The organism is Rhizobium sp. Pop5 (assembly GCF_024721175.1).
Lineage (GTDB): Bacteria > Pseudomonadota > Alphaproteobacteria > Rhizobiales > Rhizobiaceae > Rhizobium.
The window spans coordinates 1,697,113-1,754,115 of sequence record NZ_CP099399.1 but is presented as its reverse complement, the minus strand read 5'-3'; the positions used below and the strand labels follow the sequence as shown (position 1 = coordinate 1,754,115).

52 protein-coding genes, 1 tRNA gene and 1 pseudogene (1 of these 54 only partly in view) are annotated in these 57,003 nt (G+C 61.7%); 33 read left to right on the top strand and 21 right to left on the bottom strand.

Going from position 1 to position 57,003, the window contains the following annotated elements; translation table 11 throughout:
- Positions 1–100: 100 nt before the first annotated feature.
- Both hisI and folE read right to left on the bottom strand, forming a co-directional pair.
- Positions 101–553: a phosphoribosyl-AMP cyclohydrolase gene (gene hisI / locus NE852_RS10850; RefSeq protein ID WP_008526208.1), complete on the bottom strand. Its 453-nt coding sequence runs from the start codon at positions 551–553 to the stop codon at positions 101–103.
- A 25-nt stretch (positions 554–578) separates the two neighbouring features.
- Positions 579–1,193 carry a GTP cyclohydrolase I FolE gene (gene folE / locus NE852_RS10845; RefSeq protein ID WP_008526210.1) on the bottom strand — a complete coding sequence of 205 codons (615 nt, stop codon included), beginning with the start codon at positions 1,191–1,193 and terminating at the stop codon, positions 579–581.
- 307 nt (positions 1,194–1,500) lie between these two features.
- Between folE and NE852_RS10840 the strand changes: the two genes are divergently transcribed.
- The 5 genes from NE852_RS10840 to NE852_RS10820 all read left to right on the top strand — a co-directional run bounded on the left by NE852_RS10840 (position 1,501) and on the right by NE852_RS10820 (position 6,084).
- Positions 1,501–1,947 (top strand): iron-sulfur cluster assembly scaffold protein, encoded by a 447-nt coding sequence (locus NE852_RS10840; RefSeq protein WP_008526212.1) that lies wholly within the window; start codon positions 1,501–1,503, stop codon positions 1,945–1,947.
- 5 nt (positions 1,948–1,952) lie between these two features.
- A complete protein-coding gene (yidD, locus tag NE852_RS10835) occupies positions 1,953–2,357 on the top strand; it encodes a membrane protein insertion efficiency factor YidD (RefSeq protein WP_008526214.1) in 405 nt (134 codons plus the stop codon).
- A gap of 128 nt (positions 2,358–2,485) precedes the next feature.
- On the top strand, positions 2,486–3,013 hold the full coding sequence (locus tag NE852_RS10830) for a DUF1697 domain-containing protein (protein WP_008526216.1): 528 nt from the start codon (positions 2,486–2,488) through the stop codon (positions 3,011–3,013).
- A 121-nt stretch (positions 3,014–3,134) separates the two neighbouring features.
- Positions 3,135–5,141, top strand: a complete 2,007-nt coding sequence (gene thrS, locus NE852_RS10825) for a threonine--tRNA ligase (protein ID WP_258156507.1) — start codon at positions 3,135–3,137, stop codon at positions 5,139–5,141.
- A gap of 103 nt (positions 5,142–5,244) precedes the next feature.
- Positions 5,245–6,084: a lysophospholipid acyltransferase family protein gene (locus NE852_RS10820; protein ID WP_008526228.1), complete on the top strand. Its 840-nt coding sequence runs from the start codon at positions 5,245–5,247 to the stop codon at positions 6,082–6,084.
- A gap of 21 nt (positions 6,085–6,105) precedes the next feature.
- On the opposite strand, the gene NE852_RS10815 is transcribed toward NE852_RS10820, so the two are convergent.
- Positions 6,106–7,203 (bottom strand): hypothetical protein, encoded by a 1,098-nt coding sequence (locus NE852_RS10815; protein WP_008526230.1) that lies wholly within the window; start codon positions 7,201–7,203, stop codon positions 6,106–6,108.
- Between the two features lie 113 nt (positions 7,204–7,316).
- Here NE852_RS10815 and NE852_RS10810 point away from each other — a divergent pair, with 113 nt between their 5' ends.
- The 3 genes from NE852_RS10810 (at position 7,317) to NE852_RS10800 (ending at position 9,757) form a co-directional block, all read left to right on the top strand.
- Positions 7,317–7,901, top strand: a complete 585-nt coding sequence (locus NE852_RS10810; protein WP_008526232.1) for a nitroreductase — start codon at positions 7,317–7,319, stop codon at positions 7,899–7,901.
- The gene (locus NE852_RS10805; protein ID WP_008526234.1) at positions 7,901–8,518 is read left to right on the top strand and encodes a flavin reductase family protein; all 618 of its coding nucleotides are present in this window, start codon (positions 7,901–7,903) and stop codon (positions 8,516–8,518) included. The genes NE852_RS10810 and NE852_RS10805 overlap by 1 nt, the downstream gene beginning before the upstream one ends.
- 93 nt (positions 8,519–8,611) lie before the next feature.
- Positions 8,612–9,757 (top strand): DUF2336 domain-containing protein, encoded by a 1,146-nt coding sequence (locus NE852_RS10800; RefSeq protein WP_008526236.1) that lies wholly within the window; start codon positions 8,612–8,614, stop codon positions 9,755–9,757.
- On the opposite strand, the gene NE852_RS10795 is transcribed toward NE852_RS10800, so the two are convergent.
- Positions 9,754–10,185 carry a hypothetical protein gene (locus NE852_RS10795; RefSeq protein ID WP_008526238.1) on the bottom strand — a complete coding sequence of 144 codons (432 nt, stop codon included), beginning with the start codon at positions 10,183–10,185 and terminating at the stop codon, positions 9,754–9,756. The two genes, NE852_RS10800 and NE852_RS10795, sit on opposite strands and share 4 nt — an antisense overlap.
- Before the next feature lie 129 nt (positions 10,186–10,314).
- Here NE852_RS10795 and NE852_RS10790 point away from each other — a divergent pair, with 129 nt between their 5' ends.
- Positions 10,315–10,773, top strand: coding sequence for a GNAT family N-acetyltransferase (locus NE852_RS10790; RefSeq protein ID WP_008526240.1), 459 nt, complete (start codon positions 10,315–10,317; stop codon positions 10,771–10,773).
- 14 nt (positions 10,774–10,787) lie between these two features.
- On the opposite strand, the gene NE852_RS10785 is transcribed toward NE852_RS10790, so the two are convergent.
- From NE852_RS10785 to parE, 3 genes are all read right to left on the bottom strand, one after another.
- Positions 10,788–11,990, bottom strand: coding sequence for an AI-2E family transporter (locus tag NE852_RS10785; protein WP_008526241.1), 1,203 nt, complete (start codon positions 11,988–11,990; stop codon positions 10,788–10,790).
- Positions 11,991–12,106: 116 nt separating this feature from the next.
- Positions 12,107–13,246, bottom strand: a complete 1,140-nt coding sequence (locus NE852_RS10780) for an esterase-like activity of phytase family protein (RefSeq protein WP_258156506.1) — start codon at positions 13,244–13,246, stop codon at positions 12,107–12,109.
- 201 nt (positions 13,247–13,447) lie between these two features.
- Positions 13,448–15,517 carry a DNA topoisomerase IV subunit B gene (gene parE / locus NE852_RS10775; protein WP_258156505.1) on the bottom strand — a complete coding sequence of 690 codons (2,070 nt, stop codon included), beginning with the start codon at positions 15,515–15,517 and terminating at the stop codon, positions 13,448–13,450.
- 206 nt (positions 15,518–15,723) lie between these two features.
- On the opposite strand from parE, the gene NE852_RS10770 reads away from it, so the two are divergent.
- The 4 genes from NE852_RS10770 to NE852_RS10755 all read left to right on the top strand — a co-directional run bounded on the left by NE852_RS10770 (position 15,724) and on the right by NE852_RS10755 (position 19,913).
- Positions 15,724–16,623 carry a phospholipase gene (locus NE852_RS10770; RefSeq protein ID WP_008526267.1) on the top strand — a complete coding sequence of 300 codons (900 nt, stop codon included), beginning with the start codon at positions 15,724–15,726 and terminating at the stop codon, positions 16,621–16,623.
- Positions 16,624–16,750: 127 nt separating this feature from the next.
- Positions 16,751–17,521: a triose-phosphate isomerase gene (gene tpiA, locus NE852_RS10765; RefSeq protein ID WP_258156504.1), complete on the top strand. Its 771-nt coding sequence runs from the start codon at positions 16,751–16,753 to the stop codon at positions 17,519–17,521.
- A 119-nt stretch (positions 17,522–17,640) separates the two neighbouring features.
- Positions 17,641–18,141, top strand: coding sequence for a preprotein translocase subunit SecG (gene secG, locus NE852_RS10760; RefSeq protein ID WP_258156503.1), 501 nt, complete (start codon positions 17,641–17,643; stop codon positions 18,139–18,141).
- 143 nt (positions 18,142–18,284) lie between these two features.
- Positions 18,285–19,913 (top strand): CTP synthase, encoded by a 1,629-nt coding sequence (locus NE852_RS10755; RefSeq protein ID WP_008526281.1) that lies wholly within the window; start codon positions 18,285–18,287, stop codon positions 19,911–19,913.
- A 46-nt stretch (positions 19,914–19,959) separates the two neighbouring features.
- On the opposite strand, the gene NE852_RS10750 is transcribed toward NE852_RS10755, so the two are convergent.
- Complete coding sequence (locus tag NE852_RS10750; protein WP_008526283.1) at positions 19,960–21,048, bottom strand: citrate synthase/methylcitrate synthase; 1,089 nt, start codon at positions 21,046–21,048, stop codon at positions 19,960–19,962.
- A gap of 84 nt (positions 21,049–21,132) precedes the next feature.
- On the opposite strand from NE852_RS10750, the gene NE852_RS10745 reads away from it, so the two are divergent.
- The 5 genes from NE852_RS10745 (at position 21,133) to NE852_RS10725 (ending at position 27,671) form a co-directional block, all read left to right on the top strand.
- Positions 21,133–22,278: a citrate synthase gene (locus NE852_RS10745; RefSeq protein WP_258156502.1), complete on the top strand. Its 1,146-nt coding sequence runs from the start codon at positions 21,133–21,135 to the stop codon at positions 22,276–22,278.
- Positions 22,279–22,401: 123 nt separating this feature from the next.
- Positions 22,402–22,920: a FecR domain-containing protein gene (locus tag NE852_RS10740; protein ID WP_008526294.1), complete on the top strand. Its 519-nt coding sequence runs from the start codon at positions 22,402–22,404 to the stop codon at positions 22,918–22,920.
- Positions 22,921–22,925: 5 nt separating this feature from the next.
- Positions 22,926–24,782 (top strand): CHASE2 domain-containing protein, encoded by a 1,857-nt coding sequence (locus NE852_RS10735; RefSeq protein ID WP_008526297.1) that lies wholly within the window; start codon positions 22,926–22,928, stop codon positions 24,780–24,782.
- Positions 24,783–24,882: 100 nt separating this feature from the next.
- Positions 24,883–26,853, top strand: a complete 1,971-nt coding sequence (locus NE852_RS10730) for a DEAD/DEAH box helicase (protein ID WP_258156501.1) — start codon at positions 24,883–24,885, stop codon at positions 26,851–26,853.
- Positions 26,854–27,002: 149 nt separating this feature from the next.
- Positions 27,003–27,671, top strand: a complete 669-nt coding sequence (locus NE852_RS10725; RefSeq protein WP_037171328.1) for a methyltransferase — start codon at positions 27,003–27,005, stop codon at positions 27,669–27,671.
- An 84-nt stretch (positions 27,672–27,755) separates the two neighbouring features.
- Here the strand turns inward: NE852_RS10725 and NE852_RS10720 are convergent, their stop codons facing one another.
- The 6 genes from NE852_RS10720 to NE852_RS10695 all read right to left on the bottom strand — a co-directional run bounded on the left by NE852_RS10720 (position 27,756) and on the right by NE852_RS10695 (position 33,990).
- Positions 27,756–28,412: a hypothetical protein gene (locus NE852_RS10720; RefSeq protein ID WP_308821736.1), complete on the bottom strand. Its 657-nt coding sequence runs from the start codon at positions 28,410–28,412 to the stop codon at positions 27,756–27,758.
- Positions 28,413–28,523: 111 nt separating this feature from the next.
- Positions 28,524–29,747, bottom strand: coding sequence for a gephyrin-like molybdotransferase Glp (gene glp, locus NE852_RS10715; protein WP_008526309.1), 1,224 nt, complete (start codon positions 29,745–29,747; stop codon positions 28,524–28,526).
- Positions 29,744–30,241, bottom strand: a complete 498-nt coding sequence (gene moaC / locus NE852_RS10710; RefSeq protein WP_037171324.1) for a cyclic pyranopterin monophosphate synthase MoaC — start codon at positions 30,239–30,241, stop codon at positions 29,744–29,746. The genes glp and moaC overlap by 4 nt, the downstream gene beginning before the upstream one ends.
- 1 nt (position 30,242) lies before the next feature.
- A complete protein-coding gene (gene trpC / locus NE852_RS10705) occupies positions 30,243–31,055 on the bottom strand; it encodes an indole-3-glycerol phosphate synthase TrpC (protein ID WP_008526311.1) in 813 nt (270 codons plus the stop codon).
- Positions 31,056–31,064: 9 nt separating this feature from the next.
- A complete protein-coding gene (trpD, locus tag NE852_RS10700; RefSeq protein ID WP_008526312.1) occupies positions 31,065–32,081 on the bottom strand; it encodes an anthranilate phosphoribosyltransferase in 1,017 nt (338 codons plus the stop codon).
- A gap of 16 nt (positions 32,082–32,097) precedes the next feature.
- Positions 32,098–33,990: a peptidylprolyl isomerase gene (locus NE852_RS10695; protein ID WP_008526313.1), complete on the bottom strand. Its 1,893-nt coding sequence runs from the start codon at positions 33,988–33,990 to the stop codon at positions 32,098–32,100.
- Positions 33,991–34,209: 219 nt separating this feature from the next.
- On the opposite strand from NE852_RS10695, the gene NE852_RS10690 reads away from it, so the two are divergent.
- Positions 34,210–34,491: a hypothetical protein gene (locus NE852_RS10690; protein ID WP_258156698.1), complete on the top strand. Its 282-nt coding sequence runs from the start codon at positions 34,210–34,212 to the stop codon at positions 34,489–34,491.
- A gap of 100 nt (positions 34,492–34,591) precedes the next feature.
- On the opposite strand, the gene NE852_RS10685 is transcribed toward NE852_RS10690, so the two are convergent.
- A complete protein-coding gene (locus NE852_RS10685) occupies positions 34,592–34,846 on the bottom strand; it encodes a GlsB/YeaQ/YmgE family stress response membrane protein (RefSeq protein WP_008526316.1) in 255 nt (84 codons plus the stop codon).
- A 633-nt stretch (positions 34,847–35,479) separates the two neighbouring features.
- On the opposite strand from NE852_RS10685, the gene NE852_RS10680 reads away from it, so the two are divergent.
- Positions 35,480–35,635, top strand: a complete 156-nt coding sequence (locus NE852_RS10680) for a hypothetical protein (RefSeq protein WP_008526318.1) — start codon at positions 35,480–35,482, stop codon at positions 35,633–35,635.
- 116 nt (positions 35,636–35,751) lie between these two features.
- Here the strand turns inward: NE852_RS10680 and ltrA are convergent, their stop codons facing one another.
- Both ltrA and NE852_RS10670 read right to left on the bottom strand, forming a co-directional pair.
- Positions 35,752–37,011: a group II intron reverse transcriptase/maturase gene (ltrA, locus tag NE852_RS10675; protein WP_245270929.1), complete on the bottom strand. Its 1,260-nt coding sequence runs from the start codon at positions 37,009–37,011 to the stop codon at positions 35,752–35,754.
- Between the two features lie 1,011 nt (positions 37,012–38,022).
- The gene (locus NE852_RS10670; RefSeq protein WP_008526325.1) at positions 38,023–38,919 is read right to left on the bottom strand and encodes a LysR family transcriptional regulator; all 897 of its coding nucleotides are present in this window, start codon (positions 38,917–38,919) and stop codon (positions 38,023–38,025) included.
- 141 nt (positions 38,920–39,060) lie between these two features.
- Here NE852_RS10670 and NE852_RS10665 point away from each other — a divergent pair, with 141 nt between their 5' ends.
- Positions 39,061–40,488, top strand: a complete 1,428-nt coding sequence (locus NE852_RS10665) for an MFS transporter (protein WP_008526327.1) — start codon at positions 39,061–39,063, stop codon at positions 40,486–40,488.
- Between the two features lie 345 nt (positions 40,489–40,833).
- Here the strand turns inward: NE852_RS10665 and NE852_RS10660 are convergent.
- Together NE852_RS10660 and NE852_RS10655 are read right to left on the bottom strand one after the other, a co-directional pair.
- A tRNA-Ser gene (locus NE852_RS10660) sits at positions 40,834–40,923 on the bottom strand.
- Positions 40,924–41,148: 225 nt separating this feature from the next.
- On the bottom strand, positions 41,149–41,970 hold the full coding sequence (locus NE852_RS10655; RefSeq protein ID WP_037171331.1) for an Ig-like domain-containing protein: 822 nt from the start codon (positions 41,968–41,970) through the stop codon (positions 41,149–41,151).
- Positions 41,971–42,468: 498 nt separating this feature from the next.
- Between NE852_RS10655 and NE852_RS10650 the strand changes: the two genes are divergently transcribed.
- From NE852_RS10650 to NE852_RS10635, 4 genes are all read left to right on the top strand, one after another.
- Positions 42,469–43,566 carry a septal ring lytic transglycosylase RlpA family protein gene (locus NE852_RS10650; protein ID WP_008526331.1) on the top strand — a complete coding sequence of 366 codons (1,098 nt, stop codon included), beginning with the start codon at positions 42,469–42,471 and terminating at the stop codon, positions 43,564–43,566.
- 72 nt (positions 43,567–43,638) lie between these two features.
- Complete coding sequence (locus NE852_RS10645) at positions 43,639–44,832, top strand: D-alanyl-D-alanine carboxypeptidase family protein (protein ID WP_037171335.1); 1,194 nt, start codon at positions 43,639–43,641, stop codon at positions 44,830–44,832.
- Positions 44,833–44,961: 129 nt separating this feature from the next.
- Entirely contained in the window at positions 44,962–45,642 is a 681-nt protein-coding gene (tmk, locus tag NE852_RS10640) for a dTMP kinase (RefSeq protein ID WP_008526335.1), read from the top strand.
- Positions 45,635–46,660 (top strand): DNA polymerase III subunit delta', encoded by a 1,026-nt coding sequence (locus NE852_RS10635; RefSeq protein ID WP_258156500.1) that lies wholly within the window; start codon positions 45,635–45,637, stop codon positions 46,658–46,660. The genes tmk and NE852_RS10635 overlap by 8 nt, the downstream gene beginning before the upstream one ends.
- 32 nt (positions 46,661–46,692) lie before the next feature.
- On the opposite strand, the gene NE852_RS10630 is transcribed toward NE852_RS10635, so the two are convergent.
- The gene (locus tag NE852_RS10630; protein ID WP_008526343.1) at positions 46,693–47,481 is read right to left on the bottom strand and encodes a sulfite exporter TauE/SafE family protein; all 789 of its coding nucleotides are present in this window, start codon (positions 47,479–47,481) and stop codon (positions 46,693–46,695) included.
- 231 nt (positions 47,482–47,712) lie between these two features.
- Between NE852_RS10630 and metG the strand changes: the two genes are divergently transcribed.
- The 3 genes from metG to NE852_RS10615 are packed head-to-tail and all read left to right on the top strand — an operon-like array spanning position 47,713 to position 50,881.
- Positions 47,713–49,266 carry a methionine--tRNA ligase gene (gene metG, locus NE852_RS10625; protein ID WP_258156499.1) on the top strand — a complete coding sequence of 518 codons (1,554 nt, stop codon included), beginning with the start codon at positions 47,713–47,715 and terminating at the stop codon, positions 49,264–49,266.
- A gap of 3 nt (positions 49,267–49,269) precedes the next feature.
- Positions 49,270–50,052 carry a TatD family hydrolase gene (locus NE852_RS10620; RefSeq protein WP_008526348.1) on the top strand — a complete coding sequence of 261 codons (783 nt, stop codon included), beginning with the start codon at positions 49,270–49,272 and terminating at the stop codon, positions 50,050–50,052.
- A 4-nt stretch (positions 50,053–50,056) separates the two neighbouring features.
- On the top strand, positions 50,057–50,881 hold the full coding sequence (locus NE852_RS10615) for an MBL fold metallo-hydrolase (RefSeq protein WP_008526349.1): 825 nt from the start codon (positions 50,057–50,059) through the stop codon (positions 50,879–50,881).
- Between the two features lie 52 nt (positions 50,882–50,933).
- On the opposite strand, the gene NE852_RS10610 is transcribed toward NE852_RS10615, so the two are convergent.
- Complete coding sequence (locus NE852_RS10610) at positions 50,934–51,542, bottom strand: TerC family protein (protein WP_008526350.1); 609 nt, start codon at positions 51,540–51,542, stop codon at positions 50,934–50,936.
- A 258-nt stretch (positions 51,543–51,800) separates the two neighbouring features.
- Here NE852_RS10610 and NE852_RS10605 point away from each other — a divergent pair, with 258 nt between their 5' ends.
- The 5 genes and pseudogenes from NE852_RS10605 to NE852_RS10585 form a co-directional block, all read left to right on the top strand.
- Positions 51,801–52,487, top strand: a complete 687-nt coding sequence (locus tag NE852_RS10605; protein ID WP_008526351.1) for a hypothetical protein — start codon at positions 51,801–51,803, stop codon at positions 52,485–52,487.
- 77 nt (positions 52,488–52,564) lie between these two features.
- Positions 52,565–52,933, top strand: a complete 369-nt coding sequence (locus NE852_RS10600; RefSeq protein ID WP_037171342.1) for a hypothetical protein — start codon at positions 52,565–52,567, stop codon at positions 52,931–52,933.
- A 405-nt stretch (positions 52,934–53,338) separates the two neighbouring features.
- Positions 53,339–55,489 (top strand): mechanosensitive ion channel family protein, encoded by a 2,151-nt coding sequence (locus tag NE852_RS10595; protein ID WP_008526354.1) that lies wholly within the window; start codon positions 53,339–53,341, stop codon positions 55,487–55,489.
- Positions 55,490–55,692: 203 nt separating this feature from the next.
- Positions 55,693–56,703: an IS30 family transposase gene (locus NE852_RS10590; protein ID WP_008536882.1), complete on the top strand. Its 1,011-nt coding sequence runs from the start codon at positions 55,693–55,695 to the stop codon at positions 56,701–56,703.
- Positions 56,704–56,758: 55 nt separating this feature from the next.
- Positions 56,759–57,003: pseudogene (locus NE852_RS10585) on the top strand (universal stress protein); its annotated part runs 148 nt beyond the window's last position; the annotation flags it as partial.

Genomic DNA, 57,003 nt, shown 5'->3' with positions numbered 1-57,003 from the left:
AGCAGAACACTTGGTTTCCGATAGTGTGTCCGATCCGTTTCCAAATGGTATATAGAAGCGGCTTTTGGCGCAATAAGGGGCAAATCCCGAGGAAATCGGGCTATTTTCCGTAAACGTCCTGCGGATCGAAATGAAGCTCGTCATCGACGATATCAAGCATCGGCTTTCCGTCCCGAAGCGTGATCGTCCGGTAGAAGCAGGAGCGGCGGCCAGTATGACAGGTAGCGTCGTGACCGGCGACCTCGACCTTCAGCCAGATGGCGTCCTGATCGCAATCGGTGCGGATTTCCTTGACCGTCTGGAGATTGCCCGAGGTCTCGCCCTTCTTCCAGATCTTGCCGCGCGAACGGCTGAAATAATGGGCCGTGCCGGTCTGGATGGTCAGCGCCAGCGCCTGGGCGTTCATATGCGCCACCATCAGCAGTTCGCCGTCGCCGGCATCGGTCACGATCGCGGTGATCAGGCCGCGGTCGTCGAAACGCGGTGTGAAATCACCGGCGTCCTCCAACGCGGACTTGTCCTCGGATGGTTGATTGAAGATCAGTTGACTCATCGCGGCCCTCCTGTGGGAGCCGGTATCAGCGGCTCCGCACCATGCTCATGAAACGGGCCTGATCGGCCGGTTCGGTCTTGAACGTTCCCGTAAATGTCGTCGTCAACGTGGTCGAGCCCTGCTTCTGAACGCCGCGCATCGCCATGCACATGTGTTCGGCCTCGATCATCACGGCGACGCCGCGCGGATTGAGTGTATCGTCGATGGCACGGGCGATCTGCGCGGTCATCGTCTCCTGCGTCTGGAGGCGGCGGCCGTAGATCTCTACGACGCGGGCAATCTTCGACAGGCCGAGCACGCGGCCATCCGGCATATAGGCGACGTGGGCCTTGCCGATGATCGGCACCATGTGGTGTTCGCAATGCGAATAGAACGGAATGTCCTTGACGAGGACCATATCGTCGTAGCCGGCAACCTCCTCGAAGGTGCGGCCGAGCACGTCTTCCGGCGCCATGTCGTAGCCGGCGAAAAGCTCGCGGTAGGCTTTGGCTACGCGCGCCGGCGTCTCGAGCAGGCCTTCGCGCGCCGGATTGTCGCCCGCCCAGCGCAGCAGAACGCGCACGGCTTCCTCGGCCTCCTGTTGGGAAGGCCGATCAGACTCGCGGTTCGTCTGCGGAAAGTTCTTTACGATGGCGTCCATGATCAATGGTCTCCTGGTCCGCATCGCGGACCCGTCTGTCGGAATCGCCACTGGTCAGTCCCATGCGGGAATTCATGCACCTTTGGCAGGCTCCGGGGCTTTCAGGGCTGATTCAATACCCGTCCGGCACGGTTTCCCAATCAAACTTACACGAGGCCATTGCATTTTCATGGCCTTCGAACGACATACATATAGGAAGACCGTCATGGTATGTAAGTATTCTTAGGCGACACGGTGTGTTTTTTGTTTCGACGACAATAACAGGCCGATGGGACCGATCCGCAGCGATTTTGGAGCGGAATCCAGAATGGACGACATCTACAACAGCAAGATCCTCGAATTCGCGGGCAATATTCCGTTGACCGGCACGCTTGCGGATGCGGATGCGAGCGCCCAGGCCCACTCCAAGCTCTGCGGCTCGAAGGTGCGTATCTGGCTCAAGATGGACGGCGATATCGTCACCAATTTCGCCCATGACGTGAAGGCCTGCGCGCTCGGACAGGCCTCGTCCTCGATCATGGCCCGCCATATCGTCGGAGCCACATCGGCCGAACTACGCCAGGCACGCCAGGACATGCTCGCCATGCTGAAGGCGGACGGAGCGGGCCCCGCCGGGCGATTTGAAGACATGCGCTATCTGCTGCCGGTGCGGGACTACAAAGCCCGCCACGCATCGACAATGCTGACTTTCGATGCGGTGGTCGACGCGCTCGGGCAGATCGAAGCGAAACGGGCGGAAGTTGTCGAGGCGTAACCGGGATGTGCGAGTTCTGCGCCCTGCAGGCCAGCGATGAGGACGACGGTGGTGCCGCCGGCTCGGCAAAACCGCGTAGAATCACGGCACGCCGTTCCCGCAACTATACCGGCCCCTTCCGCAAGACTCCCGACCGTCTGCTCGGCATGGGGCTCATCCGTTTTTATCAGCTGACGCTTTCCGGCTTTATCGGCAATTCCTGCCGCCATATCCCGACCTGCTCCGAATATGGCTACGAGTCGATCGCCCGCCACGGGCTCTGGGCCGGCGGCTGGATGACACTTTTTCGCGTCGGCCGATGCGGCCCGGGCGGCACCAGCGGCCTCGACCAGGTGCCTGAGGCGCTCGGCGCCGAGTTTCGCTGGTGGACGCCGTGGCGCTATATTGCCCTCGGACGCAAAAGAGGGTGAAGCGCCATGACGATGCCCGGCAGACATAGTCGCATTTCGGGGATCCGGTCAGCGGCGACGCGTGAGACGCAGTCACCACTTGGTGACTACGGCATCGAGTGCGAAGGAGCGGAGGAGAGTGAATGGCTATGAGCATGTTCGTCGCGCTCCTCCACAGCATCGTCCTGACGCCCGATCGCCGCGTCATCATGGAAGATTTGCGCGCGCTTGCCGAAGAGCTCGGCTATCGCGAACCGCGCACGCTGGTTTCAACAGGCAATCTCGTCTTCGAGGCCGACGAAGTCAGGCCGCACGAACTCGAGGTCGCGCTCGAAGAGGGTTTCGAAGAGAAGTTCGGCAAGCATGTCGATATCATCGTGCGCAGCGACTGCACCTGGATGGCGCTTTGCAGCACCAATCCCTTCAAGGATGGTAGCGGTGATCAGGTCATCGTTCGGGTGATGCGCCTGCCGGTGGATCCGAAGAAGGTGGAGGCGCTGAAGCCGCTGTTGGCGCAAGGCCAGCGCCTCGCCGTCGTCGGCGGCGACCTCTGGATCGATTTCGCCGGCAAGCCGAGCCAATCCAAGCTGCTTTCGGCGCTGACGACCAAGCGCCTCGGCGTCGGCACGATGCGCAACTGGAATACAGTGTGCGGCCTTGCCGAAATGATCATGTAGGCCGGCTTCTTCTTTACTCACGAGGGAAATCTGAGTATCAGGCGGCAGCGCATCCTGGCGGGATGACGCTTCCGTTTCAACCACCCGCATTCGTTGGCGGGACTGGACAAGGAGAATTTCGATGTCCCAATCCGTTTCCGTGACATTTCCCGATGGTTCGGTGCGCAGCTTCCCGGCTGGCGCGACCGGTAAGGATGTCGCCGAATCCATTTCCAGGTCGCTTGCCAAGAGCGCCGTCGCCATTGCGATCGACGGCGCCGTGCGCGACCTTTCCGATGCCGTGACCGACGGCAAGATCGAAATCATCACGCGCAAGGACGGCCGCGCGCTGGAACTCATCCGACACGATGCCGCGCACGTCATGGCCGAAGCGGTGCAGGAGCTTTGGCCCGGCACCCAGGTGACGATCGGTCCTGTGATCGAGAACGGCTTCTATTATGACTTCGCGAAGAACGAGCCTTTCACGCCTGACGATCTGCCGAAGATCGAAAAGAAGATGAAGGAAATCATCGCCCGCAACGCGCCCTTCACCAAGCAGATCTGGTCGCGAGAGAAGGCCAAAGAAGTTTTTGCCGCCAAAGGTGAAAACTACAAAGTCGAACTCGTCGATGCGATTCCTGAAGGACAGGATCTGAAGATCTACAATCAGGGTGAATGGTTCGACCTTTGCCGCGGCCCGCACATGGCCTCGACAGGCCAGATCGGCACCGCCTTCAAGCTGATGAAGGTTGCCGGCGCCTACTGGCGCGGCGACAGCAAAAACGCCATGCTGTCGCGCATCTACGGCACGGCATGGGCTGATCAGGCCGATCTCGACAATTATCTGCACGTGCTCGCCGAAGCCGAAAAGCGCGATCACCGCAAGCTCGGCCGCGAAATGGACCTGTTCCATTTCCAGGAAGAAGGCCCGGGCGTCGTCTTCTGGCACGGCAAGGGCTGGCGCATCTTCCAGACGCTCGTCGCCTATATGCGCCGCCGTCTTGCCGCCGACTATCAGGAAGTCAACGCGCCGCAGGTGCTCGACACCGCACTCTGGGAAACCTCAGGCCACTGGGGCTGGTACCAGGAAAATATGTTCGCCGTGAAATCGGCCCATGCCACGACGCATCCGGAAGACAAGGAAGCGGACAATCGCGTCTTCGCATTGAAGCCGATGAACTGCCCTGGACATGTGCAGATCTTCAAGCATGGCCTGAAGTCCTATCGCGAACTGCCGATCCGTCTCGCCGAATTCGGCCTCGTGCATCGCTACGAGCCCTCGGGCGCACTGCACGGGCTGATGCGCGTGCGCGGCTTCACACAGGACGACGCACACATCTTCTGCACGGACGAGCAGATGGCGGCCGAATGCCTGAAGATCAACGACTTGATCCTGTCGGTCTATGAAGACTTCGGTTTCAAGGAAATCGTCGTCAAGCTTTCGACACGTCCGGACAAGCGCGTCGGCTCCGACGCACTCTGGGACCGTGCGGAAGCAGTCATGACCGATGTCTTGAAGACGATCGAGGCGCAATCCGAAGGACGCATCAAGACCGGTATCCTGCCGGGCGAGGGCGCTTTCTACGGGCCGAAGTTCGAATATACGCTGAAGGACGCAATCGGCCGGGAATGGCAATGCGGCACGACGCAGGTCGACTTCAACCTGCCGGAACGCTTCGGCGCCTTCTATATCGACAGCAACTCCGAAAAGACGCAGCCGGTGATGATCCACCGGGCCATCTGCGGCTCGATGGAACGCTTCCTCGGCATCCTGATCGAGAACTTCGCCGGTCACATGCCGCTCTGGGTATCGCCGCTGCAGGTCGTCGTTGCGACGATTACCTCGGAAGCCGACGCTTACGGCGGGGAAGTGGCGGATGCGCTGCGCGACGCGGGGCTGCATGTCGAGACCGACTTCCGTAACGAGAAGATCAACTACAAGATCCGCGAGCATTCCGTCACGAAAGTTCCCGTCATCATCGTCTGCGGCAAGAAGGAAGCCGAAGAGCGCACGGTCAATATCCGCCGTCTCGGCAGCCAGGACCAGGTTTCGATGGGGCTCGACGCCGCCGTCGAGAGCCTCGCTCTGGAAGCAACGCCGCCAGACGTCCGCCGCAAGGCCGAAGCAAAGAAAGCCAGGGCGGCCTGAAAACCGTTGGCTCCGACAGCGCCGCGCTGGCGCTGTCGGAAATCTGTCATGAAGCCGCAATATTCTCGTCACGAACGTGGAGCGGGCTCGTACCGACGCCGAATTGCGCTTTGAAGAATTATCCTATGCCAATGACCGGGATCCGCGGCTAAAGCGCTGGCTGATCCGCTCGATCGAGGGACTCTCGGGCCGCGATCGCTTTGTCAGGCTCTACGACATCTGGCGCAGCGACATCATCGGCAAGAGCGACCGCGTGTTCGGAAAGTTGCTCGATCTCATCGACGTCGAGCTCGATGTCAGGGGCAGCTGGCCGCTCGAGCGCGTTCCTGCAGGGCCGATCGTCATCGTCGCCAACCACCCTTTCGGCATCGGTGACGGGGTGGCCGTACTGGCGCTTGCCGAGCAGCTCGGTCGCCCCTTCAGAGTACTGATCCACAACGACCTCTTGAAGGTGCCGGAGATGGAGCCCTATTCGCTGCCGATTTCCTTCGAAGAGACCAGGGAGGCGATGGTCATCAACATGAGGAGCCGGCACGAGGCCGTTCGGCTGCTGAAGGAGGGCACCACCATCATCGTCTTCCCGGCGGGTGGTGTGGCGACCGCCAGGAACGGCTTCGGCCGCGCTGAGGATCTGCCGTGGAAGATGTTTCCGGCAAAGCTCGTCCAGGCGACGCACGCCAGCGTGTTACCAATCTATTTCGAAGGTCAGAACGGCCTGCTATTCCATCTGGCGAGCCGGGTATCCATGACGCTGCGCCTATCGCTCCTGATCCGCGAATTTCGCCGGCTATCCGGCAGGACGATCACGGCGCATGTCGGCAAAGTGCTGACTTGGGAGACCCTGAGAAGCGGCGGCGACCGCAAGAATCTGCTTGAGCATCTCTACGAGGCCGTTTTCTCGATGGCGCCGCCAAAGTGCGCGCTGCAAAAAGGCTTCGGCTAGGCCGAAACCGCTTGCGGGAAATCAATCCAGGCTGGAGCCGTCGTCGCCCTGCGGCGCGAGTTGCTCGTAGGAGGGCAACGGCTGTTCCGGAGCCGGCTGAACGCCCGGGGGCGGTGGCGTGCCGGCCGGAGCCTGCTGCACCGTGCGGGCCGCGCTCACCGGCTGCTCCGGCTGCTGGTCCTTCATCAGGACCTCTACATCGGTATTCTTGCCGGCGACGACGGTGAAATCACGCTGGTAGATCTTATCCTTGTTACGGGCGACGGCGGAATATCCGCCCTCTGCGAGGACCATCGTCGGAAAGGCGCTGACGCTTTCGCCGACGCTGTCGCCGGCTGCCGTCAGGATCGACCAGGCCGTATCGGCGATCGCCTCGCCGCCGGTTTCGGAGACCAGTTTGAAGGTGATCTGCGCGGCGCGGTGCTGGATCGTCGCCTCGGTCAGCTTGCCGGCCTCGACCTGGATGTCGGCGCGGATGACGGCGTTGACGCTGCCATATTCGGAAACGATGTGATAGGTGCCGGCATTGAGACGGACGACCGTATTCGGTGAGACATCGGCCATGACGAGCCCGCGCTCGCCGTCGTCACGCACTTCCGAGGAATAGATCGAAAAGCTCAGCTGATCGGGACGGATGCGGGCATCGGTGCCGGAGACTGCGTTGAGCAGCAGGCCACCCGCATCGAGCACCATCACTTGCTTGTCGACCTCGCCGTCGACAGGCACGGTCAGTTTCTTGGTGACGCCGGCGCGGCCGAAGGAGACGTTGACGAAATAATCGCCGGGAGCGAGCTGGAAGGCGGCAGGCCCACCCTTGGCGCTGGCGATCAGTGGCAGCTTGCCGTCAGTTCCGGCAATCGGGCTGAAAACGTACCAGGAAAGGCCGTCCTCAATCGGCGCACCGTCCGATGTCAGCTTGGCCTCCATTGCGACATCGCGCAGCTTGGCGACTTCAGGCGCCGTGCCGGGCGCGATGAAGGCGTTGAGCTTCGGCATCTTTGACGTCGATTCGAGCTGCTTGAAGTCCTTGAAGGCCTCCTGGGCGCCGGCGCCGCAGGTCGTCAATGCCAACAGTGTGATGGCGAGGGCGATGCGTGCAAAAGGCGAAATGCCAAACATCTGTTTCGTGAACCGATTGACTTCTGAAATCGCAAAGGCCACTTCAAGACCAACGCGATGGCAAATTCAAGACCCACGCTTTGCAGCAGCCTAAAAATGAAAGCTTCTCCCGCATGAAATCCGATATCAAGCTGATCGACTACCTTGCTGTGCGCCGCTCCATCCCCGCTTTTCAGATGTGCGAACCAGGCCCAGAGAAGGCCGAGATCGAGGATATTCTGCGTCTTGCCTCGCGTGTTCCCGATCACGGCAAGATCGCCCCCTGGCGCTTCATCGTCTATCGCGGAGAGCAGCGAGCCCATCTCGGCGAAGCGCTTCTGAAGCTCGCGCTGGAAAAGAATCCCGAGCTTTCCGAAGAGATGATCCAGGTCGAGCGCACCCGTTTCACCCGCGCGCCGGTGGTCGTCGCCGTGGTCAGCAAGGCGGGGCCGCATATCAAGATCCCGGAATGGGAGCAACTGATGTCGGCAGGCGCGCTTTGCTTCAACGTCATTCTCGCCGCCAATGCGAATGGCTACGTCGCCAACTGGCTGACGGAGTGGTTCGCCTATGACGAACGCGCCTATCCGCTGCTCGGCGTTGGGCATGACGAGAAAGTGGCTGGTTTCATCCATATCGGCTCGACGACATTTCCGGCAATCGAGCGTCCGCGGCCGGAGCTTGCCGACACCGTGACCTGGGTCGGCGGAGAGGACTGATGTTCTACACCACCGACAACAACCAGCACGGGCTCGCGCATGACCCCTTCAAGGCGATCGTGTCGCCGCGCCCGATCGGCTGGATCGGCAGCAAGGGCAGGGACGGTTCGATCAACCTCGCGCCCTATTCCTTCTTCAATGCCGTAGCCGACCGGCCGAAGCTGGTTATGTTTTCTTCCGCCGGGCGCAAGCACAGCCAGCGCAACGCGGCTGAAACTGGCGTTTTCACCTGTAATTTTGTCAGCCGTAACCTTGCCGAGAAGATGAACCTCTCGTCGGCGGCACTGCCCTACGGCAGCAACGAATTCGACTTTGCCGGCCTGACACAGAAGCAGGCCGAACTGATAGACGCGCCCTATGTCGGCGAGGCTTTCGCGGTTCTCGAATGCCGGGTCACCGAGATGATTGAGCCAAAAACCCTGTCGGGCGCCCCTTCCGAAAACGTCCTCGTCTTCGGCGAGGTGGTCGGCATTCATATCGATGAGGCGATCGTCAGAAACGGCCGCCTCGACATGTCGATCGCCCGGCCGGTAGCGCGCATGGGCTATATGGATTACAGCGAAGGCAGCGATGTTTTCGAGATGCTCCGACCCCACGTCGAAACCCAATCGGCATGACACACAAAGGCTTAAGAAACATGGTGAACGAATCTTAAACCTTTTGCCGATACGGTCGCAGCAGTGAATGGAACGCGAGGGAATCGCGTTCGAGTGCTGGGGCATCGCGTGATCGTAGAAGCTTTCCTTCGTTGGATCGAAACCGCCAAGACCGGTGACCGGGCCAGGGCGGCAAATGCGCTCGGTCGGGCCTACCTGCAGTCAGCTATGTCTGCGGACGAGCGCAAGGCGGCCGAGATGGCGATGACCTTTCTTCTCGACGATCCGTCGCCGCGTGTGCGGCTTGCGCTTGCCGAGGCGATCGCCTGGTCGCCCGATGCGCCGCGCAGCCTGATCCTTTCGCTTGCCGAGGACCAGCCCGAGGTCGCCTGCCACGCCGTCACCTGTTCGCCGCTTTTGAGCGATGCCGATCTCGTCGACCTTGCCGCGCGCGGCAACGGCGCGACCCGCATGCTGATTGCTGCCAGAGCCCATGTGACGCGCCCGGTTTCCGCCGCTCTTGCCGAGGTCGGCGACGAAGAGGAACTTCTCTGCCTGCTTGAAAACGACGGCGCGGCGATCTCCAGCCAATCGCTGAAACGCATCGCCGGACGGCTCGGCGACAATTGCGACATCCGTAATCTGCTTCTCGACCGTAGCGATCTTCCGGCGGACGCTCGCCAACTGCTCACCCAGCATGTCAGCAATGCGCTGGTCGGTCTGCCGCTGGCGCAAGCTGCAATCGGCCTGCAGCGGCTCCAGCGCATCAGCCGGGAGGCGACCGAAGCTGCCATCGTTGCGATTGCCGGCGACATCGCGCCGCGTGAAATACCCGATCTCGTCGAACATCTGCGCCTCAACGGCCGGCTGACGCCATCCTTCCTGATGCATGCGCTCTGTGCCGGCAAGGTGGATTTCTTTGCTGCCGCGATCGTCGACCTGAGCAGTTGTGGCGAGCGCAGGGTGCGGTCGATCCTGGCGACCGGGCGCATGCATGCGGTGCGCGCGCTCTACGAATCCGCCGGCCTGCCGAGGGACATCAGCGTCATCTTCGTCGAGGCGACGCTGCTCTGGCGCGACGCCGCCAGGAAAGCTCCGGGCAGCCTGCTCGGCAATGTCTGCGGCCGTCTCCTCGAAAAATTCCGCCATCACGACGGCAACCACGGTGCTGTTGGCGAGTTGCTCGACATGGTGGAAAAACTGAGTGTCGCTGAACAGCGGCAATCAGCCCGTGTCTATGCGGCGCTTGCGGCGGCCTAATCGTTCAGCCGCGTCACCACCCAGGAATAGCTGGCGGATACGAAGTGCACGGGTTTGGACAGCGTCTCCTTGACGTCTCGGCCTGATGGAAGATGCGCGCGGACCTGGCCGGCGATGTTTTCAGCGAAGCCGGCGAGCCTTCCCACCGGTTCTTCGGCGTCCGCGGTGGGCACCGGAGCGGTCTCGGCGGTAGCCGCAGGCAAAGGTGTCGGCTTCGGCGGTTCGGCGGCGGCGAGCGCTTTCGGCGCCTCGCACACGGCGATCACCGAGGGATAGCTGACATTGGCATAGGCTTTCAGCCGGTTCTCGGCCTCGGCATCGCAGGCGGCAACGGTTTCCCAGCGCTTGTCGACCGTCGCGACATAACTGCATTGGCTGACGGAATCGTCGCAGCCGAGAATGGTCATGGCAATGAGCACCGCTTGCATATTCCGCCCCCTTGGCTATTGAACCTGACATCGCCGTAGATGGCGCAATTCCAACCGAAAGAAGGCGAAGGCATTAACTCTTCGTCATGTCGGGAAAAATTTGCGCCTCTTGCAAGCAACGGAGCCAGCATGTCCGTCACCATCGCCCAGGAGCCGCCGCGCCAGCATGGCATCATCCGCCTTCTCGATCTTTCCGATGCCTATGCGCAATCGCTCTATCCGGCGGAAAGCAACCATCTGGTTGACCTTTCATCGCTTGAGAAGCCTTCGGTGAGCTTCTTCGTCGCCCGCAATGACGGTGCGATCGTCGGATGTTGCGCGCTGGTCGAAGCCGGCGACGGCACGGCGGAGATCAAGCGCATGTTCGTCGACCCCGAAGCGAGGGGACTGAGGATCGCCAGCAGCCTGATGAACGCGATGGAGGCGATCGCCGCAGAAAAAGGACTGACGGCGATCCAGCTCGAAACCGGCATCTACCAGCCCGAGGCGATCGCCCTCTACCGCAAATACGGATATCGGGATATCGAACCTTTCGGCAGCTACCTGCCGGACCCGCTCAGCCTGTTCATGGAAAAGCGGCTGGGATAAGGTTCGGCGAACGCTCAGCCTTCGGCGACGCGAGGGATCGTTTTGGCCGGGGGAGCCTGCTCGTCGATGACGATCTGCGGTCCCGTTTCCATCTTTTCGACACTGCGGGCCTCGTGAATCCACTCGCGCCAGATGGCGACGATCAACGCCATCAGCACCGGGCCGATGAAGAGGCCGAGGAAACCCATCGTCTTCACACCGCCGACGAGTCCGAAGAAAGTCGGCAGGAAGGGCAGCTTGATCGGTCCGCCGACGAGCTTCGGCCGCAGCGTCTTGTCGACGATGAAGAGTTCGACGGTACCCCAGACAAAGAGGCCGATGCCGGCCACTTGCGAGCCGCTCGCCAGCAGATAGATCGAGACCAGCGTGAAGGAGAGCGGCGCACCGCCCGGTATCAGCGCCATAACGCCCGTGAGCACGCCGAGCGTCACCGGCGAGGGGACGCCGGCTATCCAGTAGGCGACACCGAGCACGATGCCTTCGCCGATCGCAATCAGCGTCATCCCCATGACGGTGGAACTGATCGTCGCCGGCACGACGCGGGAAATCCGCTCCCAGCGGTTCGGCAGGATGCGCTCACCCAGCATGTCGATCTGCTTGGAGAAAGAGAAGCCGTCGCGATAGACGAAGAACAGCGCGATCAGCATGAAGAGCAGCGTCAGGAGAAGATGGAAGGCGCCGCCGCCGGCCGCAAGGACGGCGCGGTAGATGTTGCCGATATGGGCGCCGCTGACAGCCTGGATGAGCTCGCCCAGGGCGCCAGGACTGCCGATATACTTGGTCCAGACTTCATCGAGATAGGAACCCGCAAGCGGCAAGGCGACGATCCAATCAGGCGTCGAGGCGCCGGCGCGGTTGGCGTGGATCGCCCAGGTGAGCCAGGTGCGCACTTCGCCCGTCGTATAAGCGACTGCCAGCCCGATCGGGATGACCAGGAAGGTGACGATCATGACGATGGCGATGGTCGCGGCGATCGTCGTATTGCCGCCGACGCGGGCAAGAAGCTTGCGGTAGAGCGGCCAGCTGGCAAAGCCGATGACGAGGGCGGCAAGCACCGGCACGAGGAAGCCATAGAAGAAATAGACGCCGGCCGCGACGATCAGGACAAGCAGCCAGCGCGCCGCCGAGATAGAAGGGATCAGCGGCGTGCGTGTCGGCGTCGACGACCCCAGCCATCGCGGCTCATGATTGGCTTTCTGACGATCGAACACACCCACACGCGCCTCTTCTTATTCTTGTACTCTGGTTATGGGCCATGATCCCGGCGGTTTCAAGGTGCGCAGCGTGAAAGCGTATACAAAGCGTCGCTATTCGACCGTCAGATGCCAGCATCTTACTGCTGCGGACGTCGTTGAATCTTGAAGGCGTAGAATTGCGTCTTCTGGTTGGCCGAGAAATTATTGTCCGAGCCGAGAATGAGGACGTCGCTGCCGTCCTTCGCCTTGCCGAGTGACATGGCCTCGATATTATCGGGAACGAGACCGATCGCTCTCAGATCGAGAACCTGGCTCTTGCGGGCGGGAACGACGCGCTGGTCGTTCTTGGCGAGCGAGGCGATGGCGGATACGTCAGTGGCGTCGGCGAGATCCATCATCATGATCTTGACGTTGTTTCCGAAGCCCTGGGCATAGCTGCGTTCGACGGCGAGCAGGCGGTGATCGTCGAGGGCGAGCATCTCGGACATGCCGTTGTCATTGCCGCCGTCGGCCTTGGTCGCCGCCTGCGGGATCGGCGAAACCGGGTAGACGTACTGAGCCTTCGGCTCGCCGGTTGCCCCGTCATAGCGGATGATCCGCGACAGGCTGCCCGATGTCAGCGAGGGGTTCGGGCCGTCCTGATAAAGGGCGGCTTCGACACCGACGAAAACATCGCCCGAGGGGGCTACGGCGAGATCTTCGAGGGCGAGGTTGTCGCGGATACCGCTCGACTTGTCGGCGGTCGGCGCGAAGCCCTCCGGCAGTTTGAATTCGCGGATGAAGGAACCATCAGGCGACGAAACGCGGATGAAGGGCGGCAGCAGCACCTTGGCATCGCCTTCGCTACCCCAGTAGATGCCGTCCTTGCCGAGGCGGATCGATTCCGGATCGACGGTCTTTGCGGCGAAAGGCTCGCCGTTATTGTCCTTGAGGGTGACGTGCTTGAGGATGGAAACGCCCTTCAGGCTTGAGGCATCGACATCGACGTCGAGTTCATAAAAGCGGGCCGGGGCTTTGTCCGAGCGATCATCGCTGATGGCGATATAGTGGCCGGTAGCGGCATCGAAATCGAGGCCTGAGATGCCGCCGAATTCAACGCCGTTTTCCATCTGACCTGTCGGGATAACGAATTCACCGAGATAGGAGAGCGAAATGCCGGCGGCGCAATCGCCGAAAGGGCAGGCGGTCTCGAAGGTGGCGCCGATATCGGTGGCGCTGACGGTGACAGTGCTGGACAGGAGAACGAAAGCGGCAGTCGCGAGAAAACGCTTGGTCATGGCAAATATCCGGCAAGGTTGAAAACGGTTGGAACAAGCGCAGGCGTTCCTCTCTCAGGAGAGGTCGCGCGCCGACCGCTTCATGCGCCGGTTGTTTGACGGAGTTGTTACGGTTCTTCGTCAGTTCCGTGAAATCGTGAATGCTGAAATGCGGCGCGCCGGACTGGATCAACCCGACCGTTCAGCGCGCCCGCACATGCCTTAGATGTCGAGGTTCTCAGCGAAGGCCGCGCGCTCCTGGATGAAGCGGAAACGGGCTTCCGGCTTGGTGCCCATCAGATCGTCGACGGCGCTGCGGGTGCCTTCGAAATCCACCTCGTCGATCAACACCTTGAGCAGCGTGCGCTTGGATGGGTCCATCGTGGTTTCCTTCAGCTGGGCGGGCATCATCTCGCCGAGACCTTTGAAGCGGCTGATCTCGACCTTGGCCTTGCCCTTGAACTCCGTCTGCATCAGCTCGGCGCGATGATTGTCGTCGCGGGCATAGGCGGATTTCGACCCTTGGGTGATCTTGTAGAGCGGCGGCACCGCGAGGAAGAGATGGCCGCCGCGCACCAACTCCGGCATCTCCTGATAGAAGAAGGTGATAAGCAGTGAAGCGATGTGGGCGCCGTCGACATCGGCATCGGTCATGACGATGATGCGCTCGTAGCGCAGATCTTCGTTGCGGTATTTCGACCGCGTGCCGCAGCCAAGCGCCTGGATGAGATCGGCGAGCTGCTGGTTGGCGCCGAGTTTTTCGCGGCCGGCGCTGGCAACGTTCAGGATCTTGCCGCGCAGCGGCAGAATTGCCTGGTTGGCGCGGTTGCGCGCCTGCTTGGCCGAACCGCCTGCCGAATCGCCCTCGACGATGAAGAGTTCGGCGCCCTCGGCGGTGTTCTGCGAGCAGTCGGCGAGCTTGCCGGGCAGGCGCAATTTCCGTACGGCCGTCTTGCGGTTGACTTCCTTTTCCTTGCGGCGACGCAGTCGCTCTTCGGCGCGCTCGATCACCCAATCGAGCAGCTTGGCCGCTTCGTTCGGATTGTCGGCAAGATAGTGATCGAAGGGATCGCGGAGCGCATTCTCGACAAGGCGCTGAGCCTCGACTGTTGCAAGTTTGTCCTTGGTTTGGCCGACGAATTCCGGCTCACGGATGAAGACCGACAGCATGCCCACAGCCGAGATCATCACATCGTCGGTAGTGATCTGCGCGGCCCGCTTGTTCTGCGTCAGCTCGGCGTAGGCCTTCAGGCCCTTGGTCAGCGCAATGCGCAGGCCCGCCTCATGCGTGCCGCCTTCGGGGGTCGGGATGGTGTTGCAGTAGGAATGGACCTGCGGGTCGCCGCCGTACCAGGTAATTGCCCATTCCATCGAGCCGTGGCCGCTCGTCTTCTCCGTCTTGCCCGCGAAGATTTCGCGGGTGACGGTGAATTCCTTGCCCATCGTCGCCTGGAGATAGTCCTTCAGACCGCCGGGGAAGTGGAAGACGGCTTTATCGGGGACTTCCGAACCTTCGGGCAAAACGCCCGGCTCGCAGCTCCAGCGGATCTCGACGCCACCGAAGAGATAGGCCTTGGATCGCGCCATGCGAAAGACGCGGCCCGCGTCGAATTTCATGTGATCCCCGAAGATCTGGGGGTCTGGATGGAAGCGCACGCGCGTGCCGCGGCGATTGTGGACATCGCCCAATTCCTCGAGCCCGCCCTGCGGCAGGCCGCGAGAGAATCGCTGGCGGTAGAGCTTGCGGTTTCGCGCGACCTCGACTTCGAGGAAGTCGGAGAGCGCGTTGACAACCGAGACGCCGACGCCGTGCAGACCGCCCGAGGTCTCGTAGGCCTTGCCGTCGAATTTACCGCCGGCATGCAGCTTGGTCATGATGACTTCGAGCGTCGACTTGCCCGGCACCTGCGGATGGTTCTCGACCGGGATGCCGCGGCCGTTGTCGGAGACCGAGAGATAGCCCTGCAGATCGAGATGCACCTCGATGAAATTGGCATGTCCAGCGACGGCTTCGTCCATCGCATTGTCGATGACTTCGGCGAAGAGGTGATGCAGCGCCTTTTCGTCGGTGCCGCCGATATACATGCCCGGGCGCATGCGCACCGGCTCGAGACCTTCGAGAACGCGGATCGACGAAGCGCCATACTCATCCGCGTTCGAAGCGGCAGGCGCGGGGCGAGGGCTAAGGGGCGGTGCAGCCACAGGCGCACGTTCGGCCGCAGCGGCGGGCTTCTGTGCCTCCTCGCGCTTTTCGAGGGGCAGTCCGGAAAAAAGGTCGTTGCTGTCGTCCATGGAGCCGTTCAGATCTTCCTGTCTTGGGCGGGCATCCGCCGCGGACCCAAAATCACCGCATTTTACGTCAGGTTTGCGAATCAGGCAGATTCTGCCAGAAAGCACCTCTTTACGCGACACCGCCTGTTTCGGCGGGCTTTTCAGACATGGTTTGCGTTGCCGGGCGCGGAATGGCAAGCGGCGGCAGGCCTCAGGAAACCATCCGCATGCGAATGTCCACAAGTCATTGCACCGTTATATCAGCAATTGCGGCCTTTTTGCTGTCCGCAGCTACGCTTTCCCTAGGCGGACCGGCAAGAGCGGGGGATGCGCTGCCCCCCTTCAAGGACGATCTGTTCTCGAAGCAGGCCGTGCTCCAGACAGGCGACGACGGCGCCCTCGAGGTGATCGACTATGACGAGATGCGCGATATCAACGGCCGCGACCAGATCCCCCAGAAGCGGGTCCAGCAGAAATATGTGGCGCTCGGCATCCGCAAGGCCCAGGCGGACGAGACTCTTTCCCTCGACGGCATGAAGCTCGATGTCACCAGGGTGGGACCGGCTCAGAATGCCGCCTTCACGGTGATCTTCATCCACGGCCGCGACGGCGACCGCCGGCTTGGGGCCAATGACTACAGCTTCGGCGGCAATTTCAACCGACTGAAGAACCTCGTCGCCGGCAATGGCGGCGTCTATTATTCGCCGACGGTGAGAAGCTTCGACAGTGATGGCGTTGCGGCGATCGAAGGCCTGATCCGCTATGCCAGCGCCCAATCGCCGGGCCGGCCGATCATCCTTTCCTGCGCCTCGATGGGCAGCCAGGTCTGCTGGGGCGTCGCGCGCGACGGCGACAGCGTCAAGCGGCTGAAGGGCATGCTTGTCATGAGCGGGGTGACCGATCCTGATTTCATCAAGAGCCCATTCTACAAGGCCAAGCTGCCGCTCTGGTTTGCGCATGGCAGCCGCGATCCGGTCTATGCCGCAGCCGACCAGCAGGCACTGTTCGAAAGCCTGCACAAGGCGAAATATCCGACGCGCTTCACGCTGTTTCAGACCGGGAACCACGGAACGCCGATCCGGATGATCGACTGGCGCCAGGTGCTCAACTGGATTCTCGCCGGCTGAGGCGTAATTTCGGCAGAAAATATGCTTGAGACCGCGGAGATTCCCCTTACGTCAAGGGCATGATGCTTTTCTTTGCTGCAAGCTTTTGATAATGCGGCCAAGGGCATGAATTTTGTGGAAGGCCGGTATGACACCTGACGTGCGCCCGCTCGTGGCGGGAAATTGGAAAATGAACGGCACGCGTGCCTCGCTGGATCAGATCAAGGCGATCGCCGAGGGCGTTCGCGCTCCGCTCGCCAATAAGGTCGAGGCGCTGATCTGCCCGCCGACGACGCTGCTCTATGTGGCGACGGCGCTGTGCACCGACAGCCCGCTTGCGATCGGCGCGCAGGACTGCCACCAGAAACCGTCAGGCGCCCATACCGGCGATATCTCGGCAGAGATGATCGCCGATAGTTTCGGGACCTATGTGATCGTTGGCCATTCCGAGCGGCGCACGGATCATGCCGAGACGGATCATCTGGTCCGCGCCAAGGCGGAGGCGGCTTTCGCCGCCGAATTGACCGCGATCATCTGCATCGGCGAGACGGCGGACGAACGCCGCGCCGGTCAGGAACTCGACGTTATCAAGCGCCAGCTTTCCGCCTCCGTTCCCGATGCCGCGAACGCCGAGAACACAGTCATCGCCTACGAGCCGATCTGGGCGATCGGCACTGGTGTCACGCCAACATCAGGCGATGTCGAAAAGGCGCATGCCTTCATGCGCGCAGAACTCGTGGCCCGCTTCGGCGATGAAGGTCGCAAGATGCGCCTTCTCTATGGCGGCTCGGTGAAACCGGCCAATGCCACCGAATTGCTTGGCATCGCCAATGTCGACGGAGCGCTGATCGGCGGCGCGAGCTTGAAAGCCGCCGACTTCCTCGCCATCTACCGGGCCTATGAAGGGCTGCTCGCCTGAGGCATTGTTCATTCCCGGGTTTATTCCTGGCCGAAGGGCTTGGAATAGATCAAAGCCTCATGTAAAGAGCCGCCAGAATTCTTAACTTTGCCCGTCTCCGGACGGGCAGGACTGGACCCATGCAGACAGTATTGATTGTCATCCATCTCATGATCGTGCTCGCCCTCGTCGGCGTTGTGCTCATTCAGCGCTCGGAAGGCGGCGGTCTCGGCATCGGCGGCGGCTCGGGCTTCATGTCGGCCCGCGGCACCGCCAATGCGCTGACGCGCACGACCGCGATCCTGGCGACCTTGTTCTTCCTCACCTCGCTCGGCCTGGGCATCCTGACCCGTTACGAGCGCCGTCCGACCGACATTCTTGACCGCATTCCGGCCACAGGTGGCCAGGGCAACGGCATTCTTGATTCGCTTGGCGGCGGCGCGCAGGCTCCGGCCCAGCCGGCCGGCAATGGTGTTCCGAACGGCGGCGCTGCCGCTCCGGCACCGGCTGCCCAGGCTCCGGCTGCAAATGCACCTGCGACGACTGCCCCGGCAGCTCCGTCGACGACTGCTCCGGCAACGCCCGCGGCTCCGGCCACGCCGGCGCCGGCTCAGCCCGCCGGCGTCCCGACGGGGCAGTAAGCCGGTCTTCGACATAAACCGCCGGCAGGCCCTCGGGTCTGCCGGTTTTCTTTTGTTCAGATTCCCGCGCGACGCTCCGAAAGTTCCGGAAAAGAATTTTTGGGCTGGTGGAATCGTTTTTGAAAAGGTATCCGGTGAATCCCATGGCGCGATACGTATTCATCACTGGCGGCGTGGTTTCCTCTCTCGGAAAAGGAATTGCGGCCGCGGCTCTCGGAGCATTGCTGCAGGCCCGTGGATATCGGGTGCGGCTTCGCAAACTCGACCCCTATCTGAACGTGGACCCGGGCACGATGAGCCCGACCCAGCACGGCGAGGTCTTCGTCACCGACGACGGCGCGGAAACCGATCTCGATCTTGGTCACTACGAACGCTTCACAGGGCGCTCGGCAACCAAGACCGACAACATCACCACCGGCCGCATCTACAAGAACATCATCGACAAGGAACGGCGCGGCGACTATCTCGGCGCGACGGTGCAGGTCATTCCGCACGTCACCAACGAGATCAAGGATTTCGTCACCGAGGGCAATGACGACTACGATTTCGTCATCTGCGAGATCGGCGGCACGGTCGGCGACATCGAGGCGATGCCGTTCATGGAGGCGATCCGCCAGCTCGGCAACGATCTGCCGCGCGGCACTGCCGTCTACGTCCACTTGACGCTGATGCCTTACATTCCGGCTGCCGGCGAACTCAAGACCAAGCCGACGCAGCATTCCGTCAAGGAACTGCAGGCGCTCGGCATCCATCCCGACATCCTGCTGGTGCGCGCCGACCGGGAAATCCCGGAAGCCGAGCGCCGCAAGCTTTCGCTGTTCTGCAACGTGCGTCCATCCGCCGTTATCCAGGCGCTCGACGTCGCCAATATCTACGACGTGCCGATGGCCTATCACAAGGAAGGCCTCGACGACGAAGTGCTCGCCGCCTTCGGCATCGAGCCGGCGCCGAAGCCGCGTCTCAACCAGTGGGAAGAGGTCTGCAACCGCATCCGCACGCCGGAAGGCGAGGTGACGATTGCCATCGTCGGCAAGTACACCGGCCTCAAGGATGCCTACAAGTCACTGATCGAAGCACTGCATCACGGCGGCATCGCCAATCGCGTCAAGGTCAAGCTCGAATGGATCGAGTCCGAGGTCTTCGAGAAGGAAGATCCCGCACCCTATCTTGAAAAAGTTCACGGCATTCTCGTGCCCGGCGGCTTCGGCGAACGCGGCTCCGAGGGCAAGATCCACGCGGCGCGCTTCGCCCGCGAGCGCAAGGTTCCCTATTTCGGCATCTGCTTCGGTATGCAGATGGCCGTCATCGAAGCGGCACGCAATCTCGCCGACGTTGAAGCGGCATCCTCGACGGAATTCGGCCCGACGAAGGAGCCGGTGGTCGGCCTGATGACGGAGTGGGTCAAGGGCAACGAGTTGCAGAAGCGCACGGCGGCCGGCGATCTTGGCGGCACGATGCGTCTCGGCGCTTACAAGGCGGCGTTGAAGAAGGGCACGAAAATCTCTGAAATCTACGGCTCGACCGATATTTCCGAGCGTCATCGCCATCGCTACGAAGTCAATATCGACTACAAGGACCGGCTCGAGAACTGCGGCCTCGTCTTCTCCGGCATGTCGCCGGATGGCGTGCTGCCGGAGACGATCGAATATCCCGATCATCCCTGGTTTATAGGGGTGCAGTACCATCCCGAACTGAAAAGCCGTCCGCTCGATCCGCATCCGCTTTTTGCCAGCTTCATCGAAGCGGCGACGGAACAGAGCCGGTTGGTTTAAAATTCGGCCGCTCCCTCTGAAACGAGGGAGCGGCTTTTTCTTTGCGTCACGCTGCTTCCGGCAACGGCCCGACGTAGACCGAGCGCGGGCGGATGAGACGGCCTTCCAGCGCCTGTTCGCGGGCATGGGCGATCCAGCCGACGGTGCGGCCGATCGCGAAGACGCCGGTGAAGGCATCGCGCGGGAAACCGAGGCTTTCCAGCAGCAGCGCGGTATAGAATTCCACATTCACATCCAGCGGCCGGTCGGGTTTGCGTTCTTTCAGAATCGCGAGGGCTGCCTGTTCCACTGCTTCGGCAAGCGCGATTCTGCTGGCATTGACCTGGCCTGCGGCAACGAGCGGCTTCAACGCATTCTTCAGGGCATCGGCACGGGGATCGCGCACGCGATAGACTCGGTGGCCGAAGCCCATCAACCGTTCACCGCGATCGAGCGCCTGATATAGCCAGGGGCCGGCATTGGCCTCGCTGCCGATACCGTCCAGCATATCGAGCACCGGTCCCGGCGCGCCGCCATGCAGCGGTCCCTTGAGCGCGCTGATCGCCGCCAGCACCGAGGAGGTGAGGCCGGCGCGGGTCGAGGCGATGACACGCGATGCGAACGTCGAGGCGTTCAGGCCGTGATCCGAGATCACAACGAGATAGGTGTCGAGGGCTGCGGTCTGCTCGACACTCGGCACCGCGCCTAAGAGCATGCGCAGGATGTCGGTCGACTGTGAGAGGCCCGCATCGGGCTTTACTGGCTTTTCGCCTCGCTGCAGGCGCAGAACCGCCGGCAGGAAGACGGCGGTTGCGGCAAGCAGACGAAGCACGGTATCTATATCCTCGCCGTCAGGTAGGCGGGCAACAAGAGCACGCATAGCATCGACCGGCGGCAGCTTCAGCAAGCGAGTATCGGCAGTCTTGACTTCGGCGAAAACTTCCATGCGTGCCTGGCCGAGCCGACGGCGCAATTCGCTTGCGTCGAGATGCGGCTCGATCAGGCCGTCCAGCAGCAGGGCGGCGACGTCCTCATAGGTGCTGCTTCCTGCCAGATGATCCAGCGATACGCCGCGGATGATCAGTCGGCCGGCTTCGCCGTCCACATCCGAGAGCTGGGTCTCAGCGGCAATGACATCTTCCAAACCATTTTTCATGGGTCTTTCTCCTTTACCGGATGAAAGATCGGATCTACTTTAGTTGACGTCAATCTTGACGCAATTGATCAATGTGAGACCGACATGAGCTGGCTGACAGCGGAAGAAGCGCTGGCCGAACTCGGCACCAAGCCGCAGACGCTTTATGCCAATGTCAGTCGCGGCCGCATCCGCGCCAAGCCCGATCCCGTCGACCCGCGCCGCAGCCTCTATCAGGCTGCCGATGTGCAGCGGTTGGCCGAACGCCATGCCGGACGCCGCAAGGCCGAAACGGTCGCCGCCGAGACGATTCGGTGGGGCGACCCTGTGCTCGCGTCGGCGATCTCGACCATCACCGGCGGGCGCCTCTTCTATCGCGGACGGGATGCTGCCGATTTCGCCGACACTGCGACGCTGGAACAGACGGCCGCCTTGCTCTGGAACGGAGCGGAAACACTCTCGTCCGGCATCGGGAATGCAAATGCCGCGCCATCCCTTGAGGCCGCCTTCGTGGCGCTGGCCGCGCGCGTGACGACTGATCTGCCGTCGCTCGGCCGATCGCAGGCGGCGCTTCGGCGCGAGGCGCTCGGGGTTCTCTCCACCATAGCCGATGCGCTGGCGCCTGGCCCTGCGAGCCAGCCGCTGCATCTCAGGCTTGCGGCAAGCTGGCAGCGCCCGGAGGCGGGCGATTGCCTGCGCCGCGCGCTGGTTCTGCTTGCCGACCACGAACTCAATGTCTCGACCTTTGCAGCACGAGTGACGGCATCGGCGGGTGCCGCCCTTTCGGCTGCGGTGCTTTCCGGTCTTGCGACGCTGACTGGACCATTGCACGGCGCCGCCTGGCAGAGTGTCGGGGCATTGATAGAAGTTGCTTCCGCACTTGGCGCAGAGCAGGCGATCCGCCGCACGCTTGCTCAGGGCAATCACCTGTCGGCCTTCGGCCATCCGCTCTATCCCGACGGCGATGTCAGGGCTCTTGCGCTGCTTTCGCATTTTCCTCTGCCGCCGCGGTTTGCCGAGGTGCGGGAAATCGGTGAGGAGATAGTCGGCGATAAGGTCAACGCCGATTTTGCGCTCGCGGCGATGACCGCCGCCTTCGATCTCCCGCGAGAGGCGCCGATCATCATCTTTGCGATTGCCCGCTCTACCGGCTGGCTGGCGCATGCGATGGAGCAGATCGACAGCGGCCAATTGATCCGGCCGCGGGCGCGTTATGCCGGACCGGCGCCCGAAGCCGTTACCGGCCGCTGAACGTGCCACGCTGCTTTTTTCGCATAGGGAAACATCCGAATTCGGCTATCATGCCGCAAATGGAAGAAGACGGTTGGCGAACACTCTCGCAAAAGCTGTTCCGCGCGGTCAAAGGGGCTTTCCATGCATACGATGCTTCGCAGTCTGCTTGCCGCCGCACTTGCTGTCGGCCTGTTTTCGCATGCGGCCGCCTTTGCCCAGTCTGCCGGTTGCGCGATGTCGCGCGATGCGGGCGCCCGCCAAGTGCTCAGTTGTCCGGGCGGCGTCAAAATCACGGCGGAAGCGGGCGCTTCCTTCCGTCTCGCCGACCGCAACCGTGACGGCAGCCCCGATTCCTTATCGCTGCGCAGCAAGGCTGTCCTGGTCGACGTCGACAGCAGCCAGCACGCCGGCGGTTTTCAGGTCGTGACGCCGCAGGCGATCGCCGCGGTGCGCGGCACGCAATGGGCCGTCGATGTAGCAAGCGGCAAGACGTCGGTTCTGGTCGTCAGAGGCAGCGTCGCGGTCCGCCGGCCAACCAGCGAACCGGTGGTGCTGTCGCCGGGCGAGGGCGTCGATGTCGGCAGCGGAACGGAGCCGCTCGTCGTCCGCCGCTGGCCGGCGCCGCGTGCCACCGCCCTTCTTGCCCGCCTCGGCCAATAAATGCCATGAACCACCGCCAGCAGACCGTGATCGCGCTGCTGCTCGCCGGTCTCTGGGGGGCAGTGCTTGGCTATATCAATCTCAATGCCGGCGGCGGCCTCCTCGACCGGATGGAAGCGTCGCTCGCGGATATCCGCAGCGCCATCGTCGGAGCGAAAACGCCGCCACCCATCGTCTCAATCGTCGCGATCGACGACCGCACGGCGGTGGCCCATGGTTACCCGCTGGATCGGGCGACACTGGCGCGCCTCGTCAATGCGATTACCGCCTTGAGGCCGAAAGCGCTCGCTCTCGACATTCTGCTGGTCGATCCCGGACCGGAGGAGGGCGATGCGGCACTTGCCGCGGCCCTTCGACAGGGCTCGAGCGTGATTGCCGCTGCGGCCACCTTTGCTCAGAGCCGGCAGCAGGTCACCGATGCGGCCGGCGATCCGCTTGCAGCCATTCCCGAGGCAAACCAGCTTCTGTTGCCGCTTCCCCGTTTTGCCGAGGCGGCCGCGGTCGGCATCGTCAATGTCGCCACAGACCAGACGGGCACGCCGCGCTTCATTCCGCTGATCTCACGCGCCACAGATCGGCTGGATCCGGCTTTTCCGCTACGCGCCGCGTCGTTGGCGCTTAGCGTCGATCCGACGATCGAACGCGATGCCATCATGCTCGGAACGCTGCGCATTCCCACAGATATCGGCCAGCGTCTGCCGGTAACTTTCTACGGTGGACGCGGCAGCATCGCTACGTTCAGCGCCGCCGATGCGCTGGATGGAGAACTTTCGGCGGATGAGGTGACCGGCCGCATCGTCGTCATCGGTTCGACGGTGACCGGCGGCGGGGACGTCTTCCCGACGCCGTTCGACCCCGTCATGCCCGGCGTCGAGGTGATGTCGACGGCGATTACTCATCTCATCGCGGGCGATGGCATGGTGCGCGACCACAGGATAAGGTTGCTCGATGCCGGCACGGCCGTCGGCCTGCCGCTGGTGCTCGTTTCGCTGATTGCCTGGCGACGGAGCGCCGTCGGCTACCTCATTATTGTGCTGATGCTGATCGTCTGGGCGATGATCAACCTGTCGGCCTATGCGCACGGCTACTGGCTGAGTGCGGCGCTGCCGATCGCCGCAGCACTGCCGCCGGCGCTGATCTTCGGTGCTGCCGAGCTCTGGCTCGACCGCAGCCGCGCCCGCCATTACGCCGAGCAGAGCGCGCTGCTACAGCGCATCGAGGCGCCCGGTCTCGGGGAGTGGCTGGCCCGCGATCCGAATTTCCTCACCGAGCCCGTGCGCCAGAACGCCGCCGTCGTCTTCATCGATCTATCGGGGTTCACCGGCCTCAGCGAAAGCCTCGGGCCGGTCAAGGTGAGCGAGGTGCTGAGCGGCTTCTTCGAGCTGATCGACGAGGAGGCCCGCGCTCACGGCGGCGCCATCACCAGCTTCATGGGCGATGGAGCGATGATCTTGTTCGGTCTTCCGGGGCCGGCCGATGACGATGCCGCACGTGCGGCTGCCTGCGCAGTCAACCTGTGCGACCGAACCCGGGCCTGGCTCGGAGTGCATGCCGGCTTCGCCCAGAAGAAGATAGGCTTCAAGGTCGGCGCCCATTGCGGGCCGATCGTCGCCTCGCGCCTCGGCACCGGCGACCGGCAGCAGATCACGGCGGCGGGCGATACGGTGAATGTCGGCAGCCGCCTGATGGAGGTCGCCGCCCGCCATGGTGTCGAGCTGGCGCTCAGCGCTGAAATCGTTCGTGCGGCGGGCCCCGACAGCGTGCTCCTCAAGTCCGGCCGGATCGAAGGGCCGTTGGAAACCGAGCTGCGCGGACGGGCCAGCCACATCGACGTCTGGCTGTGGCGAAGCCGCACGCTTTGACAATCGCCGCGGGAGCGGCTAGGAACGGCGCAAACACCCCGCCGGCTGGCTCCGGCCATGGCGTGAATAACGCGCCTGACAGCTCCGAAAGATCGAACCCATGACAGAATTCAACGGCGTCGTTCCGGCGATCGCCAAGGCGTTGCAGAAGCGCGGTTACGCCGAACTCACCCCGGTGCAGCAGGCGATGCTCGACCCGAAGCTTGCCGCATCCGACGCGCTGGTTTCGGCCCAGACGGGCTCAGGCAAGACCGTCGCCTTCGGACTGGCGCTGGCGCCGACGCTGCTCGACGGGAGCGATCGTTTCGGCACTGCCGGAGCGCCGCTCGCCCTCGTGATCGCCCCGACACGCGAGCTTGCCCTGCAGGTAAAGCGCGAGCTCGAATGGCTTTATGAGATGACGGGCGCTGTGATCGCGAGCTGCGTCGGCGGCATGGACATCCGTAGCGAGCGCCGCTCGCTCGAACGCGGCGCCCATATCGTCGTGGGCACGCCCGGCCGTCTCTGCGACCATATCCGCCGGCATGCGCTCGACATGTCCGAGCTGAAGGCCGCCGTGCTCGACGAGGCCGACGAGATGCTCGATCTCGGCTTCCGCGAGGACCTGGAATTCATCCTCGACTCGGCGCCGGACGAGCGCCGGACACTGATGTTTTCGGCGACCGTACCTGCCGCGATCGCCAAGCTCGCCAAGAGCTATCAGCGCGATGCCGTACGCATCAGCACGCAGGCCGAGGAGAAGCAGCATGTCGATATCGAATATCGCGCGCTTGTCGTGGCTCCGGCCGACCGCGAGAACGCCATCATCAACGTGCTGCGCTATTACGAAGCGACCAACGCCATCGTCTTCTGCTCGACGCGCGCTGCCGTCAATCATCTGACCGCACGCTTCAACAACCGCAATTTCTCCGTTGTAGCTCTATCTGGCGAGCTGACACAGAACGAACGTAGCCATGCGCTGCAGGCGATGCGTGACGGGCGTGCTCGCGTGTGCATCGCAACCGACGTCGCCGCCCGCGGTATCGATCTGCCGGGCCTCGATCTCGTCATCCATGCCGACCTTCCGACCAATCCGGAGACGCTGCTACACCGCAGCGGTCGCACTGGACGCGCGGGACGCAAGGGCATCAGCGCCATGATCGTGCCGCTGAATGCGCGGCGCAAGGCCGAGCGTCTGCTCGACAATGCCGGTATTTCGGCAGCCTGGGCGCGGCCGCCGTCGGCCGAGGAAGTAAACGAACGCGACGACGAACGGCTGCTCGCCGATCCGATCTTCAGCGAAGCGCCGCAAGAGGAAGAACAGGGGCTGGTGCAGCAGCTGCTTTCCAGCCACGGCGCCGAAAAGCTCGCTGCCGCCTTCCTGCGCCTTTACCGCACCAACCATTCGGCGCCGGAGGATCTGATCGAGGTCACCGTGCAGGACGGGGGCAGCCGCAAGCGCCGCGACAATGCAGAGCCTTACGAGCCGGCGCAGAAGGGACCGCGCGAGGATTTCGGCGCCAGCGTCTGGTTCTCCGTTTCGGTCGGCCGCAAGCAAAATGCCGAGCCGCGCTGGCTGATCCCGATGCTCTGCCGCAACGGCAATGTCACCAAGCGCGAGATCGGCGCGATCAAGATGCAGCCCGAGGAAACCTTTGTGGAGATCGCGGCGGCGAGTGCCGAAAGCTTCCTGGCGGCGATCGGGCCGAACAAGGCGCTCGAACGCGGCATTCGCGTGACCAAGCTCTCCGGCACGCCGGATTTCAGCCGCGCCCCGTCGCCGAAACCTTATGCCGGCAAGCCATCTCGTGACGAGCGGCCAGGCGACGCCTCCCGTGGCGAACGTCCAAAGAACAAGTTCGGCAAGGGTCCGGGCGGCGGATATGCTGCAGCCGACAATAGCGGCCAGCAAAGGCAGGATAGCAAGCCCTGGAGCAAGAAACCCGGCAAGCCCGGCTTCGATGGTCCGAAATCAGATAAGCCGAAGTTCGACAAGCCTAAATACGACAAGCCAAGATTCGAAGGCGGGAAATCCGAGGGCAAGGGTGGCGCCGGGCCGAAGAACAAGTTCTCGAAGAAGAAGCCCAGCTGATTTCGCCGCAGCCCTTCGCCGGTTCGGGCGGAGGGCTTTGTCTGACGATTGGCCGACAAGCGGAATGTCTCGACAGCGGCATGCCGCATCTCGCCATGAAGAACTCTTGAATCGTTGGATTTTATAGCGGGATGGGGAGCATGACGACGATGAAACGCTCCGGCCCGCCGCGTCCCGATCCGGCCGCCTTCATCCAGGCCTATCTGCCGATTTCACCCGTTCCCGCCACTCCCGAAATCCTCCTCCATACCGCGGGCCCTGCGAGCGGGCTCTGGCGGCTTGCCGGCCGCGGAGAAGCCGATCCGGCGCCTTACTGGGCCTATCCTTGGGCCGGCGGCGCCGTGCTTGCCCGCCATCTGCTCGATCGGCCGGAAGTGGTCGCCGGCCGCCGCGTCGTCGATCTCGGCGCCGGCTCCGGGCTCGTCGCCATTGCGGCGGCCAAGGCCGGAGCTGCCGCGGTGACGGCGGTCGATGTCGATGCCAACGCCATTGCCGCAATCGGTCTCAACGCGGCGGTGAACGGCGTGAACATCGTCGCCGTCGCCGCCGATATCATCGAGGCGCTGCCGCCAGAGGAGACTGATCTCCTCGTTGTCGGCGACCTGTTTTACGATTCCGCGCTTGCCTTGCGCGTGATGGCTTTCCTGCGGCGTTGCCAGGCCTCCGGCATCGAGGTGCTGATCGGCGATCCCCATCGCGCCTACTTGCCGCAGAAAGAACTTCAGCGGATTGCGGCTCATGCGGTTCCGGATTTCGGCGAGGGGCGGGGGAGTGGCGCGGTTCAGGCGGGCGTCTTTTCGCTTGTCAGCAATAGCTGAAAGGCGAGATCGACAATTCGTCTTGCTACCGCGTTATCCTCTACCTGAGCCAAAGGCTGCATGCTCGGTGAGGACGCAGTGCCTTTATTTTCCGTCATCGACGCAGATGCCGGCTGAACGACAGGATTCAGGATCAATGCCAAAGGCAGCTGAAAAAGACTGGTCAAAACATCTATTGTCGGATGAATAGTCCATCTCGATCAGAGCAAACCATTTCTTTGTGGCTCTCGTCGGATAATAGTCTTCGGTCTGGTAGTAATACCTTCCAAAACATTGGCGTGGCTGTGCCTCTTTCGGCAAAATTCCATATTTTATAAGATTCTGAAATTGATCTTGTTCTGCCGATATCTCCTTTTCGATGAAGTCAGTGACAATTGGCTGGAGTTCCGGGTAATTTGCAACGCAATTGCGTACGATCTGGTCCTCATTACCTTTATGCGCGAAGACCATGTAGCCGATGTCGGGTACTGGCTTGCGCGCCTCAAGCTCGCTTCCATCCAGGATTGTATGGCCTTTCAGCACACTGAGCTTTTCAATCAGCGACCGGTACCGCCTGAGATGCTCGGCCATGCTATCAGAGCAAAGAATAAGTGTTTTTGGCGTCGCTGCTTCTTTCAACTCGGGCGTTAGCCACTCAATCGCCCAGGGGGCATTCGCGGCGGAAGATGGTTCCAGTGCGGGGCTTCCTTGCACCGCCGCAACGGCGACCGAACAGGCTGCGAGAAGGATGACAGCCGACACCGTACACCTGGATAACATTAAACCTCACCTACAAATGTGGCTCCTGCTGCCCCGATCGGCGCGGGAGCGGAAAAAGATCGCCCAGAGATCGAAATAACTGAAACTGCAATATCAGCCGAGCAGGTCCGGCCGCAACAGCATGACCGGGCAGGGCGCTCCGGCTGGTAGCTCCGGCGCATGCGGCGGGCGGATGATGAGGCAGTCGGCCTGGGCGAAGACCTTCATCATCGAGGAATCCTGCTTGCCGAAGGGTTCGGCCAGCCAGTTTCCGGCGGCGGATTTCGACAGTTTCGCCCTGATATAATCCTGGCGGTGGTCGTTGGCGCGCAGCGTGACGGCCGCCTCCACCATTGCCTCGCGTTGCACCGGCGGCAGGGAGGCGAGTTTGCGGATCAGCGGCTCGAGGAAGAGCAGCGAGCAGACCAAACTCGAGACCGGATTGCCGGGCAGACCGAGCACATGGGTCTCGCCGAAGCTGCCGACCATCAGCGGTTTGCCGGGGCGCATGGCGATGCGCCAGAAATCGAGCTGCATGCCCGCCTCGATCAACGTCGCCTGCACCAGATCATGATCGCCAACTGAAGCGCCGCCGAGGGTGACAATAACATCGGCCTTGGCATCCCGCGCCTTGTCGATCGCGGCGGTGATCTTGGCTTTATCGTCAGGCACGATACCGAGATCGAGCACATCGGCGCCGGCTTTGCGGGCAAGGGCTGCGATGCCGAAGGTGTTGGAGGCGATGATCTGCGACGGGCCGGGCGTGCTTCCGGGCGGCAGCAATTCGTCGCCGGTCGCCAGGATGGCTATCAGCGGACGCCGGAGCACGTCAACATCGGGCCGGTTCATGCCGGCCGCGACGGTCAGCCGCGAAAAATCAAGCACCGCGCCAGCAGGGAGCACCGCTTCGCCTTCGGCGAAATCCTGGCCACGAGGGCGTACATGCTGGCCTTGCCGGACAGGGAAATTCGTTCGGATGCCGCCTTCAATCTTTTCGGCATCCTCCTGCAACAGGACGCTATCGGCGCCCGGCGGGACAGGCGCGCCGGTGAAGATGCGAACAGCTTCTCCCTTGCCAACGCTTCCTTCGAAGCCGTGGCCGGCGGAAGACGTGCCGATGACTTTCAACAGGACGCCAGGCTCAGGCGCGTCCTCGCGGCGCAGCGCGTAGCCATCCATGGCGGATGCATTGAAAGGCGGCTGGGTCAGGCCGGCCTTGAGATCGACGGCCAGGACACGACCTTCGGCCTCGGCGAGCAGCAGTGTCTCGGATGCCGTGACGGGCTTTGCGCGAGAGAGCAAACGGTTCAGGGCCTCCGGGACCGGTAGAAGGCTCATCTTGCCTCCGGATGTCTGAAATCACCGGATTTGCCGCCGGATTTTTCGAGCAGCCTGATGCCGCCGATCTCCATTGCCTTGTCGGCGGCCTTGGCCATGTCGTAGATCGTCAGACAGGCGACCGAAACGGCGGTCAGCGCCTCCATCTCTACACCGGTCTTGCCGGTCAGCTTTGCGGTTGCCGTGACGTGCAGGCCGGGCAGGGCGGCATCCTCCTCGATCTCGACCGTGACCTTTGTCAGCATCAGGGGATGGCAGAGCGGGATGAGATCGGCGGTGCGTTTTGCCGCCATGATGCCGGCAAGGCGCGCGGTGCCGATCACATCGCCCTTCTTGGCATTGCCCTCGCGGATCAGCGCAAGGGTTTCCGGCGCCATCTTCACATGGCCCTCGGCCGTGGCAATGCGCACCGTCTCGACCTTGTCGGAGACATCGACCATATGCGCCTCGCCGGAGGCATCGATATGGGTGAGGCCGGGCTTTCCGCCGCTCATATCATTCGGCCGCAATTGCGGCTTCGCCGAAGAGCAGCGCGCGGGTGGCGGCCGTTACGTCATCTTTTCGCATCAGGCTTTCGCCGACGAGGAAGGTATTGATACCGGCCGCCTGCAGGCGCTTGCAATCAGCATTGGTGAAAATGCCGCTTTCGCCGACCAGCAGCCGATCATCGGGCACCATGGCAGCCAGCGTCTCGCTGACCGTGAGGCTGACCTCGAAGGTGCGCAGATTGCGGTTGTTGATGCCGACGAGCGGTGAGGAAAGCTTCAGTGCGCGTTCCATTTCCGGCGCGTCGTGAACTTCGACCAGCACATCCATGCCGAGCGAGAAAGCCTCGTCCTGCAGACGTTCCGCATCGTCATCCGTCAGAGACGCCATGATGAGCAGAATGCAATCGGCGCCCCAGGCGCGCGCCTCGTGGACCTGATAGGTCTCGAACATGAAATCCTTGCGCAGCGCGGGCAGGGCACAGGCGGCGCGCGCTGCCGTCAGGAATTCCGGTGCCCCCTGGAAGCTCGGAATGTCGGTGAGAACCGAAAGGCAGGCCGCGCCACCGGCTTCATACGCCTTTGCAAGCGCCGGCGGATCAAAATCCGGTCGGATCAGCCCCTTGGACGGACTTGCCTTCTTGATCTCGGCGATGAGGCCCAACTGACCGGCATCGCGCTTGGCGACGAGCGCCTTTTGGAAGCCGCGCGGGGCGGACTGGCCGGCCTGCATGGCCTTCAGGTCGGCAAGCGAGGTCTTTGCCTTGGCGGCAGCGATTTCCTCGCGCTTGTAGGCTTCGATCTTCTTCAGGATATCGGTCATGAGGCGATCCTAGTCGATATCGTTGGAAACAGCGATGAGTTTGTCGAGCGCGGACGCCGTGGCGCCGCTGTCCAGCGATTCCGTCGCGAGCTTCATACCGTCGCGGATCGTCTCTGCCTTCCCGGCGATGACGAGCGATGCAGCCGCATTGGCGAGCGCGATATCACGATAGGCATTCTTTGCGCCGGCAAGCACTTCGCGAAGTGCTGCGGCGTTGACGGTGCCGTCTCCACCCTTGATATCGGCGAGCACGCAGGGCGACACGCCGAAATCGGCCGGCGACAGCTCGAAGGTGCGGATCTGGCCGTTCTCCAGCGCGGCGACACTGGTCTTGCCGGTCGTGGTGATTTCGTCGAGGCCATCACCGTGCACGACCCACACGCTTTCGGAACCGAGATCGCGCATGACTTCGGCAAGCGGCACCACCCATTGCGGCGCAAAGACGCCGAGAAGCTGGCGCTTGACGCCGGCCGGATTGGAGAGCGGCCCAAGCAGGTTAAAGATCGTGCGCGTGCCGAGTTCGACGCGCGAGGGGCCGACATGGCGCATGGCCGAATGGTGCTGCTGCGCGAACATGAAGCCGACGCCGGCCTCGGCGATGCAGCGGGAGATCATCTCGGGGGTGACCTCGAGATTGACGCCGAGTGCCGCGAGGCTGTCGGCAGCGCCCGATTTCGAGCTCAGCGCGCGGTTGCCGTGCTTGGCGACGGGAACGCCAGCGCCGGCGACGATGAGGGCCGCCAGCGTCGAGATGTTGTAGGTGCCGCTGGCATCACCACCGGTGCCGACGATATCGATCGCGTCGGCGGGCGCTTCCACACGCAGCATCTTGGAGCGCATCGTGGTGACCGCGCCGACGATCTCGTCGACCGTCTCGCCGCGAACGCGCAATGCCATCAGGAAGCCGCCGATCTGCGAAGGCGTTGCCTGGCCGGACATCAGGATATCGAAGGCCTGGCGGGCCTCGTCACGGGTCAGGGGCTCGCGGCTTGCTGCCTTGGCGAGAAGCGGCTTCAGATCGGTCATGCGGTTTCCAAGCCTCCTAGCGAACCGTCGCCTGCTCGGCGAGCTTCTGGTTGATCTGCGCGCCGTACTGCGTCTGCAGCAGGTTGACCATCTGATCGAGAATATCGTCGCCGGCGGCATTGGCCATGGCGGTGATCTGGGCATCGCGATTGTTCAGCACGTCGCCGGTCGGCTCAGCATTGACCTCAGTGACCTTCACCAGAATCTGCGTCGACGGATCGGCGCCGACGGCGCTCGCCACCGTATCTACCGGACCGGAGAAAGCCGCGGTGATCCCGCCGCGGCCGAGAACCGGATCGTCGGTGGAGCGGGTGAAGCCGCTCTTGCTTTCGACCGCGATGCCGAGCGGCGCGGCGATATCGGCAAGAGCGGTGCCCTTTGCAGCCTCAGCCTTCAATTCTTCGGCTTTCTTTGCGAGTGCGGCCTTCTGCTGTTCCGCCGTCCAGTCCTCGACGACCTTCTCGCGCACTTCGGCGACCGGACGCTCGCGATCCGGCGTGATTTCGCGGACGTTGAACCAGACGTAGCCGTCATTGCCCATCGGCAGCGGCGGCGCATCGACGCCGACTTCGGTCTTGAAGGCTTCGCCGAGCAACTGCTGCTTGATTGGAATATCCTTGATCTCGTTGCCGTCCTTGCCGGCACCGGTCATATCGACGGCATCAACGGGCACGGCCTTGAGCATCAACTGGTTGGCGATATCCTCCAACGTGGCGCCGCCGGCGCGCAGATCCTCGATGCGGTCGTGAACGTTGATCACTTCCTGAGAGGCGTTGGAAAGCGCCAGCTGCTTGCGGATATCTTCCTTCACCTCGTCGAAATTCTTGACCGTCTCCCGCTTGATATTCGTGATGCGCAGGATGACCGGGCCGAAGGAACCATCGACAACCGGCGAAGTGCCGCCATCGGTCGCCACCGCGAAGGCGGCGTCGGCAATAGCCTGATCGGGAACCTTGTCCTTCGTGAATTCGCCGAGCAGCACGTCGCTTGCCGTCTTGCCCTGATCGGAGACCAGCTGGTCGAAGCTGGTGCCGCTCTTCAGCGCCGTTGCGGCTGCTGCGGCGAGATCCTTGCTGGCGAAGGTCAGCTGCTCAATGGTGCGGCTTTCCGGCGTCTTAAAGGCATCCTTGCCCTTGTCGAAGGCTTCGCGGATCTGATCGTCGCTGACGGTCGCAGCATCGGCGATATCGGCGGGCTGCAGCTTGAGATAGATGAGCTTGCGGTACTCAGGTGCGCGGTAGCGCTGCTTGACCCCTTCGAACCACGTCGCCAGCACGTCGTCGGCCGGTGCCTTGATCGGCTCGATGTTGGCGTTGGTGAGCAGCAAGTAGTCGACGCTGCGGCTTTCATTGCCATAGAGCTTCAGGGCGTCGACCAGCGTCTTCGGCGCGGTGAAGCCGTTGGAGACGGCGTCGACGATCTGGCTGCGGACGGCAACCTTGCTGCGCTCCTTGATATAGTCGTCCTGGCGGATGCCAGCATTGCGCAGGCGCGAGATGAAGAGCTCGCGGTCGAACTTGCCGTTGACGGCCTTGAAAGCCGGGTCATCGCCGATCAGCTGGGCGAGGCGATCCTCGGAGAGGCCGAGATTCATGTCTTCGGCAAGCTGGTCGAGCGAGGCGCCGGCGACGAGCTGGGAGAGCACCTGCTGCTCGACGCCGAAGGCGCGGGCCTGCTCGGGGGTGAGGCGCGTGCCGAACTGCTGGCTGAGGCTTGCCACCTGGCGCTGGTAGGCGAGGCGGAATTCGTTGACGTCCACATGCTGATCGCCGACGGCCACGACCGTGGTGCTGTTGCCGCCCGTTATCAGCGACCGGGAAACACCCCAGATGCCGAAGGAGGCGACCAGCAGAAGCATCAGCAGCTTGGCAACCCAGGTCTGAGCGGCTCTTCTCAGAATGTCGAACATAGAAACGCAAACCTCACAGTATCATTGACCCGCACGCGGGCGGACATTCGACGTTCCTTAAAACAAACCCGACAGGAAATGAAGGGTTTGTCGCGCGAAAAGCTGCGTGGAGCGGCGGGCGGCGAGCAGGGGCCCGACGGGCAACAAAAGATCGGCTTCGGTGGAACCTTTCCGGCCGTCATTTCGTTGAGGCGGCATCCCATGAAACAGGAGCAGACCATGGCAGAATTGAAAACCGCTTCCGCCGAATCCACCGCTGCGCGCGTCAAGGCCGATATCGCAGCAGACGATCTGTCGGCGCAGGTCACGGCGCTGCGCGAAGATCTCTCCAGGCTAACCGAAAGCGTGCGGGCGCTGGGGCAGGGGGCAAAGTCTGTGGTTACCGATGAGGCTTCGCTGATGACGGAACGGCTGCGCGACAAGGTTCGCGAAGAACCGCTCATGGCACTCGCGGTCGCGGCTGGCGTCGCCTATCTTTTCGGCCTGCTGAGCCGCCGCTGAAATTGGAATTCGGACAGGGAAAAGCCGGACGTCATCAACGCCCGACTTGGAATTTCCAGTGCCCGACGACCGTCGCGACGGGCCATCCAGCGGAACCGGATTAGCGGCGAATGACGCGGCCGATTGCGATCAGAATGCAGGCGCCGATGAAACCGGTGATCAGATAGCCCAGCCAACCGGCCAGCGGCTGAATGTGCAGCAGACCCAGGAGCCAGTTGGCGACAATGGCGCCGACGATGCCGAGCAATATGTTCATGAGCACGCCCATATTGCTGCTCATGACCTTTTCAGCCAGCCATCCGGCAATACCGCCGATTATGATGGCCGCAATCCAACCCACTCCTGCGTTTTCCATGGTGTTTCCCTCCTGACAACACGACTCGAATGAATGCACAAAACGAAAAAAAGTTCCACTCCCGGAGGAACTTAAACAGCATTCACGGATAAAGCTGGGTGATTGGCGTCTCCAGCGCATAAGAGGCGAGCTGGAACAGAAGCCCGGCGATGGCAAGCATCGCGAAGCCGAAAGGCATGATCAGGCTTTTGCTGAACATCTTTTTCTCTCCCGTTTTGAGTAAATCATAAGCGGAAGCGGACGTTGCGCAAGATTATTATTAACAGATAGTTAAATGTGGAATTTAAGTAAAATTTTAAACATTACAAAAACCAATAGATCTGGCATGTGTTGAACAATAATACGCTCGTTAATGGTATTAGCTCTCTTAATTACAAGAAAACCTATTTCTTTACAGTCAAAATTTGCTTCAATGAAGTAAACTTGATCGATCAATACCAATTAATCCGCAAGCATTGCGTCCCAGGCTCGGGTTTGTGACGGCAGTTCAGGGTACCGCTTCAATAGCGCACAGATTTTCAATATAAATTCGCGTGGTGAGATTTTCGCACCATCCCACCGCCTTTCGGCGGATTGATTTTGGCGGCGATTGCATCATTGTTTTCAGATCGCAATTCAATCGGGGAAACATTGATGCCAAAAGCTGCCATCGCCCTTGCCTGCATTTGCCTGCTCACGCTTTCCGGCTGCGGCAACACTGCGCGCGGACTGAAGAAGGATGGGCAGGAGACAAGCCACGCATTGGACAATGCGACACATCGGGTGCTTTCTGCCGGCGCCAAGAAGTAGTCCAGCGACGGCGTGGCCGCCGATTATGTGGCCGGCCGCCCCTTTAATCGGGTAGGAGGGAGCCTTGCGGCACCCTCCTCCCACACCACCGTGCGAACGGTTCCGTACACGGCGGTTCATCGAGTGTGGTTTAGGCGTCGGAGTTCCTGTTGGAGTGAGACTAGCCCCAGCTGTTCGAAGAAGGCTTTTCGGAAGGCGTCGTTCATGTGGCTGGCCCCGGCATTCCACCAAGGGCCGTGGCCGTTCCCCGCCGAGTCACGGGCACGCTGTTCCGTCAGTCCTCGTTGCCTCAACCGCATAGCGCGCGTGGCCGGTTTCTTCCATTGCCGCCACAGGATGCAGCGCAACCTGCGCCGCAGCCAGCCATCAAGGTCCTCGAGAATCCCCTTACTGTCGGTCAGCCGGAAGTAAGCAATCCAGCCATGCAGGATCGGGGTAAGGTCTTTGATGGTGGCGCCAAGGGCGCGACCGCGCCCGGCACGGAAGGCAGCCTTCAGCTTGCCCCTGAACCGCGCCACGCTCGACGCCGCGATCCGCAGACGCGGCGCCTTGTGGGCGGTCATGGTGTAGCCGAGGAAGGTACGCTTCCATGGACGGTCCACGGCACTCTTCGCGCCATTGACCGTGAGCTTCAGCCGTTCGGTAAGGAAGCAGGTGAGCGAGGCCATGACCCGCTCGCCGGCATGCTGCGAACGTACATAGACGTTGCAGTCGTCGGCGTAGCGGCAGAAGGCATGACCGCGCCGCTCCAATTCCTTGTCGAGATCGTCGAGCAGGATATTTGACAGCAGCGGCGAGAGTGGACCGCCTTGCGGCGTGCCTTCGCTGCGTGCCGTTACGATCCCGCCCGTCATCAGCCCAGCCTGCAGGTAACGGCGGATCAACCGCAGCACCTGCGTGTCTCCGATTTTGCGTGCCACGCGTGCCATCAAGACATCGTGGTTCACTCGGTCGAAGAACTTCTCCAAATCAAGATCGACCACAAAGCGACGGCCGCCGGCCACATAAGACCGGGCGGCAAGAACCGCGTCGTGGGCGCTCCGCCCCGGCCGGAAGCCGTAGGAGGAAGCAGAGAAGTCCGGGTCGAAGATCGGCATCAGCACCTGATGCATCGCCTGCTGGATGAGTCGGTCCAGGACCGTCGGGATGCCCAATTGCCGCATCCCTTTGCCGCCAGGCTTGGGGATTTCCACCCCACGCACCGGCGTCGGTCTGTAGCGGTCCGCCAGCAGGTCTTCTCTGATGCGCGGCCAATGCTCCGCAAGGTATGGCTTCAATTGCTCGACAGACATCTTATCGATACCCGGCGCACCCTTGTTCGCCACCACCCGGCGGTAAGCCGCCATCATGTTCTCGCGGCTGAGGATCGCCTCCATCAGTCGCTCATTCGCCTCCGGTCGAGAGGATCCCGGCCCTGCCGTGGTGTCTGATGCACCCAATGCCTGCCCTCGCGGCTTCCGGCCGCTGCTCTCAGCATGGGCACGGGGCGTCTCAGCCCCGTCTTCTGCGTCTGTCCTCACCATCGAAAGACCGGCCTCCGTCCGGCACTCAATGTTCGGCCCTTCACCGCTTGGTCGGCTAATACGGCTTCTGCTGACCCCTGCCGCCCCATCCCGACGCCTCGCGACGCCGGTAGCACACCTGAAACCAGGGGCAGGTCGGCAGGTCTCCCAGGGTAAGACGCGTGACCTTCGTGCCATATACCTGTCGCATCTACGGCCGCATCCTCCGGGTGATATTGGACTTCAGGCATTTGTGCACCTTCGTCCGGATGCGGTCGCCTCATATGCGTTTCCTGTTCGTCAGGCCGGCACTTTGCTTACAACTTCCTTCAGACCTCGCCTTGCAACGACGCCCTTGTTGTTCGGCTAGCAGTTCCCATCACCAGGGCCTGCAGAGGACTTTCACCTCCAAGTCATCAACCGGATACCATCCCGGTCAAACGGTGCTCTCGCACCACGCGCCATGCCTGGCGCACACAAAAAAGACCCGCCTGGGGTAAGGCGGGCCTAAACTAACAGAGAGAATGACGGACAGAAGCCGTCTTTTTAGCAAGCAATGCACTGTGGGTGCATGACCCTACGTCGTTCTACGGGACCGTGACCGAGGGCGCCCGGGCAGCGGCCGCAGAAATCAAATCAGAAATTGCCCCAGTTCTGGGCGCGGGCACGGGCGCGAATGATTCGATATTCGCGACCGCCATAGAGCGAGCCGATGGTCAGCAGAATCGTCAGAAAGTCCCAGATGATATGCATCGTATCCTCCGTGGGGTGAATGTGTCTGCCGTCGATCGGTGAAGGTACAATAGCAATCTTTCGAACGTGCTTATATGACAAGAAATCGGGATGGGCGGAGCATTACCTCCTTCGCGCAAATCACCACTCTCCTCAACCAATCGCCGCGCAGGTGTCCCGAACACATTCGCGCAGCCAGCGATGCGCGGGATCGGCATCCATCCTCGGATGCCAGAGCAGCGAAACGGTGATATCCCGTGCGGAGACGGGCAGGGGGAAACTATGCATGCCCACCCGCAGCGCTTCGGTATGCCGTTCGGGAACGCTGGCAATCAGGTCTGAAGCGCGGACGAGAGCCAGCGCAGTCGAAAAGCCGCCGACGATCGTGGCGATCTGCCGTTCCAGCCCGAGCAGATCAAGAGCGTCGTCGATCGCTCCTCTGTCGAGCCCGCGTCGCGACACGGAGATGTGCCGGCCGGCCGCATAGCGAGACGGCGTGATCTCGCCTTGGCAAAGTGGATGTCCTGTCCGCACGACACCGACGAAGCGGTCGCGGAACAGGGCTTGCGCCCGCACCTCCGGCCCGGTCGTCTCGTCGACGACCCCGGTTTCCAGATCGACGGTGCCGTCGCGCAAAGGCGCGCTGTCCTTGTCCGGTTTCTGCATGAAGCACAGCCGCACGCCGGGCGCTTGTCTGTTGACCCGCTCGATGAGGACGGGTCCGAAGTTCTCGACGAAACCTTCGCTGGTGCGCAGTGTGAAGGTTCGGACCAACCGCTCAAGGTCGAGCGCCTCGGCCGGGCGGAGAACCGCTTGTGCCTCCTCGACGATCCGGCCGACCTTCTCGCGCAGCTCGAGCGCGCGGGGCGTGGGGACCAGACCGCGTCCGGCCCGGACCAGCAGCGGATCGCCCGTCGTTTCGCGCAGTCGCGCCAGCGCCCGGCTCATCGCCGACGGGCTGAGCCGCAACCTTCGCGCCGCGCGCGCAACGCTGCCTTCCGCAAGCAGCACATCAAGGGTGACCAGCAGGTTGAGATCGGGTGTCGACATTCGTCCGTCATAACATGGTTTGATCGTGATGTGGCGTCAAACGCATGAATGAAGTGCAAATAGTGCGGCTTCCGCCACACCAGATCGAGCACTAGGTTTTCGGCGGCTCCATCCAGGAGCCGCGAAAAAACAGAGGTCACGATGAAACCGATTATTGCGGAAGGCGACGAGGCAGATACGGAACGAACACGTTCCGTCCGATGGGCGCTCGCCAGCCTTTCCCTGACCATGCTGCTGCCGTCGCTCGGCACCAGCATCGCCAATGTCGCCCTGCCGTCTTTGGCGCAGGCGTTTGATGCCGCTTTCCAGGACGTTCAGTGGATTGTGCTCGCCTATCTCCTTGCTATTACCACCTCGATCGTCAGCGTCGGACGGCTCGGCGACACGATCGGCCGCAGACGGCTGCTGCTCATGGGCATCCTGCTCTTCACGCTGGCTTCCGTCCTGTGCGGTCTCGCGCCGACACTATGGACGCTGTTTGCCGCGCGCGCCTTGCAGGGCTTGGGCGCGGCCATCATGATGGCTCTGACGATGGCCTTTGTCGGCGAGACGGTGCCGACGGCGAGGACCGGCAGCGCCATGGGGCTGCTCGGAACGATGTCGGCGATCGGCACCGCTCTCGGCCCATCGCTCGGAGGCGTCTTGATCGCGGGATTCGGCTGGCCGGCCATCTTCCTCATCAACGCGCCGCTCGGCCTGTTGACCTTCGTCCTCGCCTACCGCCATCTGCCCGTCGAAAGCAGTAGAGAAAATACCGATCGGGCAGGATTCGACATTGCGGGCACATTGCTGCTGGCCCTGACGCTGTCGGCCTATGCGCTGGCGATGACGATCGGACACGGCAGGTTTGGTCCGCTGAATGCGGCTCTGCTGCTGGCCGCCGCCTTCGGCGCCGGTTTCTTCGTGTTCATCGAGGCGAGAACGACTTCGCCGCTGATTCGATTGGCGGCGTTCCGCAATCCGGTGATGGGCGCCAGCCTGACCATCAATGCACTCGTTTCGACGGTGATGATGGCGACGCTGGTGGTTGCCCCGTTCTACCTTTCGCGTTCGCTCGGTCTCGACGAAGCGCTGGTCGGAATCGTCATGTCGATCGGCCCTGTCATCTCCACCCTGAGCGGTGTTCCCGCCGGTCGCCTGGTCGACCGTCTGGGAGCGCCATTCATGGTTATCACCGGGCTCGCCGCCATGGCAGCCGGCTCCATCGCGCTCACCGTGCTGCCCGGTATTGCCGGCTACATCGCTGCCATCGCTATCCTGACACCGGGCTATCAATTGTTCCAGGCCGGCAACAATACGACCGTCATGATGGACGTCCGTCCCGAGCAGCGCGGCGTCATTTCGGGCATGCTCAACCTGTCGCGCAATCTCGGACTGATCACCGGTGCATCTCTCATGGGAGCCGTGTTTGCGCTCGCCTCGGCCACATCGGAGGCCACTATCGCGGATCCCGAAGCCGTTGCGTCAGGCATGCGGACCACCTTCGCCGTCGCAGCCGCGCTGATCGCCGCCGCGCTCGCCCTCGCGGCCCGGACTTACCTGCGCCGCCGGGCACTCGAGATCGGGTAGCTGGAGACGTTTCCGCTTACAGGACTGAGACCAAGGTCCGATCCATCCTGGACTTCGTGCCCATACCAAAGCGTCGGTCACTGCAATAGTTCTTTGCGCTCCGGTTGGCGTTTCGGAGTTTTTCAGTGACCAAGATTTTCGTTGTGGCAATGATACTTACGCCGCTTATATTCTGGGGCTCCATCGGCGCCCTGGTATATTCATACTTCTCATGATCAAGCTTCAACCGATCACTGCAGGAGGGATGCCCCGGCGCCGTATGGGACGCTTGAGAGATCGGCTGGGATCGAGACTTCACTTCAGGATGAAAATATAAGATAATTCAATCACTTATGCGCGATAAACTGGCGGAAGAGGTGGGATTCGAACCCACGGTACGGTTTCCCGCACGCCGGTTTTCAAGACCGGTTCCTTAAACCACTCGGACACTCTTCCAGGCAATTGGAAAGCCCAAAGAAATTCCGTTTCGGTGTTTCTTTTGGATCGGTGTTTCTACCGATTTGCTACCCATTCACTTGCTGGCGGGCTTTGTAGCAGCTTTGATCGCAGCGTCAACTTGTTCTGCAGCGTTCAACGTATCACCGCACAGAGGATCAAATCGGCTGCCTAACGCTCGGAAAGGCTGGAGAAACGGCCTCGACGGCCGCTTCTCGGCTATGGTCACACAAGGACGGTGAAGTTGTCGAAGGCGAGCTGTGGAAAGCCTGTAGGCTCCGTTTCAGGCGCGATATCGAAGCGGATGAAGTCGACGGCTCCGAGCGCCTCCAATGAAATATGCTGGCCATCGGCAATGGTGTCTCCATAGACCGTTACGGCCATCTCGCTCACCTTATTGCCACCGATGTAGCCCTCGAAGGTAACGAGAGCATCTACGCCTTCGTAACCGGCATCAAAAACGGTGGCGACGTCGACGCCCTCGACCGTGAAGAGCTTGCCGTCAACGCGGTCGAAAAAGGGATTGTAGGGATTGCTGACGACGTACTCGTTGCCACCCGCTTCAGCGACGGCCCATAGATTACCGTCGATCTTATCGCCAAACTTGAAGCCGGCATAACCCGAAGCAATATCCGATTGCCCTGGATATTCCTTGGGGGCGTTCTCGAAATCGATGGAATACAGCCCTTGCGGAGGCGCTTGGACGGCGATGTTGAAATCGGCGACGTCGGCACCGCCTTTTCCATCGGAGATCTTGAACGAGAATTTCTCTGAGAAGGCTTCACCTGGCTCAAGACTTGCTGGATCATTGACCGTGTAGGTATAGCTGCCGTCTGCCGAGATCGTCAGGGTTCCGTGTTCGCCCTCGATCGTAAGAAATCCGGGCTCACCGGCTTTGTTGGGAATTCTCAGACCGTTGACGAACTGAACCTGAAGCAGGTCTCCATCTGGATCTGACGCATTGTCGAGAAGGCTTCCTTCAATGGCTTCCATTGGTGAGTAGTCGTGGGTCAATACGCTAGGCACTGCTGGTTTGTGATTTGCCATGGCTCGTCCCCTAAAGATGAGCGTGGAAAGGACGCCGGGCTTCTACCCCGAACGCCCGCAAATAAACTTTCCACCTCCCTTTGAGTCAAGCAACAAAACACACGCACCAAGGGAACTCAGGCCGAGTTGGCTACTGCCTGCTCTAACTTAGACGTGTCAAATCCATCTGCAAACCACCACAGAACGAAACCCGCGCCGGCGACTGCAGCCTTGAATCTGGCGCTTTTCAGCTGTGCGAACGCGGCCAACCGTTTACCATGTGCCTCGCTTCGGCACGACGACTTCGAGCATCTTTGCGGCGGTGACAGGGCAGGGCGGCGGGACCGACGTTAGCAATTTATAAACCATAATCATTAGAATTGTTGCTATCGCTGCGAAATCGTTCGTAAATTTGCCACGATGACAGCAAGATTAAGCTATCGTTAGGCGGGTGGGAATAAGGCGCTATTGACCCATTATCGGGCAGCGTTCCTTAACCATATGAGCGGCGTGGGACATATGAAACTGGAATACGGGGCGGCGTCATTCGCAACGACAGCGCGGTGGCTGGCAATATCGGCGATGTGCGCGACGGTTGCAGCATGCGGCACGACACAGGCGGTTCCGAAGAAAAGAGCCCACGGCAAAGAATATTTTTCCGAATCCGAATATGGCGTGAAAGCGAGCCCGCGGGTCGCCACCGGCAACAATATCCCGAAGGGCGGCGGCCGCTACATGGTTGGCAACCCCTACGAGGTGAAGGGCAAGTGGTATTACCCGAAGGAAGACTTCGCCTATAACAAGGTCGGTGTCGCCTCCTGGTACGGGTCGGCTTTTCACGGGCGCCTGACGGCAAACGGCGAAGTCTACGACCAGATGCATCTTTCGGCCGCCCATCCGACTTTCCCGCTGCCGAGTTATGCGCGCGTCACCAATCTCGAAAACGGCTCATCCATTGTCGTGCGCGTCAACGATCGCGGCCCCTATCACGAAGGCCGTATCATCGATCTTTCCAACAAGACCGCCGACATGCTGGATCTGCAGCACAGCGGCACCGGCAAAGTGCGCGTGCAATATGTCGGCCGCGCCCGTATGGACGGCCATGACATGCCATATCTCATGGCATCCTACGCGCCGAAGGGCAGCCGCCTTCCGGGGATCAATCCGGAAGGCCAGATCGCAACCGGCGTGATGGTCGCCTCCAACAGCCGCAAGATCACCCGCGACCAACTGCAGAGCGCCGAAGATTACGAGACGCCCGCCAACGTACCGGTGCCGATGTCGGCGACCTCCTATGCAGGTTCGACGCCCAGCGCCCGCTACAATGCAGCGCCCGCACTCGCGCCGGCTGCCCACGTCCTGGTCGCGCCGTCTGCACCCTCGGGAAATGCGATGCAGGCCTTCGACCAGATGGTCGTGCTGCCGGAAATCGGCCCCATGCCCTATGAGCGCCCCTATGGCGGGGGATCGCTTGCGCTCGGCTATCAGAGCGAAGAGGTGAGGACGGTGACAGTCGATCTCGCTTTCGACGCGGTCATGGTGCGCAATGACGGGCTGACGCAGGAGTCGATCCTTGCTTCTGCAAAGCGCCAGCAGGCAAGATCCGCCGCGCGCTGAGCATGGCAATTGCATCGGATTCCCTCTCGCTCTAAGCTCCTTAAAGACGACGCTCGTTCGATGGGAATTGCGATGCTGAAGCCTTTGCTTCGCCTTCTTGCTTGCCTCATGCCGCTCGCCACCGGCGCGCTTGCAGCCGATGGCGGCACCGTCGGTTTCGCCACCAAGGCGACGCAGGCCTATATGATCGAGGCGTCCACGGGCACCGTGCTTCTCGCCAAAAACGAGGACCAGGGCTTTTCGCCGGCTTCGCTCGCCAAGCTGATGACGATGGATCTCGTTTTCGACGCGGTGACAAAGGGTCAGATCACGCTCGATACCGAATATCCGGTTTCGGAATATGCCTGGCGCACAGGCGGCGCACCGTCGCGGACGGCAACGATGTTCGCCGCGCTTAAATCGCGGGTGCGCGTCGAGGACCTGATCAAGGGCGTCGCCATCCAAGGCGCCAATGATGCCTGCATCGTGCTTGCTGAAGGCATGGCGGGAAGCGAACAGCAATTTGCTGAATCGATGACGCGCCACGCCCGCGAACTCGGCCTGGAAAAGGCCGTGTTCGGCAATTCCACCGGCCTTCCCGATGGCAGGAGCAAGGTGACGGCACGCGAAATGGTGACGCTCGCCGCTGCCCTTCAGCAGTCCTATCCGAGCCTCTATGCCTATTTCGCGCAGCCGGAATTCGAGTGGAACAAGATCCAGCAGCGAAACAGGAATCCGCTGCTGGGGTTCGATCTCGGCGCCGACGGGCTTGCGACCGGCTTCACCGAAGGCGAAGGCTATTCGATTGTCGCTTCGGTCGAGCGCGACGGCAGACGACTGTTTCTGGCGCTTGCCGGCATCGCTTCCGACAAGGAGCGGACGGAGGAAGCCAAGCGCGTGCTGGAATGGGGCCTGACGGCCTTCGAGAACCGCCAGATCTTCGCCGATAAGGAAGTCATCGGCGCAGCCAGCGTCTATGGCGGCACGGCGCGCACCGTCGATCTCATCGCCAAGGGGCCTGTCAGCGTCTATATCCCGATCAGCAATCCCGACCGGCTGTCGGCGCGCATCGTCTATCGATGGCCGCTGACGGCGCCGGTCAAGCCGGATTTCCAGGCAGGCACGCTCAAGATCTTTGCCGGCAGCAGGCTGCTCAGGGAAGTGCCGCTCTATACCGTGCAGGCGGTGGACGAGGGTTCGCTCAGCAGCCGTGCAGTGGACGCCATGCTGGAGCTCGGCGAGTCGCTGTTCTTCTCCTGGCTCTGGGACAAGTCTGCGCCCGGCTGAGCCCGCTTGCCATGCAATTTGCCGGGAAAGGTGAATATGTCGCCGCGGCTAAAGGTTTTCCTCCCTGATATCTTCGGATAGATAGAAGGGGCAGGGCGCGTGCGGCGCCCGGAATGCGGGAAGTTGTCATTGTCATCCGGTACGGGACTGTTCGTTACGTTTGAAGGCGGGGAAGGCGCTGGGAAATCCACGCAGATCCGCCGCCTCGCCGAGGCGCTGAAGGGCGAAGGTCACGATGTGCTGGTGACGCGAGAGCCGGGCGGATCTCCGGGTGCGGAGGCCGTGCGCCATGTGCTGCTCTCGGGCGCCGCCGAAGCCTTCGGCACACGAATGGAGGCGATCCTTTTCGCTGCGGCGCGCAACGACCATGTCGAAGAGGTGATCCGGCCGGCGCTTGCCGCAGGTAAGGTCGTGCTTTGCGACCGCTTCATGGATTCCTCCCGCGTCTACCAGGGCATTACCGGCAATCTCGAACCCGATTTCATCGAGACCCTGCAGCGTGTCGCCATCAACGGCGTGATGCCCGATTGCACCGTGATCCTCGACATCCCCGCCAGGATCGGGTTGGAGCGGGCGCAGAAGCGCGCTGCCGCCGACGGTCCGGACCGCTTCGAGAAAGAGCGGCTCGAAACGCACGAGAAACGACGCGAGGCCTTTCTCGACATCGCCGCCCGCGAGCCGGAGCGCTGCCACGTGATCAACGGCATGCAGGCGGAAGAAGCGATTGCCGCCGAGATCGCGGCGATCGTCAAGCAGCTGCTGTCGCCGTCAGGCCACGTCAGGACGCCGGAAGCCGCCCATCATGAGTGAGGAAAGGCCTGGACTGCTCGACGGCGCCATCTGGCCGGCGGAAAACACCCGGCTGTTCGGCCACGAGGAGGCGGAGGCGTTCCTCGCCCAGTCCTATCGGTCCGGCAAGGGCCATCACGCCATCCTGATCGAGGGGCCGGAGGGCATCGGCAAGGCGACGCTCGCCTTTCGCTTCGCCAATCACGTGCTCTCGCATCCCGATCCCGACGCCGCGCCGGAAACGATCGGCGATCCCGATCCGGCCTCTGCCGTCAGCCGGCAGATCGTCTCCGGCGCCTCGCACAATCTCCTGCATCTTGCCCGGCCGGTGGATGAAAAGACCGGCAAGGTGAAGTCGGCGATAACGGTCGACGAAGTGCGTCGCGCCGGCAAGTTCTTCTCGCAGACGTCGGGCACGGGCAACTGGCGGATCGTCATCATCGACCCGGCCGACGATATGAACCGCAACGCGGCCAATGCTATCCTGAAGATCCTCGAAGAGCCGCCGAAGCGGGCGCTGTTCCTAGTGCTTTCGCATGCGCCTGGACGGCTGCTGCCGACGATCCGCTCGCGCTGCCTCCCCTTAAAACTCGCGCCACTTGCCGACGATGCGCTGATCGCGGCCCTCGCCCATCTCGGGGTATCGGGGGAGGGTGAGGCGGTGCTTTCGGCGGCCAAGGGCAGTGTCGGTGAGGCTCTGAAACTGTTGAACTACGGTGGAGGCGAAATCATCGCCGCCTATGACGAAATGCTTTCCGCCGAAGGCCCGACGGCGCGCAAGGCAATGCATCGGCTGGCCGATGCCCTGTCCGGCAAGGAAAGCGACACGATCTTCGATTTCTTCGTCAGCCATGTCGGCGACGACATCATGAACCGCGCCCGCGCGGCGGCAGGCGAAGGGCGGATCGCCGCGGCGGAGCGCTTGGCGCGACTCTATTCCGAGATCACCGAGCGGCTCACCATCTCCGATGGCTACAATCTCGATCGCAAGCAAACGATCATCAGCATTCTTGCCGATATCAAGCAGCCGGGCCTTTGAAGCGCACCGAGATTTTTGACATCACGCTCTAATCAGCCGGCCAACAGCTTCCATGCGACGACGGCGAGCGTGGCGGCCAGGACGATGCGGATGGTGCGTTCGTGCAGCTTCGGCGCCAGAAGACTTCCGACGATAATGCCGGGAATCGAGCCGACGAGCAGGGCAAGCAGCATCGCCCAATCGATCTCACCGATTAACCAGTAACCCATGCCGCCGATCAGGGTCAGCGGCACGGCATGGACGATATCGGAGCCGACAATCTCGCGCACGTCGAGCCTGGGATAAAGGACCAGCAGGATCGTCACCCCCAGCGCGCCGGCACCGACCGAGGTCAAGGTGACGAGAACGCCGAGCAGGAAGCCGAGAGCGACAGTGAAGGCCACAATCGTCCCCGGCCGCGGCGGCGTGCGCTCTCCAATGGCGCGGCGTGCAAACGCGAGTATCTGGCCTCGGAAGATCAGCATGATCGCGGTCATGACGAGGAGCCAGCCGAGCGCCGTCGTGATGGTATGGGCGACGACGATGCTCTTGCGATCGACGCCGGCCAGCAGCCACAGCATCAGCAAGGCGGCCGGCACGCTGCCTGCGGCCAGGCCGCCGACGATCTTCCAGTTGATACGCCCGTGCATGCCGTGAACAGCGGTGCCCGCCGTCTTGGTGATCGCCGCATAGAGAAGATCCGTGCCCACGGCGGTTGCGGGGTGGACGCCGAAAAGCAGCACCAGCAGGGGCGTCATCAGCGACCCGCCGCCAACGCCTGTGATACCGACGAGCGCGCCGACGCAGAGGCCCGAAAGCGAATAGAGGGGTTCGAAGGTCAATCGAGCGCCTCCGACGGCGCGCGGCTACGATGCTTCCGGTATATATAAATTGGCACTTTGTTCTGTCCCGCCCTCTTTTTCATGACGGGTAAATTGCGGCGGAACATGAGTCAAGCTCACGCCGCCATGTCCGGAATCATCGACAGCGGCGAAACTTGATGTTTCGCTTGGCGGTGACATGCGCTAAGAGCGGCTGACCATTTTTATAGAGTTAGCCGGACATTGGCCGCCATGACAGACAAGACACCCTTCTACATCACCACCGCGATTTCCTATCCCAACGGCAAGCCGCATATCGGCCATGCCTACGAGCTGATCGCGACGGATACGATGGCGCGTTACCAGCGCCTGGACGGCAGGGATGTCTTCTTCCTGACGGGCACTGACGAACACGGCCAGAAGATGCAGCAGACCGCGCGCGCCGAGGGGATTAGCGCGCAGGCGCTTGCAGACCGCAACTCCGGCGAATTCGAGGCGATGGCGAAGTTGCTCAACGCCTCGAACGATGACTTCATCCGCACCACGCAGGAGCGTCATCACGAGACCTCGCGCAACATCTGGAACCTGATGGCCGAGAACGGCGACATCTACAAGGATAGTTACGCCGGCTGGTATTCGGTGCGCGACGAGGCCTATTACCAGGAAAACGAGACGGAGCTGCGCGCCGACGGCGTGCGCTACGGGCCGCAGGGCACGCCGGTCGAGTGGGTGGAAGAGGCAAGCTATTTCTTCAAGCTCTCCGAATATCAGGACAGGCTCCTGAAGCATTACGAGGAGAATCCTGATTTCATCGGTCCGGCCGAGCGCCGCAACGAGGTGATCTCATTCGTCAAGTCGGGCTTGAAAGACCTCTCGGTCTCGCGCACGACCTTCGACTGGGGCATCAAGGTCCCGAACGATCCCGCCCACGTCATGTATGTCTGGGTCGACGCGCTGACCAACTACATCACCGCGACGGGCTATATCGAAGACCGGAACGGCCCCCGGGCGAAATACTGGCCGGCGGATGTGCACATCATCGGCAAGGACATTATCCGCTTCCACGCCGTCTACTGGCCGGCCTTCCTGATGTCGGCGAAGCTGCCGCTGCCGAAGCGCGTCTTTGCCCACGGCTTCCTGCTCAACAAGGGCGAGAAGATGTCGAAGTCGCTTGGCAACGTCGTCGACCCCGTCAATCTCGTGAACCATTTCGGCCTTGACCAGGTGCGCTACTTCTTCTTGCGCGAAGTCTCCTTCGGCCAGGACGGCAGCTATAGCGAAGAGGCGATCGGCACGCGCATCAATTCCGATCTCGCCAACGGCATCGGCAACCTCGCCAGCCGCTCGCTGTCGATGATCATCAAGAATTGCGACGGCAAGATCCCGGAATGCGGGCCGCTGACCGACGAGGACAAGGCGATGCTGGCGCAGGCCGACGCGCTGTATGCCTCGACGCGCGAGGACATGGGCAAGCAGCTCATTCACCGGGCGCTCGCCTCGATCATCGCTGTTGTTTCGGAAGCCGACCGCTATTTCGCCGGCCAGGCCCCGTGGGCGCTGAAGAAGACGGATCCGGCGCGCATGGGCACGGTGCTTTACGTCACCGCCGAAGTCGTGCGCCAGATCGCGATCCTGCTGCAGCCCTTCATGCCGGAATCATCGGGCAAGCTGCTCGACCTCGTGGCGGCGCCCGCGGACAAGCGCGACTTTGCCGCCCTAGGAGAGGCCGGTCGCCTCGTTGCCGGAACGGCGCTCGAAGCGCCGGCGCCGGTCTTCCCACGTTACGTTCCGCCTGTGGAGGCGTAAGCCGTGTTGATCGATACGCATTGCCATCTTGATTTCGCCGACTTCGAGGCGGAGCGCGACGAAATTGTCACGCGCGCCCATCAGGCCGGTGTCAGGCAGATGGTGACGATCTCGACGCGCGTGCGCAAGCTCGACGGTCTGCTCGCCATCACCGAGAAATATCCATCCGTCTTCTGCTCGGTCGGCACGCATCCGAACAATGCGGGCGACGAGCTCGACATCCAGACGGAAGATCTGGTGCGTCTCGCCAATGCCCATCAAAAGATCGTCGCGATCGGCGAAGCCGGCCTCGATTATTTCTACGACACGCAGAAGCCCGAGGATCAGCAGACCGGATTTCGCCGGCATATTGCCGCCGCCCGGCAAACGCAGCTTCCGCTCGTCATCCACAGCCGCAGCGCCGACGAAGACATGGCCGCAATCCTGACCGAGGAGACGGGGAAGGGGGCCTTCCCCTTCATTCTGCATTGCTTCTCGGCAGGGCCGGAGCTGGCAAAGACCGGCGTCGAACTCGGCGGCTATGTCTCGTTCTCGGGCATCCTGACCTTCCCGAAATCGGAGGAGCTGCGCGAGATCGCCAAAACGATCCCGCATGAGCGGCTGCTGGTCGAAACCGACGCGCCCTATCTCGCGCCGAAGCGCTGGCGCGGCAAGCGCAACGAGCCGTCCTATGTCGTCAATACGGCCGAGGTGCTCGGCGAGACGATCGGCCTTTCCTATGCGGAGATCGCGCGGATCACGACGGAGAACGCTTTCCGCCTGTTCTCGAAAATGCCGAGGATCTAGCGGCGTGCTCTACCGGCGGCGTTTCACCATTCTCGGCTGTTCGTCGTCTCCGGGCGTGCCGCGCATCACCGGCGACTGGGGCGCCTGCAATCCCGAAAATCCGAAAAACCGGCGCACGCGCGCCTCGTTCATGGTGCAGCAATTTGCGCCGGACGGCGGGGTTACGACCGTCGTCATCGACACCGGGCCCGATTTTCGCGAGCAGATGATCAGGGCAGGGGCCGACCATGTCGATGCGGTGCTCTACAGCCATCCGCATGCCGATCATATTCATGGCATCGATGATCTCAGGGGCTATTTCCACAATACGCGCCGCCGGGTACCGATCTTTGCCGACCAATTCACGATGGACAGGCTGCGTGACGCCTTCGGCTATTGCCTGGAAACGCCGCCCGGCAGCAATTACCCGCCGATTGTACTGCCTGTTGTCATCGAAAATCTCGACGAACCCCTGGAAATCAGTGGTCCCGGCGGCAAGATAGCCTTCCATCCGCATATCCAGCAGCACGGCGATATCTACTCGCTTGGCTTTCGCATCGGCGATGTGGCTTATTGCAGCGATATCAGCGACTTCCCGCCGCAAACCGTCGAGAAGCTTCACAATCTCGATGTGCTGATCATCGACGCGCTGCAATACACCTACCATCCGAGCCATCTGTCCTTGGAACAATCGCTCGACTGGATCGGCCGGTTAAAGCCGAAACGGGCAATCCTGACCCATATGCACACGCCGCTCGACTACGATGCTGTGATGGCTGAGACGCCGGACCATGTGGTGCCGGCCTATGACCAGATGAGCTTCGAGACCGAGGTCCGAATCCCGGCCTGAGCCTCGTCCTCCGGGTAGGGGCTTCAAGTCCCAAGGACGGGCGCGAGGCCCGTTACTGCATATAGGGCAGAACCTCGACAGCGCCGCGATGGATCATGTCGAGCGAGACGTAGAGGATGATCAGCAGGCCGACATAGGCGATCCAGCGATGGCGGTTGAGCAACCGGGCGATGAGGTTTGCGGCGATACCCATCAGCGCGATCGACAACCCGAGACCGATGACCAGAACGCCGGGATGCTCGCGCGCAGCACCCGCAACGGCGAGCACGTTGTCGAGCGACATCGACACGTCGGCGATCACAATCTGGGTCGCCGCCTGGAAGAAAGTCTTTTTCGGCGCGCTTCCCGCATTCGCCGCATCGTGAGCCTCGCCATGGCCGGCGCGAATCTCGCGCCACATCTTCCAGCAGACCCAGAGCAGCAGCAGGCCGCCGGCCAGCAACAGGCCGACAATCGCCAGCAGATATACGGCGACGCTGGCAAAGAGGATACGCAGCACAGTTGCGGCCAGAATGCCGACGACGATCGCTTTGCGGCGCTGGGATGCCTCCAGGCCGGCAGCGGCAAGGCCAATGACCACGGCGTTATCGCCGGCGAGAACGAGGTCGATAGCGATGACCTGCAGCAAAGCCGTCAGAGCGGCTGCCGTAAAGAAATCCATAGTGATTACCCCCAATGCGTTAGAAGGGTGCTAGCCTCTCGAAAGTTTGACGTCAACCGCTGACAGGATGCGTTGAGCCGCAATCCGCTGCTGCGCATCGGGAGTGCCCAGGCGACAACGTTATGAAACTGAAGACGAGGGGCTGCGTCATCATCCGGTCCGTTGCCATTTCCCTGGAACATTCATCTCATCCGCCGGTTCTTCCAGTCAGGAAATCAGGCCGATCGACGGCTGTATCTGCATCGAGAGGAAAGCCCCGTGAGCAACATTTACAAGGATACCAACCCAGCCTTCTCAGGCCCGGCAGGCCGCAGCAGCCTTGCTGCGTTTTTTGACAGCCGATCGGAAGCCGAGTCCGCAGTTTCCCGTCTTGAAGACGCGGGCATTCCGACTGCGAGGATACGGCTGATGCCGGGATATGAAGCGGACGGAAAAAATGCCGGTATGATGAGTGACGACCGCAGCGGCTTCTTCGACGCACTGGCGGACTTCTTCTTCCCCGACGAGGATCGGGGAGTCTATGCAGAGGGATTGCGGCGCGGCGGCTTCCTCGTCCAGGTCAGCGACATCGATGACGCGCTCTATGAAACCGTCCATGACATTCTGGACGACGAGGGCAGCATCGACATGGACGAGCGGGCGGATCGCTGGTCGTCGGAGGGCGCATTTAAAGGTGCGTCGAATGCGGGCTTTGCAGGACCTGCCCACGGCGGCAAATCCTCGGAAGATCTCGCGGTATCGGAGAGCGCGTTCGAAGAGCAGGCTCCGGCTTCCGAAGACGCGCGCCCGGTTGCAATGCGCGACATCGCGCACGGAAGCGCCAAAGTGCGTGCCTACACGTTCACTGGTACCGATTCCGCGCCATCGAACGATGCCGATCGGCAATCGCAGAGCCAGTCGCAAGGCGGATTGCAACAGAGCCAGGGTTTCCGACGTGATCACTGACGCCCCAGAGGCGGTAAGAGGCCCGGCGGTAGCGCCGGGCCGCATCCCGTTTCGCTCAGATATTCGAGGACATGTCCATGCAATCATCCATCAACCGTGACGGCTTCCTTCCGCCCGACCCCGACGAACTGATCGAGGAGGGCGAACTGCCCTTTGCCGATGCCGCGCCTGACAAGGCCGACACTGGTTTGACTGCTTTGCAGCGGGAGCTAAGGCTGCTCCGCGCCCGCATCGATATACTGCGCGAGGATGCGGAGGCGGCGCTGAAGGCCAAGGCGACATCGATCGATGCAAACGCTCATGTCCAGCTCGGCGACTATCCCTGGCTGAAGCTCGCCGCGGCGACGAGCGCAGCCTTCGTCGTAGCCAGGATCGTTCGAAACCTTCCATTCCACGCGCTGTTTGCCGGCTTTGCCAGCCATCTCGCGGAGACGAGACGGCGGTGAAGGGCTGGCGCGCAAAAGCTTGACGGACAGTGTTGCGCCCATCACTGGAGAAGGGCGCCCGGAATTTTTGTCATAATAGTCAAATCTTATCTGAATGATGTGGTTGTTTCTTCAACCGTTTGTTTCGGCTACTGAAGATGCGGGAAATGACCGGTGGCCTGTGATAGCGGTTGATCGCACGATCTTGCCGTGGACTCGAAACCCATTTCCTTCCTGATGCAGACGTCTTTCTCCTCCAGATCACCTTAAGGCGTTTTCAGCCGGACGACCGGGCGCGACGACCGGCCAACGGTCAAGTATGCGTCCACCAGACAGGTCATCGATTGACGTTGATCGCACAACGTTTCACAAAGTCCCAAACCTCTACCAATCAAAAGCGATGACAAACCTGGGGACCACGAGTACATGCGCATCAACGACGCCCGTCATCCCTTGCGGAGAGTGTCCACGTTTCTGGCGGTCGTATTTTCGGCGCTTCTGCTAGCGAGCATAAACCCGACCTCGGCGGCCGAATCTTCTGCTTCCTCGGCGCCGATCCGCGTTATTGTCGAAGTGCCGAATGACGATTCCGGACGCGCGCTGGTCAATCGGATCGTTCCCGGCAATCAGGAGCCGGCCCAGCCGGTAGCAGTCGCTGAAGAGGCGGCACCGCCGTCGATTGCCACCTTACTGCAGGATTTGCGCCAAAGGTTATTCACACTCCTCGATGCGATTCCAACGCTTCCAAGGCAGATCCGATCGGCGATCCAGGTCTTCCAAACGGATAATCGCATCGACCCTCTCGGCCTGATCTTGGCGGTCATACTCTTCGTAGCAGGCGGATTCCTCGCGCAACGCCTTGCATGGTGGTCAGGGCGAGGGCTCCTCCATTTTGTGCTGACGGCGCCTGCTGACAGCGTCCGCCAGCGGATCAAGCTCCATGCGGCCCGGCTTTCAATGGGTCTTCTCGCGTTGGTCGGTTACCTGATCGGAAGCCTTGGCGCGTTTATCCTCTTTCCATGGCCTGCCGTGTTCCGCGATGTTGCACTCATTCTGCTGTCAGCCGCGCTCATGGTGCGCCTCGGTGTGCTTGTGGGCCGCGTGGTCATAGCGCCAGGCGCCCGCCTGCCGCATATGCGGCTGCTGACGCTTGTCACGTCGCTTGCGTGGTTCTGGTATTACTGGCTTCTCGGAATCGTCGCAATGCTGGCGGCTGGTTGGGCCACCATCGAAGTGATTGGGACGATCGGGGCTTCGCCTATCCTGATCGACCTCTTTACCGCCGCATGGTTCAGTGTCGTTTCAATCGCTTTGATCGTCATGATCTGGCTGCGGCACTTTCGGTCCGACGGACCGCCCGTCAGCCGGCTGGTCTGTGTCGGCTTCAGCGCGAGTATCGTGCTATCCTGGCTGTTGTGGGTGTCCGGGCTCCGCGGCGCATTCTGGACGGTGATCGTCATTACGCTTCTGCCGCTTACCGTTTCGGTGGCTCATGATATCATTCGCCGCATCATACAATCCGGGGAGGGGCAAGCGGTCGAAGATCCCGCCATCGTCGGGTGGTCTGTCGTCATCATGCAAACGCTGCGCAACGGCCTCATCGTGGTTGCTGCGCTGCTCATTGCCCGCTCGTGGAATGTCAATCTCAGTGACCTCGCCGCAGCCGAAACAGTGACCACACGGTTGATTCGCGCAGGAATCCGCATCGTTATCGTGCTGCTGGTGACCGACGTTATCTGGAAACTCGTAAGCACGCTGATCGACACTCAGATGGCAGTGGCGTCCCGAAATGCGCAGGCGGGACATCAGGACGGCCCCGACGCGCGCCGTCGTCAGCGGTTGAATACTCTTCTTCCCATTCTTCGCAATGTGCTGTTCCTGGCGATCGGAGCTGTTGGCTTCTTGATGATCCTGGATGCCATCGGCATTCAGATCGGACCGCTGCTTGCAGGCGCTGGTGTCGTCGGCATAGCCGTCGGCTTCGGCGCCCAAACACTCGTCAAGGACATCATCTCCGGCGTTTTTTATCTGTTCGACGATGCCTTTCGTATCGGCGAATACATCCAGGCGGCAAAATATAAGGGTACCGTCGAAGGCTTTTCGCTGAGATCGATCCGCTTGCGACACCACCGCGGCCCGGTCACCATCGTGCCTTTCGGTGAACTCGGCGCGGTGCAAAACCTTAGCCGCGATTGGGTTATCGACATCATTACTCTCACCGTGAACTATGACAGCGACCTTGAGGAGGTTCGCAAGACTATCAAGCGCATCGGCGTCGAGCTGCTGGAGGATCCTGAACTTGGGCACAACATCATCGAGCCCCTGAAAATGCAAGGGATCGAGCAGATGGCGGACTATGGCGTGCAAATTCGGCTGAAGTTCATGGCGAAACCCGGCGAGCAGTTCGGCGTTCGCCGAAAAGCTCTTGCCATGCTCAAGAAGACATTCGCGGAAAAAGGCATTCAGTTTGCAACACCGACGGTTCATGTTTCCGGCGGATCGGCCGACGCAGCGTTATCCGCCGCCGCGTTGGAACTGCAAAGACCATCGAAAGACGTTCCAACGCTTCAGGAATAGTGAAGTATCGCAGACATCTGGGATTGCAACGGATCAGATAGATACGCGCTCGAATTGGAAATCGAGCATGTCGTTGTAGCGTAACGACATTTTCTTGTTCCATAATCTGTCTTATGCGATTTTCTCGTGTAGCCGGGTGGGTTCAAGGATGAAGTGCGACTTGCGAATGATACCAATGGGTTATCACTCGCAAGGAAGATGCAATGAAACGGACCTACTCCCATATTGATCTGGATGAACGACGCAAGATCGCCCGGTGGCGAATGACTGGCCTGAGCGTTGAGAGTATTGCCGAGAAGCTCGGCCGGCATCGTTCGACGATCTTTCGGGAGATCAAACGCAACACGTTTATCGACAACGATGTTCCGGATCTCAACGGCTACTACTGCGTCACAGCGCATGATATCGCTTGTGACCGGCGTACGAAGCTGCGGAAGCTGGCGCGCTTCTCTGACGTCAGACAATCTGTCATCGACCGGATCGTACACGGCTGGTCGCCACAGCAGATTGCAGGACGCATGCGCCTGGAACGCCATCCGATCTCTGTCAGCCACGAGACGATCTACAAGTTCGCATATTCGCCCGACGGGCACGCCATCAAGCTGTGGCGGCACCTACCGGAGCATCGTGCGCGACGCCGACCACGACATGCCAGACGCAAGCATGGTCAACGGTTTAGCCCGGAACTCAACATCTTGCGGCGCCCCGATGTCGTTGCCGAGCGCAAGCAGTTTGGGCATTGGGAATGCGACCTGATCCAGTTTCGGAAAAAGTTCGGCAAGGCCAATGTGACGTCGCTGGTCGAACGAGTCAGCCGCTTCGCGATCTTCCTGCGCAACAATGACCGTCAGTCCCGTCCTGTCATGGACGGCCTTGTTCAAGCACTGCAGGCCCTGCCCCACCTTGCTCGCCGTTCCATCACCTTCGACCGGGGGACGGAGTTCACTGACTGGCCGTATCTGCAAGCCAGCATCGGCGCCCAAACCTGGTTTTGTGATCCGCAATCGCCCTGGCAAAAAGGCACCGTCGAGAACACCAATGGCCGGGTCCGGAAATGGCTTTCGAGAGAGGTCGATCCACTGTCCGTGACCGACGCCGACCTGATCGACGTCTGCAATCGGCTCAATGATACGCCACGCAAATGTCTTGGCTATCGAACGCCCGCAGAGGTCTTCCGCAAGAAACTGCTCGCCCAGATGCGGTATGCAGGTTAGCTTGACCAAGCCCGCAAGTCGCGGTTCAGCATGAACTCACACCCAAAGGACGAAAGTCTTGCTCGCTCCGAAGACGATATTGCTGGCTTGGGACTCCAGCGATGAGGCGTCGCGCGCAACACGCCAGGCGATCGCGTTCCTGAAGGCCGCCGCATCGGTGCATGTCACCCTTGTCGATCCACAGGCATCATCATCTGCAAATGGCGAAGAACCAGGTGCTGACGTCGCTACCTTTCTGGCGCGACACGGCGTGAAAGTCGACGTCGATCGCATCTCGAGCGGTGGTCGCCGCGTCGACGA

Bases quoted from the DNA above. Each gene is read 5' to 3' on its own strand.
- NE852_RS10725 (WP_037171328.1), top strand. From the start codon at position 27,003: ATGAAACGCTCCGGCCCGCCGCGTCCCGATCCGGCCGCCTTCATCCAG.
- parE (WP_258156505.1), bottom strand. From the start codon at position 15,517: ATGGACGACAGCAACGACCTTTTTTCCGGACTGCCCCTCGAAAAGCGC.
- yidD (WP_008526214.1), top strand. From the start codon at position 1,953: ATGTGCGAGTTCTGCGCCCTGCAGGCCAGCGATGAGGACGACGGTGGT.
- NE852_RS10685 (WP_008526316.1), bottom strand. From the start codon at position 34,846: ATGGAAAACGCAGGAGTGGGTTGGATTGCGGCCATCATAATCGGCGGT.
- NE852_RS10645 (WP_037171335.1), top strand. From the start codon at position 43,639: ATGCTGAAGCCTTTGCTTCGCCTTCTTGCTTGCCTCATGCCGCTCGCC.
- NE852_RS10795 (WP_008526238.1), bottom strand. From the start codon at position 10,185: ATGCAAGCGGTGCTCATTGCCATGACCATTCTCGGCTGCGACGATTCC.
- NE852_RS10600 (WP_037171342.1), top strand. From the start codon at position 52,565: ATGCAATCATCCATCAACCGTGACGGCTTCCTTCCGCCCGACCCCGAC.
- NE852_RS10810 (WP_008526232.1), top strand. From the start codon at position 7,317: ATGAAATCCGATATCAAGCTGATCGACTACCTTGCTGTGCGCCGCTCC.
- moaC (WP_037171324.1), bottom strand. From the start codon at position 30,241: ATGAGCGGCGGAAAGCCCGGCCTCACCCATATCGATGCCTCCGGCGAG.
- NE852_RS10590 (WP_008536882.1), top strand. From the start codon at position 55,693: ATGAAACGGACCTACTCCCATATTGATCTGGATGAACGACGCAAGATC.
- trpC (WP_008526311.1), bottom strand. From the start codon at position 31,055: ATGACCGATATCCTGAAGAAGATCGAAGCCTACAAGCGCGAGGAAATC.
- NE852_RS10730 (WP_258156501.1), top strand. From the start codon at position 24,883: ATGACAGAATTCAACGGCGTCGTTCCGGCGATCGCCAAGGCGTTGCAG.
- NE852_RS10755 (WP_008526281.1), top strand. From the start codon at position 18,285: ATGGCGCGATACGTATTCATCACTGGCGGCGTGGTTTCCTCTCTCGGA.
- tpiA (WP_258156504.1), top strand. From the start codon at position 16,751: ATGACACCTGACGTGCGCCCGCTCGTGGCGGGAAATTGGAAAATGAAC.
- NE852_RS10780 (WP_258156506.1), bottom strand. From the start codon at position 13,246: ATGACCAAGCGTTTTCTCGCGACTGCCGCTTTCGTTCTCCTGTCCAGC.
- NE852_RS10790 (WP_008526240.1), top strand. From the start codon at position 10,315: ATGTCCGTCACCATCGCCCAGGAGCCGCCGCGCCAGCATGGCATCATC.
- ltrA (WP_245270929.1), bottom strand. From the start codon at position 37,011: ATGGAGGCGATCCTCAGCCGCGAGAACATGATGGCGGCTTACCGCCGG.
- NE852_RS10665 (WP_008526327.1), top strand. From the start codon at position 39,061: ATGAAACCGATTATTGCGGAAGGCGACGAGGCAGATACGGAACGAACA.
- NE852_RS10830 (WP_008526216.1), top strand. From the start codon at position 2,486: ATGAGCATGTTCGTCGCGCTCCTCCACAGCATCGTCCTGACGCCCGAT.
- NE852_RS10650 (WP_008526331.1), top strand. From the start codon at position 42,469: ATGAAACTGGAATACGGGGCGGCGTCATTCGCAACGACAGCGCGGTGG.
- hisI (WP_008526208.1), bottom strand. From the start codon at position 553: ATGAGTCAACTGATCTTCAATCAACCATCCGAGGACAAGTCCGCGTTG.
- NE852_RS10670 (WP_008526325.1), bottom strand. From the start codon at position 38,919: ATGTCGACACCCGATCTCAACCTGCTGGTCACCCTTGATGTGCTGCTT.
- NE852_RS10815 (WP_008526230.1), bottom strand. From the start codon at position 7,203: ATGTTTGGCATTTCGCCTTTTGCACGCATCGCCCTCGCCATCACACTG.
- NE852_RS10610 (WP_008526350.1), bottom strand. From the start codon at position 51,542: ATGGATTTCTTTACGGCAGCCGCTCTGACGGCTTTGCTGCAGGTCATC.
- NE852_RS10840 (WP_008526212.1), top strand. From the start codon at position 1,501: ATGGACGACATCTACAACAGCAAGATCCTCGAATTCGCGGGCAATATT.
- NE852_RS10735 (WP_008526297.1), top strand. From the start codon at position 22,926: ATGAACCACCGCCAGCAGACCGTGATCGCGCTGCTGCTCGCCGGTCTC.
- NE852_RS10595 (WP_008526354.1), top strand. From the start codon at position 53,339: ATGCGCATCAACGACGCCCGTCATCCCTTGCGGAGAGTGTCCACGTTT.
- NE852_RS10745 (WP_258156502.1), top strand. From the start codon at position 21,133: ATGAGCTGGCTGACAGCGGAAGAAGCGCTGGCCGAACTCGGCACCAAG.
- trpD (WP_008526312.1), bottom strand. From the start codon at position 32,081: ATGACCGATCTGAAGCCGCTTCTCGCCAAGGCAGCAAGCCGCGAGCCC.
- folE (WP_008526210.1), bottom strand. From the start codon at position 1,193: ATGGACGCCATCGTAAAGAACTTTCCGCAGACGAACCGCGAGTCTGAT.
- NE852_RS10635 (WP_258156500.1), top strand. From the start codon at position 45,635: ATGAGTGAGGAAAGGCCTGGACTGCTCGACGGCGCCATCTGGCCGGCG.
- NE852_RS10805 (WP_008526234.1), top strand. From the start codon at position 7,901: ATGTTCTACACCACCGACAACAACCAGCACGGGCTCGCGCATGACCCC.
- glp (WP_008526309.1), bottom strand. From the start codon at position 29,747: ATGAGCCTTCTACCGGTCCCGGAGGCCCTGAACCGTTTGCTCTCTCGC.
- secG (WP_258156503.1), top strand. From the start codon at position 17,641: ATGCAGACAGTATTGATTGTCATCCATCTCATGATCGTGCTCGCCCTC.
- NE852_RS10750 (WP_008526283.1), bottom strand. From the start codon at position 21,048: ATGAAAAATGGTTTGGAAGATGTCATTGCCGCTGAGACCCAGCTCTCG.
- NE852_RS10680 (WP_008526318.1), top strand. From the start codon at position 35,480: ATGCCAAAAGCTGCCATCGCCCTTGCCTGCATTTGCCTGCTCACGCTT.
- thrS (WP_258156507.1), top strand. From the start codon at position 3,135: ATGTCCCAATCCGTTTCCGTGACATTTCCCGATGGTTCGGTGCGCAGC.
- NE852_RS10770 (WP_008526267.1), top strand. From the start codon at position 15,724: ATGCGAATGTCCACAAGTCATTGCACCGTTATATCAGCAATTGCGGCC.
- NE852_RS10655 (WP_037171331.1), bottom strand. From the start codon at position 41,970: ATGGCAAATCACAAACCAGCAGTGCCTAGCGTATTGACCCACGACTAC.
- metG (WP_258156499.1), top strand. From the start codon at position 47,713: ATGACAGACAAGACACCCTTCTACATCACCACCGCGATTTCCTATCCC.
- NE852_RS10695 (WP_008526313.1), bottom strand. From the start codon at position 33,990: ATGTTCGACATTCTGAGAAGAGCCGCTCAGACCTGGGTTGCCAAGCTG.
- NE852_RS10690 (WP_258156698.1), top strand. From the start codon at position 34,210: ATGGCAGAATTGAAAACCGCTTCCGCCGAATCCACCGCTGCGCGCGTC.
- NE852_RS10740 (WP_008526294.1), top strand. From the start codon at position 22,402: ATGCATACGATGCTTCGCAGTCTGCTTGCCGCCGCACTTGCTGTCGGC.